At 67.3% G+C, this 54,411-nt stretch carries 58 protein-coding genes and 1 other RNA gene (1 of these 59 only partly in view); 25 read left to right on the forward strand and 34 right to left on the reverse strand.

Annotated features, from left to right (window positions below; all coding sequences use genetic code 11):
• The coding region (gene argJ / locus QP045_RS14315; RefSeq protein WP_422515675.1) for a bifunctional glutamate N-acetyltransferase/amino-acid acetyltransferase ArgJ at nt 1-1,206 on the forward strand (1,206 nt) is incomplete at its 5' end.
• 5 nt (nt 1,207-1,211) lie between these two features.
• Nucleotides 1,212-2,009, forward strand: a complete 798-nt coding sequence (locus QP045_RS14320) for an inositol monophosphatase family protein (RefSeq protein ID WP_422515676.1) — start codon at nt 1,212-1,214, stop codon at nt 2,007-2,009.
• Nucleotides 2,010-2,044: 35 nt separating this feature from the next.
• On the opposite strand, the gene trxA is transcribed toward QP045_RS14320, so the two are convergent.
• From trxA to QP045_RS14365, 9 genes are all read right to left on the reverse strand, one after another.
• Nucleotides 2,045-2,365 (reverse strand): thioredoxin TrxA, encoded by a 321-nt coding sequence (trxA, locus tag QP045_RS14325; protein ID WP_422515677.1) that lies wholly within the window; start codon nt 2,363-2,365, stop codon nt 2,045-2,047.
• Nucleotides 2,366-2,416: 51 nt separating this feature from the next.
• Complete coding sequence (addA, locus tag QP045_RS14330) at nt 2,417-5,854, reverse strand: double-strand break repair helicase AddA (RefSeq protein WP_422515678.1); 3,438 nt, start codon at nt 5,852-5,854, stop codon at nt 2,417-2,419.
• The gene (gene addB, locus QP045_RS14335; RefSeq protein ID WP_422515679.1) at nt 5,847-8,816 is read right to left on the reverse strand and encodes a double-strand break repair protein AddB; all 2,970 of its coding nucleotides are present in this window, start codon (nt 8,814-8,816) and stop codon (nt 5,847-5,849) included. Before addB ends, addA begins: the two co-directional genes overlap by 8 nt.
• A complete protein-coding gene (locus QP045_RS14340) occupies nt 8,809-9,570 on the reverse strand; it encodes a nucleotidyltransferase family protein (RefSeq protein ID WP_422515680.1) in 762 nt (253 codons plus the stop codon). The genes addB and QP045_RS14340 overlap by 8 nt, the downstream gene beginning before the upstream one ends.
• Nucleotides 9,567-10,538: an aminoglycoside phosphotransferase family protein gene (locus QP045_RS14345; protein ID WP_422515759.1), complete on the reverse strand. Its 972-nt coding sequence runs from the start codon at nt 10,536-10,538 to the stop codon at nt 9,567-9,569. The genes QP045_RS14340 and QP045_RS14345 overlap by 4 nt, the downstream gene beginning before the upstream one ends.
• Nucleotides 10,535-10,978 (reverse strand): tRNA (adenosine(37)-N6)-threonylcarbamoyltransferase complex ATPase subunit type 1 TsaE, encoded by a 444-nt coding sequence (tsaE, locus tag QP045_RS14350; RefSeq protein WP_422515760.1) that lies wholly within the window; start codon nt 10,976-10,978, stop codon nt 10,535-10,537. The genes QP045_RS14345 and tsaE overlap by 4 nt, the downstream gene beginning before the upstream one ends.
• Before the next feature lie 5 nt (nt 10,979-10,983).
• Nucleotides 10,984-13,329 (reverse strand): PAS-domain containing protein, encoded by a 2,346-nt coding sequence (locus QP045_RS14355; protein ID WP_422515681.1) that lies wholly within the window; start codon nt 13,327-13,329, stop codon nt 10,984-10,986.
• 188 nt (nt 13,330-13,517) lie between these two features.
• Nucleotides 13,518-14,960, reverse strand: coding sequence for an adenosylhomocysteinase (ahcY, locus tag QP045_RS14360; RefSeq protein WP_422515682.1), 1,443 nt, complete (start codon nt 14,958-14,960; stop codon nt 13,518-13,520).
• Nucleotides 14,961-15,072: 112 nt separating this feature from the next.
• Entirely contained in the window at nt 15,073-15,633 is a 561-nt protein-coding gene (locus QP045_RS14365) for a YqgE/AlgH family protein (RefSeq protein ID WP_422515683.1), read from the reverse strand.
• Between the two features lie 110 nt (nt 15,634-15,743).
• On the opposite strand from QP045_RS14365, the gene QP045_RS14370 reads away from it, so the two are divergent.
• The 3 genes from QP045_RS14370 to QP045_RS14380 all read left to right on the forward strand — a co-directional run bounded on the left by QP045_RS14370 (nt 15,744) and on the right by QP045_RS14380 (nt 18,283).
• Nucleotides 15,744-16,232 (forward strand): peroxiredoxin, encoded by a 489-nt coding sequence (locus QP045_RS14370; RefSeq protein ID WP_422515684.1) that lies wholly within the window; start codon nt 15,744-15,746, stop codon nt 16,230-16,232.
• Nucleotides 16,233-16,329: 97 nt separating this feature from the next.
• Nucleotides 16,330-16,728, forward strand: a complete 399-nt coding sequence (locus tag QP045_RS14375) for a hypothetical protein (RefSeq protein WP_422515685.1) — start codon at nt 16,330-16,332, stop codon at nt 16,726-16,728.
• A gap of 118 nt (nt 16,729-16,846) precedes the next feature.
• Complete coding sequence (locus QP045_RS14380) at nt 16,847-18,283, forward strand: AMP nucleosidase (protein ID WP_422515686.1); 1,437 nt, start codon at nt 16,847-16,849, stop codon at nt 18,281-18,283.
• 69 nt (nt 18,284-18,352) lie between these two features.
• Here the strand turns inward: QP045_RS14380 and QP045_RS14385 are convergent, their stop codons facing one another.
• From QP045_RS14385 to QP045_RS14395, 3 genes are read right to left on the reverse strand one after another with little or no spacing between them, the layout of a single operon-like run.
• A complete protein-coding gene (locus QP045_RS14385) occupies nt 18,353-20,191 on the reverse strand; it encodes a M2 family metallopeptidase (RefSeq protein WP_422515687.1) in 1,839 nt (612 codons plus the stop codon).
• A gap of 54 nt (nt 20,192-20,245) precedes the next feature.
• Nucleotides 20,246-21,007: an alpha/beta fold hydrolase gene (locus QP045_RS14390; RefSeq protein ID WP_422515688.1), complete on the reverse strand. Its 762-nt coding sequence runs from the start codon at nt 21,005-21,007 to the stop codon at nt 20,246-20,248.
• Nucleotides 20,988-21,431, reverse strand: coding sequence for a GFA family protein (locus QP045_RS14395; RefSeq protein WP_422515689.1), 444 nt, complete (start codon nt 21,429-21,431; stop codon nt 20,988-20,990). The genes QP045_RS14390 and QP045_RS14395 overlap by 20 nt, the downstream gene beginning before the upstream one ends.
• Nucleotides 21,432-21,552: 121 nt before the next feature.
• On the opposite strand from QP045_RS14395, the gene QP045_RS14400 reads away from it, so the two are divergent.
• Entirely contained in the window at nt 21,553-23,220 is a 1,668-nt protein-coding gene (locus QP045_RS14400; protein WP_422515690.1) for a M28 family metallopeptidase, read from the forward strand.
• Between the two features lie 144 nt (nt 23,221-23,364).
• Nucleotides 23,365-23,991, forward strand: coding sequence for a YitT family protein (locus QP045_RS14405; protein ID WP_422515691.1), 627 nt, complete (start codon nt 23,365-23,367; stop codon nt 23,989-23,991).
• A gap of 42 nt (nt 23,992-24,033) precedes the next feature.
• Here QP045_RS14405 and QP045_RS14410 read toward each other — a convergent pair whose 3' ends face one another.
• From QP045_RS14410 to trmD, 4 genes are all read right to left on the reverse strand, one after another.
• Nucleotides 24,034-25,062, reverse strand: coding sequence for an aspartate-semialdehyde dehydrogenase (locus QP045_RS14410; RefSeq protein ID WP_422515692.1), 1,029 nt, complete (start codon nt 25,060-25,062; stop codon nt 24,034-24,036).
• 65 nt (nt 25,063-25,127) lie between these two features.
• Entirely contained in the window at nt 25,128-27,362 is a 2,235-nt protein-coding gene (locus tag QP045_RS14415; protein ID WP_422515693.1) for a DPP IV N-terminal domain-containing protein, read from the reverse strand.
• 223 nt (nt 27,363-27,585) lie between these two features.
• Nucleotides 27,586-27,975: a 50S ribosomal protein L19 gene (rplS, locus tag QP045_RS14420; RefSeq protein WP_422515694.1), complete on the reverse strand. Its 390-nt coding sequence runs from the start codon at nt 27,973-27,975 to the stop codon at nt 27,586-27,588.
• Between the two features lies 1 nt (nt 27,976).
• Entirely contained in the window at nt 27,977-28,708 is a 732-nt protein-coding gene (gene trmD, locus QP045_RS14425) for a tRNA (guanosine(37)-N1)-methyltransferase TrmD (protein WP_422515695.1), read from the reverse strand.
• Between the two features lie 28 nt (nt 28,709-28,736).
• On the opposite strand from trmD, the gene QP045_RS14430 reads away from it, so the two are divergent.
• The gene (locus QP045_RS14430; RefSeq protein WP_422515696.1) at nt 28,737-29,666 is read left to right on the forward strand and encodes an NAD(P)/FAD-dependent oxidoreductase; all 930 of its coding nucleotides are present in this window, start codon (nt 28,737-28,739) and stop codon (nt 29,664-29,666) included.
• 15 nt (nt 29,667-29,681) lie between these two features.
• On the opposite strand, the gene QP045_RS14435 is transcribed toward QP045_RS14430, so the two are convergent.
• From QP045_RS14435 to ffh, 6 genes are all read right to left on the reverse strand, one after another.
• Complete coding sequence (locus QP045_RS14435) at nt 29,682-30,935, reverse strand: sulfotransferase family protein (protein ID WP_422515697.1); 1,254 nt, start codon at nt 30,933-30,935, stop codon at nt 29,682-29,684.
• A gap of 60 nt (nt 30,936-30,995) precedes the next feature.
• Complete coding sequence (locus QP045_RS14440; RefSeq protein WP_422515698.1) at nt 30,996-32,543, reverse strand: glycosyltransferase 87 family protein; 1,548 nt, start codon at nt 32,541-32,543, stop codon at nt 30,996-30,998.
• Between the two features lie 37 nt (nt 32,544-32,580).
• Nucleotides 32,581-33,093 (reverse strand): ribosome maturation factor RimM, encoded by a 513-nt coding sequence (gene rimM / locus QP045_RS14445; protein ID WP_422515699.1) that lies wholly within the window; start codon nt 33,091-33,093, stop codon nt 32,581-32,583.
• Nucleotides 33,074-33,223 carry a hypothetical protein gene (locus QP045_RS14450; protein ID WP_422515700.1) on the reverse strand — a complete coding sequence of 50 codons (150 nt, stop codon included), beginning with the start codon at nt 33,221-33,223 and terminating at the stop codon, nt 33,074-33,076. The genes rimM and QP045_RS14450 overlap by 20 nt, the downstream gene beginning before the upstream one ends.
• Nucleotides 33,224-33,297: 74 nt before the next feature.
• Complete coding sequence (gene rpsP, locus QP045_RS14455; RefSeq protein WP_422515701.1) at nt 33,298-33,672, reverse strand: 30S ribosomal protein S16; 375 nt, start codon at nt 33,670-33,672, stop codon at nt 33,298-33,300.
• Nucleotides 33,673-33,749: 77 nt separating this feature from the next.
• Nucleotides 33,750-35,249 carry a signal recognition particle protein gene (gene ffh / locus QP045_RS14460; protein ID WP_422515702.1) on the reverse strand — a complete coding sequence of 500 codons (1,500 nt, stop codon included), beginning with the start codon at nt 35,247-35,249 and terminating at the stop codon, nt 33,750-33,752.
• Nucleotides 35,250-35,466: 217 nt separating this feature from the next.
• Between ffh and QP045_RS14465 the strand changes: the two genes are divergently transcribed.
• Nucleotides 35,467-37,122 (forward strand): putative bifunctional diguanylate cyclase/phosphodiesterase, encoded by a 1,656-nt coding sequence (locus QP045_RS14465; protein ID WP_422515703.1) that lies wholly within the window; start codon nt 35,467-35,469, stop codon nt 37,120-37,122.
• Here QP045_RS14465 and QP045_RS14470 read toward each other — a convergent pair.
• Nucleotides 37,097-37,675, reverse strand: coding sequence for a DUF924 family protein (locus QP045_RS14470; protein ID WP_422515704.1), 579 nt, complete (start codon nt 37,673-37,675; stop codon nt 37,097-37,099). The genes QP045_RS14465 and QP045_RS14470 overlap by 26 nt on opposite strands.
• On the opposite strand from QP045_RS14470, the gene mtaB reads away from it, so the two are divergent.
• From mtaB to QP045_RS14485, 3 genes are read left to right on the forward strand one after another with little or no spacing between them, the layout of a single operon-like run.
• A complete protein-coding gene (mtaB, locus tag QP045_RS14475) occupies nt 37,674-38,921 on the forward strand; it encodes a tRNA (N(6)-L-threonylcarbamoyladenosine(37)-C(2))-methylthiotransferase MtaB (protein ID WP_422515705.1) in 1,248 nt (415 codons plus the stop codon). The genes QP045_RS14470 and mtaB overlap by 2 nt on opposite strands.
• Nucleotides 38,918-39,853 carry a signal recognition particle-docking protein FtsY gene (ftsY, locus tag QP045_RS14480; protein ID WP_422515706.1) on the forward strand — a complete coding sequence of 312 codons (936 nt, stop codon included), beginning with the start codon at nt 38,918-38,920 and terminating at the stop codon, nt 39,851-39,853. Before mtaB ends, ftsY begins: the two co-directional genes overlap by 4 nt.
• Nucleotides 39,850-40,488 (forward strand): septation protein A, encoded by a 639-nt coding sequence (locus tag QP045_RS14485; RefSeq protein ID WP_422515707.1) that lies wholly within the window; start codon nt 39,850-39,852, stop codon nt 40,486-40,488. The genes ftsY and QP045_RS14485 overlap by 4 nt, the downstream gene beginning before the upstream one ends.
• Before the next feature lie 93 nt (nt 40,489-40,581).
• Here the strand turns inward: QP045_RS14485 and QP045_RS14490 are convergent, their stop codons facing one another.
• The 5 genes from QP045_RS14490 to pspF all read right to left on the reverse strand — a co-directional run bounded on the left by QP045_RS14490 (nt 40,582) and on the right by pspF (nt 43,221).
• Complete coding sequence (locus tag QP045_RS14490) at nt 40,582-40,716, reverse strand: hypothetical protein (protein WP_422515708.1); 135 nt, start codon at nt 40,714-40,716, stop codon at nt 40,582-40,584.
• Nucleotides 40,713-40,916, reverse strand: a complete 204-nt coding sequence (locus tag QP045_RS14495; protein WP_422515709.1) for a hypothetical protein — start codon at nt 40,914-40,916, stop codon at nt 40,713-40,715. The genes QP045_RS14490 and QP045_RS14495 overlap by 4 nt, the downstream gene beginning before the upstream one ends.
• A 60-nt stretch (nt 40,917-40,976) precedes the next feature.
• On the reverse strand, nt 40,977-41,189 hold the full coding sequence (locus QP045_RS14500; RefSeq protein WP_125959770.1) for a cold-shock protein: 213 nt from the start codon (nt 41,187-41,189) through the stop codon (nt 40,977-40,979).
• Nucleotides 41,190-41,447: 258 nt separating this feature from the next.
• A complete protein-coding gene (locus QP045_RS14505) occupies nt 41,448-42,059 on the reverse strand; it encodes a superoxide dismutase (RefSeq protein WP_422515710.1) in 612 nt (203 codons plus the stop codon).
• Nucleotides 42,060-42,186: 127 nt separating this feature from the next.
• On the reverse strand, nt 42,187-43,221 hold the full coding sequence (gene pspF / locus QP045_RS14510) for a phage shock protein operon transcriptional activator (RefSeq protein ID WP_422515711.1): 1,035 nt from the start codon (nt 43,219-43,221) through the stop codon (nt 42,187-42,189).
• 169 nt (nt 43,222-43,390) lie between these two features.
• On the opposite strand from pspF, the gene QP045_RS14515 reads away from it, so the two are divergent.
• The 8 genes from QP045_RS14515 to QP045_RS14550 all read left to right on the forward strand — a co-directional run bounded on the left by QP045_RS14515 (nt 43,391) and on the right by QP045_RS14550 (nt 46,290).
• Nucleotides 43,391-43,534: a hypothetical protein gene (locus QP045_RS14515; RefSeq protein ID WP_422515712.1), complete on the forward strand. Its 144-nt coding sequence runs from the start codon at nt 43,391-43,393 to the stop codon at nt 43,532-43,534.
• A 71-nt stretch (nt 43,535-43,605) separates the two neighbouring features.
• Nucleotides 43,606-44,271, forward strand: coding sequence for a phage shock protein PspA (pspA, locus tag QP045_RS14520; RefSeq protein WP_422515713.1), 666 nt, complete (start codon nt 43,606-43,608; stop codon nt 44,269-44,271).
• A 1-nt stretch (nt 44,272) separates the two neighbouring features.
• The gene (pspB, locus tag QP045_RS14525; RefSeq protein WP_422515714.1) at nt 44,273-44,542 is read left to right on the forward strand and encodes an envelope stress response membrane protein PspB; all 270 of its coding nucleotides are present in this window, start codon (nt 44,273-44,275) and stop codon (nt 44,540-44,542) included.
• 1 nt (nt 44,543) lies between these two features.
• Nucleotides 44,544-44,924, forward strand: a complete 381-nt coding sequence (gene pspC, locus QP045_RS14530) for an envelope stress response membrane protein PspC (RefSeq protein ID WP_422515715.1) — start codon at nt 44,544-44,546, stop codon at nt 44,922-44,924.
• A 23-nt stretch (nt 44,925-44,947) separates the two neighbouring features.
• Complete coding sequence (locus QP045_RS14535; protein ID WP_422515716.1) at nt 44,948-45,274, forward strand: hypothetical protein; 327 nt, start codon at nt 44,948-44,950, stop codon at nt 45,272-45,274.
• A gap of 11 nt (nt 45,275-45,285) precedes the next feature.
• Nucleotides 45,286-45,552 (forward strand): hypothetical protein, encoded by a 267-nt coding sequence (locus tag QP045_RS14540; protein ID WP_422515717.1) that lies wholly within the window; start codon nt 45,286-45,288, stop codon nt 45,550-45,552.
• Between the two features lie 35 nt (nt 45,553-45,587).
• On the forward strand, nt 45,588-45,827 hold the full coding sequence (locus QP045_RS14545) for a hypothetical protein (RefSeq protein WP_422515718.1): 240 nt from the start codon (nt 45,588-45,590) through the stop codon (nt 45,825-45,827).
• A gap of 52 nt (nt 45,828-45,879) precedes the next feature.
• Entirely contained in the window at nt 45,880-46,290 is a 411-nt protein-coding gene (locus QP045_RS14550; protein WP_422515719.1) for a SufE family protein, read from the forward strand.
• Here the strand turns inward: QP045_RS14550 and QP045_RS14555 are convergent.
• Both QP045_RS14555 and QP045_RS14560 read right to left on the reverse strand, forming a co-directional pair.
• Nucleotides 46,275-46,637, reverse strand: coding sequence for a (2Fe-2S) ferredoxin domain-containing protein (locus QP045_RS14555; RefSeq protein WP_422515720.1), 363 nt, complete (start codon nt 46,635-46,637; stop codon nt 46,275-46,277). The genes QP045_RS14550 and QP045_RS14555 overlap by 16 nt on opposite strands.
• Complete coding sequence (locus QP045_RS14560) at nt 46,634-47,170, reverse strand: J domain-containing protein (protein WP_422515721.1); 537 nt, start codon at nt 47,168-47,170, stop codon at nt 46,634-46,636. Before QP045_RS14560 ends, QP045_RS14555 begins: the two co-directional genes overlap by 4 nt.
• Nucleotides 47,171-47,294: 124 nt before the next feature.
• On the opposite strand from QP045_RS14560, the gene QP045_RS14565 reads away from it, so the two are divergent.
• Both QP045_RS14565 and QP045_RS14570 read left to right on the forward strand, forming a co-directional pair.
• Nucleotides 47,295-48,908, forward strand: a complete 1,614-nt coding sequence (locus QP045_RS14565) for a SulP family inorganic anion transporter (protein WP_422515722.1) — start codon at nt 47,295-47,297, stop codon at nt 48,906-48,908.
• Complete coding sequence (locus QP045_RS14570) at nt 48,905-49,540, forward strand: carbonic anhydrase (RefSeq protein WP_422515723.1); 636 nt, start codon at nt 48,905-48,907, stop codon at nt 49,538-49,540. The genes QP045_RS14565 and QP045_RS14570 overlap by 4 nt, the downstream gene beginning before the upstream one ends.
• A 147-nt stretch (nt 49,541-49,687) precedes the next feature.
• On the opposite strand, the gene rnpB is transcribed toward QP045_RS14570, so the two are convergent.
• From rnpB to QP045_RS14590, 4 genes are all read right to left on the reverse strand, one after another.
• An RNA gene (gene rnpB / locus QP045_RS14575) (RNase P RNA component class A) lies at nt 49,688-50,062 on the reverse strand.
• Between the two features lie 41 nt (nt 50,063-50,103).
• Nucleotides 50,104-50,793, reverse strand: coding sequence for an N-acetylmuramoyl-L-alanine amidase (locus tag QP045_RS14580; protein ID WP_422515724.1), 690 nt, complete (start codon nt 50,791-50,793; stop codon nt 50,104-50,106).
• A gap of 98 nt (nt 50,794-50,891) precedes the next feature.
• Nucleotides 50,892-51,530: a histidine phosphotransferase family protein gene (locus QP045_RS14585; RefSeq protein WP_422515725.1), complete on the reverse strand. Its 639-nt coding sequence runs from the start codon at nt 51,528-51,530 to the stop codon at nt 50,892-50,894.
• Nucleotides 51,531-51,597: 67 nt separating this feature from the next.
• Entirely contained in the window at nt 51,598-52,005 is a 408-nt protein-coding gene (locus QP045_RS14590; RefSeq protein ID WP_422515726.1) for a Mov34/MPN/PAD-1 family protein, read from the reverse strand.
• Nucleotides 52,006-52,022: 17 nt separating this feature from the next.
• Here QP045_RS14590 and QP045_RS14595 point away from each other — a divergent pair, with 17 nt between their 5' ends.
• The 3 genes from QP045_RS14595 to mtgA form a co-directional block, all read left to right on the forward strand.
• The gene (locus tag QP045_RS14595; RefSeq protein WP_422515727.1) at nt 52,023-52,973 is read left to right on the forward strand and encodes an RluA family pseudouridine synthase; all 951 of its coding nucleotides are present in this window, start codon (nt 52,023-52,025) and stop codon (nt 52,971-52,973) included.
• Nucleotides 52,974-53,026: 53 nt separating this feature from the next.
• Entirely contained in the window at nt 53,027-53,932 is a 906-nt protein-coding gene (gene rpoH, locus QP045_RS14600) for an RNA polymerase sigma factor RpoH (RefSeq protein ID WP_422515728.1), read from the forward strand.
• Between the two features lie 96 nt (nt 53,933-54,028).
• Nucleotides 54,029-54,411, forward strand: the 5' portion of a protein-coding gene (mtgA, locus tag QP045_RS14605; RefSeq protein ID WP_422515729.1) for a monofunctional biosynthetic peptidoglycan transglycosylase. The gene runs 322 nt beyond the window's last position; the window shows 383 of its 705 coding nt (coding positions 1-383); the start codon lies at nt 54,029-54,031; the stop codon falls past the right edge of the window.

Genomic DNA, 54,411 nt, shown 5'->3' on the forward strand with positions numbered 1-54,411 from the left:
GCCCCCGCCTCCTTCCCCGTCCTGCCCGCCGTCGCCGGCGTCACGCCGCGCGTCGCCCGCGCGCGCTACAAGAACTGGGATCGCTGCGACCTGACCTTCGTCACCCTGGAACCCGGCACCGCCGTCGCCGGCGTGCTCACGCAGAGCCGCTGCCCGTCGCCGGAAGTCGAATGGTGCCGCAAGGCGCTGGTGCTGGGCCAGGCGCGTGCGCTGGTGGTGAACGCCGGCAATTCGAACGCCTTTACCGGCCACCGCGGGCGTGAGGCGGTGGAAGCCGTCGCGGCACGCGCGGCCGCGCACCTCGGCTGCCAGCCGTCGGACGTGTTCGTCGCCTCGACCGGCGTCATCGGCGTGCCGCTCCCCATCGACAAGGCGGAGGCCGGGCTCGACGCCGCCTTCGTCGCCGAACCCTGCAGCTGGGAAGCAGCGGCAGAGACGATCATGACTACCGACACCTTTGCCAAGGCTGCGACCGCCACCGCGATCGTCGATGGCCGCACGGTCACCCTGGTCGGGATCGTCAAGGGATCCGGCATGGTCGCCCCCGACATGGCGACGATGCTGGGCTTCGTGTTCACCGATGCGGCAGTGGAGCCGGGCTTCCTCCAGTCGGCGCTGTCGGCCGCCAACATCAAGAGCTTCTCGTGCATCACGGTCGATGGCGACACCTCGACCAGCGACACGGTGTTGGCATTCGCGACCGGCAAGGCCGGCAATGCGCCGCTCGTCGACGCGGATAGTGACGGCGCCGATGCCTTTGCCGCCGCGCTGTTCGACGTGTGCCTGGACCTTGCCCAGCAGGTCGTCCGCGACGGCGAAGGCGCCTCCAAGTTCATCCAGGTGGACGTCGAGGGCGCGGAGAGCGACCGCAGCGCCCATGTCATCGCCATGAGCATCGCCAACTCGCCGCTGGTGAAGACCGCGATCGCGGGCGAGGACGCGAACTGGGGTCGCGTGGTGATGGCGGTGGGCAAGGCAGGGGAGCCGGCCGAGCGCGACAAGCTGTCGATCCGTTTCGGCACCACCCAGGTCGCTCGCGACGGCCTTGCCGTCACCGGCTATGACGAAGCGCCGGTTGCCGAGCACCTGAAGGGCAAGACGGTGGAGATCGGCGTCGACCTCGGCATCGGCGAGGGGCGCGCGACGGTTTGGACCTGCGACCTCACCCACGGCTACATCTCGATCAACGCCGACTATCGGAGCTGAACCCTATGACCGATGCCCGTCACGTCGCCGTATCCGCGCTGCTGCGCCAGGTCGCGGCAGAGATCGTGCTGCCCCGCTTCCAGCACCTCGACGCGGCGGACATCGAGGAGAAGGAAAAGGACGATCTGGTCACGATCGCCGATCGTGAGGCGGAACTGGCGCTGGCGGAGGGGCTTGCCTCCATCGACGGCGGCGCGCGCATCGTCGGCGAGGAGGCGTGCGCCGCCGATCCGACACTGCTCGAAACCGTCGGCGACGGGCGCGTGTGGCTGATCGACCCAGTCGACGGCACCAACAACTTCGCTGCCGGCCAGACGCCGTTCGGGATGATGATCGCGCTGGTCGAGGACGGCGTCCCGCAGGCGGGCTGGCTGTACGATCCGGTGGCCGACCGGATGTGCCACGCGATTCGTGGCGGCGGCGCCTTCATCGACGGCACCCGTGTCACCGCGCAAGGCACCGGGCAGGCCGAACCGGTAGCCGCGCTCGCCACCTATTTCATGACGGAAGAGGACCGCGCCGCGCTCACGGCGCGGGTCGCCGGCAAGCTTACGCTGGTAGAGATCCCCCGCTGCGCTGCCGAGCAATACCCGCGGCTGGTGCTGGGAACGAACGACGTCGCGCTGTTCCAGCGGACGCTCCCCTGGGACCATGCCCCGGGCGTCTTGTTCCTGGAGGAAGCCGGCGGCCACGTCGCGCGTGCCGACGGTTCGCCGTTCCGAGTTGGGGACACCCGCCGCGGCATGCTGGGTGCCGCTTCCCCGGCGCTCTGGGATCAGGCCGCGCCGCTCGTATTCGGGTAAAGAAAAGGGGCCGGTGTGACCCGGCCCCGTCTCGCTCAGAGCTCGCCCTGGAGCCAGCCCTTGATCTGGCCCTTGGGTGCCGCGCCGACCTTGGTCGCCGCCGGCTGGCCGTTCTTGAAGAGGATCATCGTCGGGATGCCGCGCACGCCGTACTTGCCGGGTGCGTCCGGGTTCTCGTCGATGTTGAGCTTGGCGATGGTCACTTCCTCGCCCAGTTCTTCCGAAATCTCTTCAAGCGACGGGCCGATCATCTTGCACGGACCGCACCACTCGGCCCAGAAATCCACCAGCACCGGCTTGTCCGCATCGAGGACGTCTGCCTGGAAGCTGGAATCGGTGATCGCCTTGGTCGCCATTATCGTAATCTCCTTGATCGCTGCATTACCTAGGTTCGGTCGCGCGCCGTCTCAAGCGTCCGGCGCGAAGCTTTGCTCCCGCGCCGCCAAGCGCGGCTTGTGCTGATCGAGCAACGCCGCCGGCAGTTCGAGCAGCCGCGGCACCGCCGTATAGAGCAGCGCCGCCTCGATGGTGCGGCCCGGAAAGATCACCGCCAGCGCCGCCGCATAAGCCGCCATCTGCCGCAGGTGATAGGTCGGCGCCTCCGCTGCGGTTTCCGGTGCGCGGCGTCCGGTCTTGAAGTCGACCACCAGCACGCGATCGGGCAGGATCAACAGCCGGTCGACGGTGCCCGACACCACGGTGCCGCCGATGGTCGCGGCAATCGGCGCCTCCGCCAGCGCATCCGGCCCGAACAGCGGCGCAAACCTCGGCTCCTCCAGGATGGAGAGCGCATCACGCACGATCCGGCGGCGCTCGGCCGCGTCATCGACCTGCGCGGCTCCGGCAAGCCAGCGTTCCCCCGCCGCTGCGCGCTCGTCGGGCGCGAGCACCGGCAAGCGTTCGAACAGCTGGTGGAGCAGCCGCCCGCGCTGGGCGGCAGCGCGCATCGCGGGGGTCGGCGGCGGATCCGAGACTTCGTCTTCGCCCAGCGACGATGGCGCGAGCGGCCTTGGCGGGCGTGCTTCCTCGGGCGCGGGCGCGCGCAGCCAGCCGGGGACGGGCTCGACGACGTGGTCGCTCCCCTTCCCGCCCGGGGACCGTAGCGGGAGTGGCTTGGCCGGGGTTCGCCCCCGGAAGACGCGGGTGCCGTCCTCGTCCGCTTCCACGCCCAGGGCGTCGAGGGCGGCACCGGCGGCGGCATGCCAGCTGAGCGGCGGCGCGACACCATTCGCCCGCGACCCCGGCGCGCCCGCGATCACCAGCCGTTCCTCGGCGCGGGTCGCAGCGACGTAGAACAGCCGCCAATGCTCGGCGAGCTCCTTTGCATCCGCCTCCGCGAGCGCGGCATCGAGCGGTCCGTCGCGTTCCCCGGCGCGGGGGCGGAACACCGGAAAGGCCGGTCCCGCATAGCCCTCCGGCGCCCACAGCAAAGTCTCGCGTCGGTTCTGGCTGGGGTCGATGCAGGCGTCCGCCAGGATCACCAGCGGCGCCTGAAGCCCCTTGGCGCCGTGCGCGGTCATCACCCGCACCGAACCGCCGCCCTGCGAAGGATCGCGCTTGATCTCGACATCGCCGCGATCGAACCAGTCGAGGAACCGCTGCAGCGAGGGCGTCGCCACCTGTTCGAAGCTGAGCGCGGCGTTGAGCAGCTCCTCGATCGGGTCGCGCGCTTCCTCGCCCAGCCGCAGCACCAGCTTGCGCCGGCCCTCCATCGGACCCGACAGCAGTTCCTCCAGGAACCGGTACGGGGTCGCCACGTCGGCGCGGCGCAGGATCTGATGAAGCGGCGCCTGCACCTCTTCGGGTTGGGTCAGCCGCAGGTGCCGCCACAGGCTCCCGCGTTCCCGAAGCGCTGCCGCCAGCAACTGGTCTTGGCTCCAGCCGATCAGCGGCGAGACGAGCAGGCTCGCCAGCGAGAGGTCATCGTCCGGCTGGAGCGCGAAGCGGATCGCCGACAGCAGGTCCTGCACCGCAAGCGGCGCGTTCAGCCGCAACCGGTCGATGCCGGCGACCGGCACCCCTTCGGCATAGAGGCGCGCGACGATCAGCGAGGCGAGTTCGCCACGGCGCTTGACCAGCACCATCACGTCGCCTGCGCCCAGCATCCGCCCCTTGCTCTCAAGGGGAAGCGTTCCGATCCAGTCGCGGATGCTGCGGGCAATGCGGCTGGCAAGCGTGCGTGTCGCATCGGCGACCCACCGCTCCTCGCCGTCGTCGCCCTCTCCCACGTCCTCGACGGTCGGCGCCCACAGCGTGACGCTGCCCGGTCCGGCGACCCGGCTGGCGTGCTGCAACCGTTCCTCCATCTCGCCCATGCCGGGCTGAGGGAAGGCGTCGATCGCCGCGTCCACGAACTCCAGCACCGGCGCGGTCGAGCGGAAGCTCTCGGTCAGCGAGAGCGTGTCGAGCGGCTGTGCTTCCGTGTCATATTCCGGCGCCACGGCAGCGCGCTGCTCGAACAGCTGGTGCGCGGCCTTGAAATAGATGGGGTCGGTGCCCTGAAAGCCGAAGATCGCCTGCTTGTAATCGCCCACGACGAACAGCGTGCGCAGCCCGGCGGCACGCGCGCCTTCACCGGCGAAGAACTCGTCGACTAGCGCGCGCACGATCGCCCATTGCTGGGGATTGGTGTCCTGCGCCTCGTCGATCAGGACGTGCTCGGTCGCGAGGTCGAGCTTGAACCGGACCCATTCGCCGATGCCGGGCTGCTCGAACAGCGCCAGGGTGCGCGCGATCAGGTCGTTGAAGTCGACCGCGCCCGCACGACGCTTTGCTTCGGAGTAGGCCGCGGCATAGCGCCGCCCCGCCTCCAGCGCGGCTGCAAGCAGGTCGGCATAGGCAGCCCGGCGGCGCATCGCGACCAGTTCGGCACAGCGGCTGCCGATCGCCTCGGCCGCGATGTCATAGTCGGGCAGTGCTGCCAGGACCTTCGCCGACGCCTTCTTGAGCGTGTCCTTCTGGGTGAAGAACTGGCTGTAGAGCGTGTCGAGCGCCGCCGCACGGTCGGTGGGCTCCGCCCTCAGCCATGCCTCGATCGCGGCTGCGACCTTGAGGCCGGTGGACGTGCCCCAGGCGCGGTTCGCTTCCATCAGGTCGCGCAGCGCCTCGACATCGAAGGCTTCGTCACTGCAGCTGTCGCAAATCGCCCCATCCAGATCACCGCGCGGCAGATCGAACGCATCGCGCAGGAAGCCCGGAAGATCGGCGGGAAGCGCCGCCATGGCTTCGGGCCGGCGCGCGCATTCCGCCAGGAACGCCTCGGCACGCCCCTCTCCCAACCGCAGGCTGAGGGCGGCGATGGCATCGCCCAGGGTCATCCGCCCCTGTCGTTGCTCCTCGACCAGCATCGCGGCGAGCGCGTCACGCGCCATCGCCGCTTCCTCGCGCGCTTCCAGCGGGCGGAAGCCGGGGACCAGCCCCGCCTCGACCGGAAAGGCCGACAGCAGCGTCTGACAAAAGCTGTGGATCGTCTGGATGCGGATGCCGCCGCCCGGCGCGTCCAGCACCCGGGCGAACAAGGTGCGCGCGCGGGCGATCAGCGCATCGTCCTGATGGTCCTCGCCCAGGGCGAACAGATCCTTCTTCAGGTCCTGTTCCGGCAAGCGAACCCAGCGCGCGAGACGCGCGTTGACGCGCTCCGCCATCTCCGCCGCGCCCGCCTTGGTAAAGGTCAGGCACAGGATCGCCGATGGCTCGACCCCGCGCAGGAGCAGCCGGAACACGCGCGCGGTGAGCACGTGGGTCTTGCCGGTGCCTGCCGATGCGGAGAGCCAGACATGGCGGCGCGGATCGCTGGCGCGCGCCTGGCTGCCCTGGAGTTCGTGAAGCAGGCCGGCGCTACTCACGGCCGTACCATTCGTCGCGGCGCATCAACTGGTCATACTCGGCAAAGGGGGCATATTCGGGTTTCAGCTTGGCGGTGAAGGGCTCCCCGCCCGTCAGCCACTTGCCCGCCGCCTCGGTGAAATGGTGCAGCGCGAGCGCGACGAAACGATCGGTCTCGACCCGGTTGAACTTGCCGGCGGGATCCACGGGCGTCGCGACATAGCCGAAGCTGTCGCCCTTCTTGGCGAGCGACCAATATTCGAACGCGGTGGCGGTCCCGCTGATCCCCTTGAAGGCGCCGCGCTCGGCCATCATGCCCAGCAGGCCCAGCTGCAGGCTGAAGCCGTCGCGGACCGCGCGCGTGGAGGGCGGCTGCCCGGTCTTGTAATCGACCACCGCCAGCTCGCCATTCTCCATCCGATCGATGCGGTCGAACTTGCCGCGCAATTCGACGCCCGCGACCTCGACCTTGCCCTCGCCCTCGACGTCCAGGATGGTGCGGCCGGAACTCGCCTGCGCGGCTACCTCCCCCGCGATCCAGTCCACGGCCTCCCGCAACCGCGGCACCCACAGTGCGCGCAGCAGCGGATGCGTGCGCGGATCAGCGGCGAGCCTGTCGACCCGGGCTGCAAGACGGGCAGGATCGAAGCCGTCCTCCTTTGCCCACCCCTCCAGCACCGCATGCACCGCCGTCCCGCGCCAGGCGGCGCTGGGGTCGGCGTCGACGGGATCCAACGACGCCAGCCGGAGCATGCGGCGCGCGTAGAAAGCGAAGGGATCGGCCTTCAGCCGGTCGACTTCCGTGACGGAGATCTGTCGCGGACGCAGCGTCACCGGCGGGCACGGTTCCGGCCGCGACGCCGGTTCATAGCCGCCAGGATCGTCGATCGCATGGGTCCAGGCCGCAAGGTCCTTTGCTCGCCTGAGACCGTCCGCAGCCAGTGCCTCCAGCCGCAGCCAGAAGCGCGAAGCCACCGTCGGGCCGCTTGCGTCGCGATGGGCGCGGGTGAGCAGCACCTCCTTCGCGCCCAGGCTGTTGGCAAGATCATGCGCGGCAAGGCCGATCCGTCGTTCCAGGCCCGGCAGGCCCAGCTCGGCCCGGATGCGCGGCGCGAGCCACGGATCGGGCGCGGGCAGCCCCGGCCATACGCCCTCGTTGAGCCCGCCCAGGATCGTCAGGTCTGCCGTCTGCAGCTGCGCTTCGAGCAGGCCGTAGATCGCCAGCCGCGGGTGACCGCCGTGCTGCGGACGCACCGCGACTTCGTCCATCAACGTGCGCAGCATCGGTCCGATCGATTCGGGATCGACCAGCGCCGGGCCGTGCACCGCCTCCTGCTCCAGCGTATCGAGCAATTCGCCCGCGGCACGCCCGTCAGGCCGCGACCACAGCGCGTCTCCGCCGAGCGCGGTGGCGGCAGCACGCAGGGCGCCGACGAGTTCGGGCAGCGGACGCACCCCACCGGCATAGGTGGTGGCCAGCGGCTCCAGCAGCGGCCGCGTCTTTTCCCACCAGGGTGCGGCCGCCCGGCGCAAGGCACCCTCACGCCCCTCCGCATCGGCGAGAAACGCGTCGATCCCCGCGAGCCCGGGAGCCGGTCGGGGCCCGCGCAACGCGCGATCAAGCCGGCGGACGCCCTCCAGCCACTCCAGCCGCCCCTCTTCGGCGCAAGCGAGCGGATGCTTGAGCAACGCCAGCAGCGGCAGCGGCGCGAAATCCTGTGCCGCGACATCGGCGAGCGCGAGCAGCATCGTCCCGGGCGGCAGCACCGACAGCGGCTGGCCGGCGGTATCGTCGACGGTGATCCCCCAGCGTGCACAATGCGCGGAGACGCGTCGGGCAAGTGCGCGATCCGGGGTTACCAGCGCTGCGGTCTTGCCCTCGGTTTCCAGCGCCTGGCGGAGCGCGATGGCGATCGCCTGCGCCTCTTCCGCCGGCGTCGGCACGTCCAGCGCCTGCACACCCGCAAGGCTGCGCCGTTCCGCCGGAAGGTCGATCCAGTCGTGGGTGCGCTCGGCGGGCGCCAGCGCGCTTTCGATCGTGCGGCTGCGCGCCGGGCGCGCGTCATGCTCGCTGCCGGCCCGCCATGTCTCGAACTCGCGTCGCCCCACCCCCATGCGGTCGAGCAGCAGCTTGAGGTGAAACTGGGGGTGAGTCTCGATCGAGCGACGGCGGCGGCCGGTCACGGGATCAGGCTCGTGCGGCCCGAGCAGGTCCCACTCCGCATCGTCCATGTCCACCGCCAGGCCGGAGAGCACGACGCTTCCATGCGGCAGTTCGGCAATGGCGCGCAGCAGGCGCGCGATCACGGGTGAAGCGCTGGCGATGCCGGCGGCGCAGACGAAGCCCGCCGACGGCGTCGCCCGCCACCGCGCGATCAGCCGGTCGAGCAGCCGCCGACGCCGCACCGCCAGGTCGATGCGGCCAAGCCGTTCCAGTTCCTGCGGCCACCGCACCAGCACCGTCTCGAACATCGCGAGCGAGCGCTCCCAATGCGTCTGGAGCGGCTCGTCGAAACGGATCGCCTTGAGCGCATCGGGCTCCACTTCCTCGACCAGCAACTGGTCGAGCGTGCGCGCGAGGTCGCCCGCAAGCCGCACGGCCTCCGCCGCGTCTACGGGGCGTCCGGCGCGTTTCCGCTCCTCCTCCACCAGCCGCGCCAGGATCATCCGCCTTGCGAGCGGTGCGACTGCGGGCGGGATCGGATCGAGATCGTCGGCAGGATCCGCAAACGGCCCGACTGCCTCGTCGATCTCCGGGTCGCCGACGGCGACCAGCCGGGGCATCAGCAAGCCGCCCCCGCTCGCCCGCACGAACGCGTCGGTGATCGCGCGCTTGGCACGGTTGTTGGGCAGCAGCACGAACCCGCGCGCCAGCGCCATCGGGTCGCGCCCGTACTGGCGCAGCAGGCCGTTTGCCAGCGCATCGGCGAACGCGCGGTGCGGCGGAATCGAATAGAGCCGAAGCCGCGTGGCCTCAGCCATCGGCAAGCGCCGCCTCGGTCTCTCTGATCGCTGCCGGCGTGCCGACGTCGAACCACAGCCCCTCATGGACCATGCCCCACAGGCGACCCGCGTCGAGCGCGCGTTCCCAGAACAGGTTGGTCGAGAACGGTCCCTCCGGCCAGTCGGCGATCAGCCGCGGCGACATGATCTGGAGGCCGGTGAAGACGAACGGCGCCAGCCGCCCGGGCTGACGCCGCCGCGTGATCCGCCCGGACGGATCGAGGTGGAAATCCCCCTGCCCGCGATGGCTGGCCGCGCGCGCAAGCGGCACCAGCAGCAGCAGCGCATCCATGCGCGCATCGTCCCAGGCCTCCGCCAGCAGGCGGATGGCATCGACCGGTCCGTCTACCCACAGATTGTCGCTGTTGACGCAGACGAACGGCTTGTCGCCGATCAGGTCGCGCGCCTGCACCAGACCGCCGCCGGTCTCCATCAACTGGGCGCGCTCGTCGGAAACGACCACCTCCAGGTCCTTCACGCGGGCGCGCAGATGCGCCTCCAGCACGTCGGCGAGGTAATGGACGTTGACCACCGCCCGCTTGACCCCGGCGGCGCGCAGCCGGTCAAAGACATGGTCGATCAGCGGCTTGCCCGCGACCGGCACCAGCGGCTTGGGACGGGTGGCGGTAAGCGGCCGCATCCGCTTGCCGAGCCCCGCCGCCATTACCATCGCCGTCTCCGGCACCGGAACGTCCGGGTTGGGACGCACGGACAGGGTCATGGCATCGCTCATGCGCGCACCTGCATTGGATCGCCCCGAAGTTCGGGCGGGATGTTGGCGTCGAACCACTCAGCGACCGGCGCGAGCACCGGTTCCGCAAGGTCGCGTTCCAGATAGGCCCAGACGCGGGGGCAGAGGCCTGCGTAGCGCGGCTTGCCGTCGCGCTGCCACAAGCGCGTGAAGATGCCGACGATCTTGGCGTTCCGCTGCGCGCCGAGCACATGATAGGCGGCCAGGAAGTCGTCGCCCGCGCCGGTAATCTCACGGTAGCGGGCGAGCATCGCCGCCTCGACGCTCGCATCCACGTCGCGTCGCGCATCCTGGAGCAGCGAGACGAGATCATAGGCCGGGTGGCCGGCAAGCGCGTCCTGGAAGTCGAGCAGGCCCAGCGCCTCTCCAGCGCCCTCGACCAGCATCAGGTTTTCGGCGTGATAGTCGCGCAGCACGGTGACGGCGTCGCCGTGTTCGGCATGGCCGAGCACCGCCTCCCAGGCGGCGCGATAGCCGTTTACGTCGACGTTCAGGCCGACGGCCGGACAATACCATTCCGGCAGCAGCATCGCTTCGCGCAGATAGACGCTGCGATCATAGGGCGGCACCGGCGCGGCGGGATGGTCGCGCAGGCGGATCAGCACGTCGATCGCGGCGGAATAGAGCTGCAACTCACTGCCGGGAGCCGCCTCGACGGTTTCGCGGAGGCGCGCGTCGCCGAAGTCCTCCAGCAACACCAGCCCTTCGGCCGGATCTTCGGCCAGGATCGCGGGTGCCCGGAACCCGCGCTCGCCCAGCCAGCGGGCGAGCTCGACGAACGGGCGCTGGTCCTCCAGCTTGGGCGGCGAGTCCATCAGCACGGCGCTGCGCCCGACATCGAGCGCGCGGAAATAGCGGCGGAACGACGCATCGCCGGCGAGCGGCACGATCTCGGCCCCTCCCCAACCATGCGCTGCGAGAAAGGCGGGCGCCGCGGCGGGCGGGTTCATGTCAGCGGCCATCGTGCTTTCCATGACGGCGGCACCTTAGCTGTCAAGCGGCGGGTGCCATCCGGTTCGGGAGTAAGGGTGAGCCAGAGCGCGTCTTCCCAGGCGCTGTCCGGCAGGCGTTCGGGCCATTCAACGACGAGCAGCGCATCCAGCCGCGCTTCGTCGAGGCCCAGTTCCTCGGCCTCATCCGCATGTTCGATGCGATAGAGGTCGACGTGCAGCACCGGCATGCTGGTTTCGGGCGGCTCATAGGGCTGGACGATCGCGAAGCTGGGCGACGGCGCCTCTTCCATTAAGCCCAGTGCGGCGAGCAGCCCGCGCGCGATGCTGGTTTTCCCCGCCCCCAGCGGCCCCGACAGCGCGATCGCGTCGCCTGGGTTCACGACCCGCGCCAGGGCGGCGCCGAACGCATGCGCTTCTTCCGGGTTGTGCAGCAGCATGGTGCTCATCCCCTGGGCAGTTCGATCGTGACAAGCGTACCCGCACCCTGCTCCGACACCAGCGCGATAGTGCCGCCATGCGCCTCGACGATGCGACGTGCCAGCGGCAGCCCGAGGCCGAGCGCCCGCTCTCCCCGCCGAAGCGCGCCCCCGGGGGCGAACCGATCCAGCGCATGGGCGGCGGTGGTCGCATCCATCCCGGGTCCGTCGTCGGACACGATGATCCGCGCCCTCTCCGCGTCGCCATCGGCATGAAGCAAAACGCGCCCGCGGTCGCGGGTGCCGGCGATCGCGTGGTCCAGCAGGTGGCAGATCGCCTGCCCGATGCGGCGCGGGTCCCCGACCATGTTGCCGACCGACGGCGCCACCTCGACCACCAGTTCGATGCGCTTGGCGGCGGCGGCAGGCAGCATGTCGGCCGCCATCGCCTTGGCCAGCGGGGCGAGGTCAATGTCGCCGCGCTGAAGCGGCGCGCCCTCGCTCGCGGTCAAGTCGAGCACATTGTCGATCAGTTCGGCCAGCCGGTCGACCGACTCCAGGATGGCGCCGGTATAGCGCGACCCGTCCTCGCTCAGCTTGCCAGCGTAGCCGCCGTGCAGCATCTCGGTGAAGCCCTTGATCGAGGTGAGCGGCGTACGAAGCTCATAGCTCATCGCGGCCAGGAACGCCGTCTTGGTCCGGTCGCCCGCTTCCAGCGCCTCGTTGCGGTCGCGCAGGGCCTGCTCGATCCGGCGGCTGTCGGAAATGTCGAGCATCGTCAGCAGCGCGTTGCCGTCCGGCAGCGGCACCGCGCCGAACTCGTAATGCCGCCCGTCTGCCATCGCGAAATGCCCGCCGCGCTGGATGCGCTGCACGGTCGCAAAGCGGATCAGCTCCGGGATCAACACAGCCCGCGACGGGTTGGCGAGCATCGGCGCCGCCCGCTCGGCGATCGCGTCGACGCGCGGATGGTCGTTGAGGAATGCCTCCTCCAGCCCCCACAGCTGGCGGAACTTGCTGTTCCACAGCTGCAGGCGTCCGTCGGCGGAAAAGACGCCCAGCGCCTCGAACAGATTGTCGAAGGTCGCGGTGCGCACCCGCAGCAGCGTGTCGCGCGCGCTCGCAAGCTGCACCTGCTCGGTGCGATCCTCGAAGATCAGCAGCAGCCCGCCCTCGGGCATCGGCTGGGCGACGACACGCAGATAGGTGCCGCCGGGCAGGTGCCAGGGCTCCTCGACTGCCTCGGCCGCGCGGAACCAGGCGCGGCGCTCCTGCTTCCAGCCCGGGAAATCGCGCACTTCGGGCAGGCGCTTGGCTTCCCGCATGCGTTCGAGCACCCGGTCGAACTCGGGCCGGTCCGCCAGCCATTCGCCGCGCATGCCGAAGATGCGCCGGAACGGCTGGTTGCAGAATTCCAGCGAGCGGTCGGCGGAGAACTGGACGACGCCTGCCGACAGTCGGTCGAGCACGGCGCGTTGCGCGAGGCGGAAGCGCTTCATGCCGGCGCGCATTTCCTCGACATCGTGGATGTCGACCGCAAAGCCCGCGATCCCGCCCTCGGGCAGCGGCACGTCATGGACGCGCAGCATCCGGCGGGCGCCGCCGATGGTCGCAGGCATTACGCTCGACTGCGGCTGACCGGTATCGCGCGCGATCAGCGCACTGCCGAGCGGGCCACCCATGCCGTCGCCGTCGACGAGCTCGGCCTGGCGGGACAGCGCCTCACGCGCATCGAACGCGTCGACGGCGCGGACATAGGCGGTGTTGACCATCGCCAGTCGCAGGTCGCTGTCGCGATACCACATCGGCATCGGCGCAGCCTCGATCAGGCCGGAGAGCGCTTCGAAGCCGGTGCGATACTCCTCGATATCGTGGGAGAGCGAGCCGATCTCGGTCTGGAATTCGGTGGCGTCGAAAAACCACACCAGGGCGCCGCCATGCGGCTCCAGCGAAGCCGGGGCACGTTCCCCGGTGGCGGTGAGCGTGCGGGCAGCACCCCGCGCACGTACCTCGATCCGGAAGGGGCGCGCCGCCCGCTGGGCGCCGCCGATCTCCCGCAGAAGCGCCTCGGCACTGCCGGGGTCGAGCCCCTCGTCCATGCCGGTCAGGTCGGCGAGCGTCTGCGGCATCGACGAGAGCCCCAGCCATTCGGCCAGCCGGGGCGGCATCTCCACGCGGCCATCGGCACGCACCAGCATCGCCTGCGCGGGCGATGCCTGCACCAGCGTCGCGTCGATGCCCGCGGCGCTGATCCGCGACCGCGCACGCTTTCGCAGCCACAGGCCACCGGCCAGCGCCCACACCCCCGCTATCAGCAACAGCGCCAATACCGCCCCGGCCAGGATCGCCGAGACGGGGTTCAAAATAATCATCGCCGCACTCGTCCCCGCGGCCGTGCCAGACTGCCTGCCCTCATCACCGGCGGTTTAGGCGATCTCACGCGCCAGCGCCATTCGCACCGCAGCATCAGCACGTCGCTTTATCGTCCGGAAACGAAAAAGGGCGAGGTGCCCGGTGGCACCCCGCCCTCTTTCATCCCGCCGCTCAGCGACGATACCGCTTAGTAGCGGTAGTGGTCCGGCTTGAACGGGCCTTCGACCGGCACGCCGATATAGTCGGCCTGCTTCTGGCTGAGCTTCGAGAGCTTCACGCCCAGCTTGTCGAGGTGCAGCGCCGCCACCTTCTCGTCGAGGTGCTTGGGGAGGACATAGACCTCGTTCTTGTACTCGTCGGCCTTCGTCCAGAGCTCGATCTGCGCCAGCACCTGGTTGGTGAAGGACGAGGACATCACGAACGATGGGTGGCCGGTCGCGCAGCCCAGGTTCACCAGGCGGCCCTTGGCGAGAACAATGATCTTCTTGCCGTCGGCGAACTCGACTTCGTCGACCTGCGGCTTGATCTCGGTCCACTTCAGGTTGTTGAGGCCCGCGATCTGGATCTCGCTGTCGAAGTGGCCGATGTTGCACACGATCGCCATGTTCTTCATCGCGCGCATGTGGTCGAGCGTAATGACGTCGGCGTTGCCGGTCGCGGTCACGAAGATGTCGGCGCGCGTTGCCGCGTCCTCCATCGTGACGACCTCATAGCCTTCCATCGCCGCCTGCAGGGCGCAGATCGGATCGACTTCGGTCACCAGCACGCGCGCGCCGCCGTTGCGCAGCGACGCTGCCGAGCCCTTGCCCACGTCGCCGAAGCCGGCGACGCATGCGACCTTGCCGGCGAGCATGACGTCGGTGGCGCGACGGATCGCGTCGACCAGCGACTCCTTGCAGCCATAGAGGTTGTCGAACTTCGACTTGGTCACCGAGTCGTTGACGTTGATCGCCGGGAACGGGAGCTTGCCCTGCTTGGCGAGCTCATAGAGGCGATGCACGCCGGTGGTGGTCTCTTCCGACACGCCCTTAATGTTCTGGACGGTTTTGGTGAGGTAGCCCGGACGCTCCTTGAGAAAGCGCTGCAGCGTGGCGACGAAGATCTCTTCCTCTTCGTTGGTCGGCGTGAACAGCGCCTCGCCCGCTTCGACGCGCGCACCCCAGAGGGCGAACATCGTCGCGTCGCCGCCATCGTCAAGGATCATGTTGCAGGTGGTGTCCTGCCCCCAGTCGAAGATGCGGGTCACATAATCCCAATATTCTTCCAGCGTCTCGCCCTTCACGGCGAACACGGGGATGCCGGACTCTGCGATCGCAGCAGCGGCATGGTCCTGGGTCGAGAAGATGTTGCACGACGCCCAGCGCAGTTCCGCGCCGAGCTTCGCCAGCGTCTCGATCAGCACGGCGGTCTGGATCGTCATGTGCAGCGAGCCGGTGATGCGCGCGCCCTTCAGCGGCTTGGACGCACCGAATTCCTCGACCAGCGACATGAGGCCGGGCATTTCGGTCTCGGCGATCTCGATTTCCTTGCGGCCGAATGCGGCAAGGCTGATGTCCTTGATGACATAATCCTGGGTGTCGAGCGCAGTGGCCACGAAGTATCTCCTGTCGAACCGATGCGCGCCCAACATGGCGCGCGGTATGCCGCGCCAGTAGCGGACCCCCCGCCTTGGCGCAATCAGCTATATAAAGAGTTCTTTATATGATGCATCCAAAGCGGGTGTCCAAGCCCGCCGGATGCCGTCAGGCGGTGCCCGTTCCGGCGACGAGCAGCCTCGGGTCGATGCCCGCCGTGGTGAAGGCGCGGTTCCAGCGCTCCGCTGCCGGCACGTCATAGATCAGCGACGGATCGGCCGGCGTGTTGAACCAGCCATGGCGCAGCAACTCGCCGTCCAACTGGCCGCCCTCCCATCCGGCAAAGCCCAGGGCGACCAGGAACTGCTTCGGCCCGTTCCCCTCCGCGATCGCGCGCAGCACGTCGATCGTGCCTGACAGCGACCAGCAGCCCGCAACATCGATCGTGTCCTGCCCACCCCAGTCCTTGCTGTGGAGCACGAAGCCGCGACGCGGCTCGACCGGGCCGCCGACATGCACCGGCAGGTCCGCCACCAGATCGGTGCGCAGATCGAACTGCCGCAACAGGTCGTGGAGGCCCAGGCCGTCGACCTCCTCGCCGATGCCGACGCCCATCGCGCCATTTTCGTCATGCGCGCACATCGCGATCACCGCGTGCTCGAACCGCGGATCGCCGATGCCGGGCATCGCCAACAAGAATTGACCAACCAGAAACGCCGTTTTCTCCATGGTTTGAAACATAGCGTGCGGTTCGGACCGGCGCCACCGCTTGAAAATCCCGGCAGCACTTCCCTAGCTAGTCCGCGCGGCCATTCAGCCAGCACAACAGGGAGATCTGCATGACCATCCAAGTGGGCGACCGCCTGCCCGATTCCAGCTTTGCCAAGGCGACCCCGGATGGGCCGGAACTGGTCGACACCGCCAGCTTCTTCGGGGGACGCCGGGTCGCGCTGTTTTCGGTGCCGGGCGCCTTCACGCCCACCTGCTCCGCCCGCCACCTACCGGGTTTCGTCGAGAAAGCGGCGGAAATCCGGGCCAAGGGCATCGACGCGATTGCCTGCACTGCCGTCAACGACGCGTTCGTGATGCAGGCGTGGGCGGACGCGAACGGGGTCGACGACAGCGTGACGATGCTGGCGGACGGCAACGGCGCCTTTGCCAAGGCCATCGCGCTGGAACTCGACGGATCAAAGTTCGGCATGGGCACGCGTGCGCAGCGCTATGCGATGGTGGTGAACGACGGCGTGGTCGAGGCGCTGTACGTGGAAGAACCGGGCGAATTCCGGGTCAGCTCTGCCGAGCATCTGCTGGAAACGCTCAACCGCTAGTTGCGGATGCCAACTCGTTGCGCGGTCGGAACCGTCGATGGCTGCACGAGTTGGTTTCCCTGTTACGCGACCAACAAAATCGATGGGAGACGCCTCGATGAATGCGACGACGCCAAACGGCACGACCGGTTCCACCGGCAGCAACGATACCAAGACCGAAGCCGACAAGACCAGCTTCGCCGACAAGGCCCACGTCCAGCTGGACAAGAGCAAGGAGGCCGTTGCCGAGGCCGCAGCCCGCAGCAAGGAAGCGATCGAGGGCGCTGCCAAGAGCACCACGGAAGCCGTGAAGAAGAACCCGGGCACGACCGCCGCGATCGTCGCCGGTGCCGCCGCCGCCATTGCCGGCGCAGCGTTCGGCGCGTCCAAGCTGCTCGACAAGAAGAACAGCGACACCAAGGCGAAGTCGACCGGCGCCAAATCGTCCGCCGCCAAGGCGAGCGACACCAAGTCGGGAACGGCCAAGTCCGGCGAGACGAAGTCGACCACCAAATAACCCTGCCGCGGCCTGGCCGCGGGATGGCAGACCGCCGGTGCCCCCTTCCGTAGGGCATCGGCGGTTCGCCGCTTTGGGGCCGCTTGCACGGTGGCCCGGAACGCTTTAGCCGCAGACAATGACGCAAGCCTCAGACATCGTCGATCAGCTGGATCGACTCTATAATGCCTCCGTGGATCGGCTTCGGAGCGCCCTCGACACCTATCTGCGCGACCGCACTCCCCCGCCGAGTTCCGCGCGCATGGATGGCTCCTTCGCCTATCCCGAACTCCGGCTGAGCTACCGCGGCGGCAACGACATGCCGACACCGATGCGCTCGTTCGCGCGGCTGAACGTGCCGGGCGAATACCGCATCACGGTGACCAAGCCGGCGATGTTCTCCGACTATCTCATCGAACAGCTCTCGCTGATCCTCGAGAGCCACGACGTCGAGGTCAGCATCGCCCCCAGCCGGCAGGAAATCCCCTTCCCCTATGTGCTGGACGCCGGGCATGCGATGAGCCTGGACGAGGTCTCCGCCACCGAACTCGCCCGCCATTTTCCGGCGACCGAACTCGCGCATATCGGCGACGAGATCGCGGATGGCCTGTGGATCCACTCGGACGGAAACCGCCCGCTGGCGCTGTTCGACGGCCTGCGCACCGATTTCTCGCTCGCCCGGCTGCGTCACTATACCGGCACCCCGCCCGAGCACATCCAGCGCTACGTGCTGTTCACCAACTATCATCGCTATGTCGACGAGTTCGTCCGCTGGGCGTGCTCGCAGCTTGGCGAAGGCAGCCGGTACACTGCAGTGTCGGGTGCCGGCGGGATCATGATGACGGCAGGCGACGACCCCGACAAACTGGTGTCCGACAGCGCATGGCGCCGGCACCAGATGCCGGCCTATCACCTGATGGCGCCGGATCGCAGCGGCATCACCCTCGTCAACATCGGCGTCGGGCCCTCCAACGCGAAGACGATCTGCGACCATCTGGCCGTTACCCGGCCGGAAGCATGGTTGATGATCGGCCACTGCGGCGGCCTGCGCCCCAGCCAGCGCATCGGCGACTATGTGCTGGCCCACGCCTATCTGCGCGACGACCATATCCTCGACGACGTGCTGCCGCCGGAAATCCCGGTCCCAGCGATTGCCGAGGTGCAGCAGGCGCTCGCACGCGCCGCAGAGACGGTGTCCGGCCAGTCCGGCGACGAGCTCAAGCGGCGGCTGCGCACCGGCACCATCGTCACCACCGATGACCGCAATTGGGAGCTTCAGTTCTCCCGTTCGGCGCTGCGCTTCTCGCTCAGCCGCGCAGTCGGCATCGACATGGAGTCCGCGACCATCGCGGCGCAGGGCTATCGCTTCCGCGTGCCCTATGGGACGCTGCTGTGCGTGTCGGACAAGCCGCTGCACGGCGAACTGAAGCTGCCGGGGCAGGCGAACCGCTTCTACGAGCGCGCCATCAACGAGCACATGCGGATCGGCATCGAGACCTGCGAGGAACTGCGGAGGGAGGGCAATCGCCTCCACAGCCGCAAGCTCCGCGCGTTCAACGAGCCACCGTTCCGCTAAGCCATGTCCTGACGCAGGTCAGGCGGCACGAGGGGCTTGCACGGCGCGCACCGTGCAAGCCCCTTTTGCTTACCAGCCCTTGGGCTTGCCCTTGTTCTGCTGGTCGAGCCACTTCTTGAGGGGGGCGAAATAGTCCACCAGCGCCTTGCCGCTCATCTCGCGGGTGCCGGTGAACGCCTGCAGCGCCTCTGGCCAGGGCTTGGACGCGCCCATCTCCAGCATCGCGTTCAGGCGTGCACCGACCTCCTTGTTGCCGAAGAAGGAGCAGCGATGCAGCGGGCCCTTCCAGCCCGCCTGGTCGCAGGCAGCCTTGTAGAACTGGAACTGGAGGATGCGCGCCAGGAAATAGCGCGCGTACGGGGTGTTGCCGGGGATGTGGTACTTGCCGCCCGGATCGAAGCGGCTCTCGTCCCGCGCCACCGGCGGCACGATCCCCTGGTACTGGAGGCGCAAGGCGTCCCAGCCCTTCTGATACTCACCCGTCGGGATCTGGCCCGAGAAGACGCCCCAGCGCCACTTGTCCATCAGCAGGCCGAACGGGAGAAACGCGACCTTGTCCATCGCCTGCCGGAGCAGGAGGCCGATGTCCTTGTCCGCGGACGGCACCCGCGCAGGATCGAGCAGGTTGATGGTGACGAGATAATCCGGCGTGATCGACAGCGCGACGAAGTCGCCGATCGCCTCGTGGAACCCGTCGTTGGCGCCGTTCCGGTAGAGGAACGGCTGCTTGTTATAGGCGCGCTGGTAGTAATTGTGGCCCAGTTCATGGTGGATCGTGACGAAGTCGTCAGAATTCACCTTGGTGCACATCTTGATGCGCAGGTCGTCGACGCTGTCGATGTCCCAGGCGGAGGCGTGGCAGATCACCTCGCGGTCCGCCGGCTTCACGATCTGCGAACGCTGCCAGAACGTCTCGGGCAGAGGCGCGAAGCCCAGCGAGGAGTAGAAGCCCTCGCCGGTCTTTACCATTTTCACCGGGTCGTAGTTCTTGGCCTTCAGCAGGTCGCCGATATCATAGCCGAGGTCGCCGGCGCCCGGAGGTGCGACCACATCATAGATGTTGCCCCATTCCTGCGCCCACATGTTGCCGAGCAGGTCGGCGCGGATCGGGCCGGTCTTGGCCTGGACGGCATCGCCGTACTTATCGTTCAGCTTCCAGCGGACATAGGTGTGGAGCGAGAGGTAGAGCGGCTCGACCTCCTTCCACAGCTTGTCGGCCAGCTGCTCGAACTGCTCCGGCGGCATGTCATAGCCCGAACGCCACATCGCGCCGACGTCGGAGAAGCCCAGCTCCTTTGCGCCGTCGTTGGCGATGCCGACCATCTCGGCATAGTCGCTGCGCATGGGCGCGCCGACATTGTCGTGCCAGCTGACCCACATCTCCTTGAGCTCATCGGGGTTCCGGCTGTCGCCCATGGCCGCCTCGATGTCGGAGCCGTTGATCGGCTGCCCACCCTTGGTGCCGCGGCCCTTGCCGTAGGAGGAGGCCATGCGGGTGGCGATCTCGGACAGTTCCTGCGCGGCGCCGGGCCGGGTCGGCGCCGGCAGGGTCAAGCCGTTCTTCAGGATGTCGAGCTTGCGGCGGGTGTCGAAGGACAGGCCCTTCACCCCGTCGAACTTCGCCGCCTCCAGCGCGTAGCGGACACCCATTTCGGTGCCGATCGCGCCCGACTTGGCGGCCAGGGCGTCGGTGTCCTCGGTGATATAGGTGGCGTTGACCCAGGCGGTGCGCGACGCATCGAGCGAGTAGTCGGCAAACTCCTTCTCCGCACGCGCGACCAGCGCGTCGGCCTGTGCGGCCGTGGGCGCCGCGTTCGCGGTGGCGATTGACGCGGTCTGCGCCAGCGCGGGCGCAGCGGACGCTAGCGAAAGAGCGACGGCAAGCGTCGAGGCAGCGGTACGGAACATGGGACCTCGGTGTAGGAACGGATGCGCATTCCTGCGCGCCCGCCCCGCCCCGGGTCAAGCGGCGAGGAAGTCGGCGATCGCCTGTCCCAGCTCCGGCTTGGTCACGGCACTCATATGACCGCCCGGCACCTCGCGCAGCGTGGCGTTGGGCAGCAGGTCGGCGAGCGCGGCATGGCTGCCATTGTCGCCGTCCTCCTCTCCGGCCACGATCAGGGTCGGCTGGCGGATGGCAGCGATTTCTTCCGGCGTGGTGTCGACGAAGGTGTCGAGGATGCCGAGCAGCGCGACCGGATCGCCCTTGGTCGTCTTGAGAAACGCTTCGGCCATCCATTCCGGCGTCCCGCGCTCGTGCTTGCCGAGGTTGGTCAGGATGTTGCGGAAATGCCCCGCCCGTGCGCCGGTGTCGGTCAGCCCCTCCAGCCCCATGCCGGCGATGACGAGCTTGCCCGGCGCAGCACCGCGCGCGAGCGTCCGGACAGCGGTGCGGCCACCCAGCGAATAGCCGGCGAGATCATAGTCGGTGAGCCCAAGGTGCGCGACCAGTGCCTCCCCATCCTGCGCCAACGCGTCCGGCGGATAGGCGGCGGGATCATGCGGGCAGGCACTTTGTCCGTGGGCGCGCAGGTCCGGCATGATGACCCGATAACCCTTTGCCGCGATCCGCGCGGCGTGGCCGTAGCGGATCCAGTTCGTATAGGCGTCGCTGAAATAGCCGTGGATCAGCAGCAGCGGACGCCCCGCCCCGCCCTCGTGCCAGGCGAGTTCGGTGCCGTCGAAGCTGTTGAACCGGTGCGTCTCAGTCGGGAAGTCTGCCAACGATTTTCATCCACCTGTCGCGAGTGCCTGGGTTCTCGTCCGCGCGATATTCGGGCAGGCCCCGCGTGTCGAGCCATTGCGGGTGCCAGCTTTCCACCCCGAAATGATGGCGTGGCTGGAAGCGGCCGGGTGCATCGAAGCTCCCCACCGTCAGGTCCATGTTCTCGCTGTCCGGGAACTCGAAGGTAAGCGACGTGCCGCATTCCCGGCAGAAACCACGGCTGGCGATCGGCGACGAAGCATAGCGGTCGGGCTGGTGCTCCCAAACCACCTCCGCCTTCTTCACGTTCTTGAACGCGATCGAGACATTGCCGGTCGCGCGCTGGCACATCCGGCAGTGGCAGAGATAGGCGTCGTCGTTGTGAATGGCGACGCGGTAGCGCACCCGCCCGCACTGACAGCCCCCGGAAACCACTTCCTGCATCGCCTGCCTCCTTCGTCCGCCTCGTTGCACCACCTCGACATTGCGCGCAGCTTTGGCATCAATGCGTCAGGGCCATTCGCGCCACATGATTTAGTCGCTTCGCACAGGAGTTGTTCCACCCATGCCGTTCCGTTCCCCGCGCTCGCCGATGCGACTGCTTGCGCTTGCCGCCCTGCTCGGCGCTTCCCCGGCCGCGATCGCGGCGCCAGCCAAGAAGCCCGTCTTCGACATCGCGCGCGTCACCAACGACATCAAGACGCTGTCGAGCGACGAATTTGAGGGCCGTGGCCCCGCCACCCGCGCCGAGACCAAGACGATCGACTACATCGCCGCCCAGTTCAAGGCCGCAGGGTTGAAGCCCGCCGGCGACAAGGGCAGCTTCTTCCAGAACGTGCCGCTGCTGCGATCGGACATCGTCGGCACGCCCAGCCTGTCGATGGCGATCGGCGGAGCCACCAAGAAGCTGACCCAGGGCAACGAGATTGCCGTCCGTGCCGCCTCGACCGGCCAGACATCGGTCAAGCTCGACCAGGTGCCGCTGGTGTTCGTGGGCTATGGCGTGAAAGCGCCGGAACGCAACTGGGATGACTTCAAGGGCGTCGACCTCAAGGGCAAGATCATGGTCGTGCTCGTCAACGACCCCGATTTCGAGGGTGGCGAGGGCGACTTCGGCGGCCGGCTGATGACCTACTACGGCCGCTGGACCTACAAATATGAGGAAGCCGCCCGCCAGGGTGCCGCCGGCGTCCTCGTGATCCACGAAACCGAGCCCGCCTCCTATGGCTGGGCGACGGTCAAAAACTCGAACACGAACACCATGTTCGACATCGTGCGCGCGAACCCTGCTGCCGCGCACACGCCGATGGAGGGCTGGATCCAGAAGGATCTGGCAGCCGAGCTGTTCAAGGCGGCGGGCACGGACTTCGAAGCCGCCAAGGCCGCGGCCCGCAAGGCCGACTTCCGCCCCATGGCGCTCAACGCGACCATGACCGCCAACTACCAGGTGAAGCCAGAGGTCATCACCTCGCACAACGTCGCCGGGATCCTGCCCGGCAGCCGCCATCCGGAAGAGACCATCATCTACTCGGCCCATTGGGACCATCTCGGCATCGGCGCCCCGGATGCAAAGGGCGACACCATCTATAATGGCGCGCGCGACAATGCGACCGGCACGGCTGCGCTGATGGAGATGGCCCGCGCGTACGCCAAGGGCCCGAAGCCGGATCGCTCGATCCTGTTCCTCGCGGTAACGGCCGAGGAAAAGGGGCTGCTGGGTTCCGAATACTACGCCGACAACCCGCTTCGGCCGCTCGCCACTACTGTGGGCGCGATCAACATGGACGGGCCGTTCGCGGTGGAGACGACCACCGACTTCAGCATTTCGGGCGCGGCGAAGCTCGACCTGCTCACCATCCTGACCGAGGAAGCGGCCAAGTTTGGGCGCCACTATACCCCCGAGACGCGGCCCGAGGCCGGCGGCTTCTATCGCTCCGACCACTTTCCCTTCGCAAAGCGCGGGGTGCCGGCAATCTCCTATAGTGCCGGGCAGGATCTGGTGAACGGCGGCACGGCCCGGGGCAAGGAACTGAGCGACCTCTATACCCGCGACCGCTACCACCAGCCGGCCGACGAATATGACGCCAGCTGGAATACCAGCAGCTGGGAGGGCGACCTGAGCCTGCTCTACAATCTGGGCGACCGGCTGGCGAACAGCCGGGTGTGGCCGAACTGGTCCGCCGACAGCGAATTCCGCGCCACCCGCGAGCAGACGGCGACCCAGCGGAAGTGACGGCGACGGGCGGGACGGCCGGTGCCGATCCCGCCCCGGCCAAGCCTCGGCATGGACGGGGCCGCCTCGGCACGATAGAGGCCGCGTCAAAATAACAGCATCAGGAGAGGCATGACCTGCCGGAGGCCCCTTTCGGAGCCCTTGATGACGTCTGTCCGCCATCCTTCCCCGTCCGACGGCATTCCGCACAGCAGTGCGGAGGATATCTATGCGATGTTCGTCGGCTGCACCTTGCTGGTACTGGGACTGGTGTTCCTGAAGGCCGCGGGGCTTGTGACCGGCGGGATCGCGGGGATCGCGCTGCTCGTCTCCTACCTGGTGCCGCTGCCCCCGGGGGTGCTGTTCACCGTCATCAACCTTCCGTTCTTTGCCTTTGCCTGGAAGGTGATGGGCGCGCGCTTCACGCTGCGCTCGATCGCGGTCAACGCCGCGATCGCACTCTTCTCGGCGATCCGCCCCTATTCCTTCGATGTGAGCAACGTGCATCCGCTCGTCGGGGCGCTCGTCGGCGGGACCGTGATCGGGATGGGCATCCTGGCCCTCGCACGCCACGACGCGGCCGTGGGCGGTACCGGGGTCCTGACCCTGTGGCTGCAACGAACGCGGGGCTGGAACGCCGGACGCACCCAGATCGCGCTCGACATCGTGATCCTGGCGATGGCGATTCCGGTGGTGTCGGGCGACCGGCTCGGCTGGTCGATCCTGAGCGCGGCCGCGGTCAGCGGCATCCTGATCGCATGGCATCGGCCGGGCCGCTACACCGGCTATTGAGCGGGACGGCCACCCCGGCACGAAGCCGGGGCAGCCGCTAAATCAAGCCGCCTTCTTGAGGTGCCGGCGACCCAGCAGCTCGGCGATCTGCACCGCGTTCAGGGCAGCGCCCTTGCGCAGGTTGTCGCTGACGCACCACAGCGCCAGGCCGTTCTCCACGGTCGAATCCTCGCGCACGCGGCTGATATAGGTCGCGAACTCGCCCACACACTCAACCGGGGTGATGTAGCCACCGTCCTCGCGCTTGTCGTAGAGCATGATCCCCGGGGCCTCGCGCAGGATGTTCTGCGCTTCCTCGGCCGAGATCTCGTTCTCGAACTCGATGTTGATCGCCTCGGAATGGCCGACGAACACCGGAACCCGGACGCAGGTCGCCACCACCTTGATCTTGGGGTCCAGGATCTTCTTGGTCTCGACCACCATCTTCCACTCTTCCTTGGTCGAACCGTCGTCCAGGAAGCTGTCGATGTGCGGGATCACGTTGAACGCGATCTGCTTGGTGAACTTCTTCGCCTCCGCCGGATCGCCGACGAAGATGTTGCGGCTCTGCTCGAACAGCTCGTCCATGCCGGCCTTGCCCGCGCCCGAAACCGACTGATAGGTCGCAACGACCACGCGCTTGATCTTGGCGGCGTCGTGCAGCGGCTTCAGAGCGACCACCATCTGCGCGGTCGAGCAGTTCGGGTTCGCGATGATGTTCTTCGCGCGATAGCCGTCGATCGCCTCCGGATTCACCTCCGGCACGATCAGCGGCACGTCCGGGTCCATGCGGTACAGCGACGAATTGTCGATCACCGTGCAGCCGGCGGCGGCGAACTTGGGCGCATACACCTTGGTCGCTTCCGACCCGATCGCGAACAGGGCCATGTCCCAGCCGGTCGGATCGAAATGCTCGATGTTCTGGACTTTGAACTGCTTGCCGGTCTCGCCATAATCGACGGTGTCGCCCACCGACCGGGAGGAGGCGACCACCGCCAGCTCGTCGATCGGAAATTCGCGCTCCGCCAGGATGTTGAGCATCTCGCGGCCGACATTCCCCGTCGCGCCCGCGACCACCACCCGATAACCCATCACTCACTCCATTCGCGTCAGTCGCCGCGGCGCTAGCCCTTCTGGCGCACCGCGGCAACCAAGCGTTACTTTGCTTCGCCGTCCTGGGAGTTTCGCGCAACAACGTTGCGATCCAGGAACTCCAGGATGGTTTTCCACAGATGCTCGCCGACACCCGGCCCACCGACGCGATGGGTGCTGCCGGGGTAGAACATCATCTCGAACGGCGTGGCCGTGCGCTGCATCTCCGCTGCGAACAGCGTCGAATTGTCGAGGAAGACGTTGTCGTCGGCCATGCCGTGGATCAGCAGCAGCGGATCGCGGATTTTCGATGCCTCCGTCACCGCCCCCGACGCGCTATAGCTCTGCGGGTCAGTGCGGGGATCGCCCAGATAGCGCTCGGTGTAATGCGTGTCGTACAGCGTCCAGTCGGTGACCGGCGCACCCGCCACCGCCGCCGCATAGACGCCAGGATTCTTCTCCAGCATCTTGATCGACATATAGCCGCCATAGGACCAGCCATAGGTCGCGATCTTTGTCGGATCGACGAACGGCAGCGTCTTCAGATAGTTTGCGCCGGCAAGCTGGTCGTCGACCTCGACCGTCCCCATCGCGTGATAGATCTGGTCCTCGAACGCCTTGCCGCGGTTATACGAACCGCGATTGTCGATCTGGAAGAAGATCCAGCCCTGGTCGACCAGATACTGCGGCAGGGCACCCTGCCAGCCGCGCGTCACCTGCTGGCCCGTGCCGGGGCCGCCGTAATGCTGGAAGAACACCGGGTATTTCTTGCCCGGCTCCAGCGGCGGGGTGATCATCTCCCAGTGAAGCGTCGATCCGTCGGCCGCCTTGATGGTCCCGAACTGCGTCGGGCGATGGCTCGCCGCGAACGGGTAATAGGGATGATCCGGCCCGATCGCATTCTCGTTGATCCAGGCGATCCGCTTGCCGGTGATGTCGGCAAGATAGACCTGCGCCGGCTGGGTCGGGCTGGAGCGCGTGATGAGGAAACGGCTCGCGGCCCCGTCCATGGTCGCACCGTTCCACCAGCCCTTTTCGGTCAGGCGGGTGATGGTGCCCGGACGCTTCAGGTCGAGCGCGTAGAGATGCTGCTCGAGCACGTCGTCCTTGTTGCCGGTGAAGAACAGCCGGCCCTTGGCCTCATCGATGCCGACCAGCGACTGGACGACCCACGACCCCTTGGTCAGCTGCGTCCACTTGCCCGCCTTCCAGCGGTAGAGGTGGCCAAAGCCGTCCCGCTCCGACCGCCAGATGAGGCTCCCGTCCTTCATCACGCGATAGGCGTCGGACAGGTTCAGCCAGCTCCGCTCGCCGGCCGTCTCGGTGAACAGCACGGTGGAGGCGCCGGTCGTGGGATCGACGCGCAGCATGTCCAGCCGCTTCTGGTCGCGGGTCTGGCGCTGGACCAGCAGCGCGGAACCGTCGGGCAGCCAGTTGACGCGCGCCAGATAGATGTCGGGATCGGGGCCCAGGTCGACCTTCACCCTGCCCGAGCCGTCCGGCTTCATGACATAGAGGTCGACCAGCGCATTGGGGGTGCCCGCCGCCGGATAGCGCTGGTCATAGACCTTCGTGCCGCTGGCGCCGATGGCAGCGCGGCTGAAGACCTTCACCGGCGCTTCGTCGAACCGCTCAACCGCGATGTAGCGCTCGTCCGGCGACCACCAATAGCCGGTGAAGCGGTGCATTTCCTCCTGCGCCACGAACTCGGCCTCGCCGAAGTGGACGGTGCCGCCCCCCTCGGTCGTTACCGGCCGGGCGTCGCCACCGCCGAGTGGCTGCACGAACAAATTCTGGTCGCGCACGAAGCTGACGAAGCTGCCCTTGGGGCTTACCAGCGGGTTGAGTTCGCCCGCCTGCGTCTCGGTCAGGCGGCGGACCTGGCCATCCAGGGTCGCCAGGAACAGGTCGCCGTCGAGCGGGACGAGGATCGACTGGCCGTCGGGCGCGAAATCATAGGCGACGATGCCCTGCGAGCCCGCGATGCGTGCGCGCTCCCGCTGCATCTTCTCGGCCTCGGAAAGCTCGGCGCCGGATCCGACCTTCTTGGAATCGACCAGCATCCGCCATTCGCCGCTGGTCGTGTCCATCGCCCAGAGGTCGAAGCGCTCCTTTTCCTCCGGCCGATTGCGCAGCACGGTCACGAAACGGCCGTCGGGCGAAATCTTCAGGTTGCGCGGTGCGGTGCCGTTGAGGTCGGGGCTTCCGAACACGCGTGCCAGTGTCAACGCCTGCTGCGCGTCCTGCGCTCCCTGGGTCACAGGGGCCGGCTGCGGCGACTGCGCCAGATCAGCGGCCATGGCAGCGGTTCCGCTCGACAGCATCGCAACGCCCAACACCCATTTCAACATCCCGTCGCGTCTCCGTGGAAAGCACCCGCGGACGCAGGTGCCCGCGCGTTATTGCGGCGCAGCGGCCGCGGGTAAAGCATTGGTTCGCCATGGCGAACCCGAGGAACGCAAAAGGGGCGCGGAAGGCTGTCGCCCTCCGCGCCCCTGAAGCGGTACCGATCGGCGCCAGCCGTTACTCGGCGGCGGCTGCCGGAGCCGGACGCGGGTCGCGGCGCTCGGCGATACGCGCCGACTTGCCGGTGCGGCCGCGCAGGTAATAGAGCTTCGCGCGACGCACGACGCCGCGGCGAACGACCTCGATCGCGTCGATGTTCGGCGAGTACAGCGGGAAGACGCGCTCGACGCCCTCACCAAAGCTGATCTTGCGGACCGTGAACGACGAGCCCATGCCCTTGTTCGAGCGCGCGATGCACACGCCCTCGTAGTTCTGAACGCGGGTGCGCTCGCCTTCGACCACCTTCACGCCAACGCGCAGCGTGTCGCCCGCGCGGAATTCCGGAATCTTCTTCGCCTCGTTGAACTTGGCGATCTGCTCGGCTTCGAGCGTCTGGATGAGGTTCATTTCAATCTTCCTCGTCATGTCGCCGCGCGCCAGAGGGAGGTCGGACCCGAGCGCCCTCATGGCGCTCCCACAGATCCGGCCTCCGTAGCCGTGTATCGACCTCGGACCTGTGCTTTCGCCAGGCCGCGATCTTCGCATGATCCCCCGATCGCAGCACTTCGGGGATCGTGCGCCCTTCCCATGTGACTGGTCGGGTGTATTGCGGGTATTCGAGCAGCCCCGTTTCGAAGCTCTCGTCATCCCCGCTGGAAGCCGCGCCCATTACGCCCGGAAGCAGCCGAATGCAAGCATCGAGCAGCACCAGCGCACCCATCTCGCCCCCCGACAACACATAGTCGCCGATCGAGATGAGTTCGATGTCGCGCGCTTCGAACAGGCGTTCGTCATAGCCCTCGAACCGCCCGCACAAGACGGTGACGCCCGGCCCCTGCGCCAGGGCGCGTACCCGCTGCTGATCGAGCGGACGGCCGCGCGGACTCATCGCGATGACAGGGCGATCATCCGCCACGCTGTCCAGCGCGGCCGCAAGCACGTCCGCGCGCATCACCATCCCCGCGCCCCCGCCTGCAGGCGTGTCGTCGACCGAACGGTGCTTGTCCGTCGCGAAGTCGCGGATCTGCACGGTCTCCAGCGACCAGCGCTCCTCGCGCAGCGCGCGTCCGGCAAGCGATATGCCGAGCGGGCCGGGAAACATCTCCGGGTAAAGCGTTAGGACGGTGGCGGCAAAGGACATGCCAGCCCCATTGACCGATGGAGACAGGATGACAAGTTCCGAGACGCAGGCCGACGATTGCATCATCATCGGCGCGGGCCCGGCGGGACTGACCGCCGCCATCTACCTGGCACGCTTTCACCTCTCAATCCGCCTGTTCGATTGCGGCTCCAGCCGTGCAGCGATGATCCCGTGCACGCGCAATCACGCTGGCTATCCCGAAGGGATCAAAGGCACCGAACTGCTCCGCCTGATGCACGAACAGGCAAAGCACTATGGCGCGCATCGCGAGCTGGCGGAGGTCACCGGCCTCTCCCGCGATGAAGACGGCTTTGCGGTACGCATCGGCGACCGCGTCACCCGCGCGCGCACCGTCCTGCTCGCGACCGGCGTCGTGAACCATCGCCCCCAGAGCCTGCCCAACGACATCCACGATGCCGCGCTCAACCGCGGCCTGCTGCGCTACTGCCCGATTTGCGACGGCTATGAAGTCACCGACAAGCGCGTCAGCGTGATCGGCACGGGCGAACACGGCATGCGCGAGGCGCTGTTCCTGCGCGGCTATACGCGTGACGTGACGCTGATCGCACCGGACGCCGAACATGGCCTCGACGAAGCCTGCATGGCCAAGCTCGATGCCGCCGGTATTGCGCGCGTGGATGGCCCCTGCGGGGGCTTCGCTATCGAAGGCGACCAGCTGGCGCTCGACACCGCGAGTGGACGCATGGCGTTCGACAGCGTCTATCCCGCACTCGGCTCCCGCATCCGCTCCCACCTCGCGGTCGAGGCAGGCGCGCGGGCAAGCGACGACGGCTGCCTGGAAGTCGACGACCACCAGCGCACCTCCGTGCCCGGGCTGTTTGCCGCCGGCGACGTGGTGAAGGGGCTCGACCAGATCAGCCATGCCATGGGTGAGGCAGGCGTTGCCGCGACCACCATCCGCAACACGCTGAGCGAGCAGACGCCGCTGTGGCGATAGCTGCGCGGCGGGCGGTCAGGCTACCGCCAGCACCTCGGGCGCGGCGTGCCCCGGATTGCGTACGGCGCACTCGACCTCGGCTTCGGAGAGGCCGAACTCGCCGAGCGTATAGCGATGGCGCGCCAGCCGCCGATGGCGCCGTTGATCGAGGTAGCGTTGCATGCGGTCGCGAACGGCGTCCGTCAGGGGCAGGTCGAGCATGCGATACACGCGGCGCATCTCGCGCTCCCAATCCTTCCCGATGGCGTCGAAGCCGACGTCGACCTGCGGCACGTCTGCCGACGCGCGCGCCGAGCGCATCCGCTGCTCTCGCAAGGCGACCTTGCGGACCCACTCCGCCCCGATCCAATGGGGGTCGACGGCATCGGACTGCACGGCCATCTGGCTATGCACCAGCGATGCGGAGGAGCCGACTACGGCGGACGCCTTGCGGTCGAGGCACACCAGACGCGCGTCGGGAAATGTGGTCAGAAGCGAATCCAGGTCCTGCGCGAATTGCGGGAGCTTGAGCACCCAGGGCCGATCTCCCCGCTCCTTTCGCAGCCACGCGACGGTCTGCATCAGGCGCTTGAACTCGGCATAGACCGGGCGCGTGTCCATCGCCTCGCCGGCTGCGGCAAAGCTGGGGATGCGCCACTGCGCCTCGAACGCCGCGCCGAAGATCGACACATTGTGCAGCCCGATTTCCTCGTCCGCTGCCTCCAGCGCCGTCGGGTGGATCACGCGGAAGTCCGGGTTCAGCCACTGGGCGCAGCGCAGCCCGATCCAGGCGCGGATCCGGCGATCGTCCACCCAGCCGTTGCTGGTGACAGGCACCGGGTTCCAGCTTTCAAAGAAGCGCGTGTGGGCAAGCCGGGGATCGCAGGCGAGGAGCCGCTGCATGCGCGTGCTGCCGGAACGCATCTGTCCGAGCACGATGATCGGACGCGGGATCGGAACTTCCAGGATTTCAGGATGACGCCGCCACAGCGCGTGCACGCGCGCACGGTCCGCCAGTGCCGCTACCAGCTGTCCATAGGCGATCACCGTCCCCAGCGGCGACAGCGCCGCCTCTGCATGCAGCGCTTCGGTCAGCGCAGCCAGCCGAACCTGCCAGCCGGGATCGCTTCCGAAGTCCTGAAGGCCGGTCCTTGTGCGCGCAGCGGCGATCAGATGGTCCGGCTCCAGCACCGGGCGTGCGAGCCAGCCGCGATCCCACGCCTGTTCCAGGATACCGCTGATACGCGCGTGACGTCGAAGGGTCGGTCGGGCGGGCGGCTCGAATTGCAAGCGTCTGAATCTCCGTCCGTGCGATCGAGGAACTTCGCCGGCCAAGGGATAATGCGTCAGCTAGCCACCAGTGCCAACCCGGCCAAAATCACCAGGCCGCAGGTAGAGCGAAAGAGTGCCCGAAGGAGACTGCATCCGCCGATAGTTATGCCGTTCTGCCCAGCGCTTCAGCGGCGCATCCAGCCCGCCGGGGGCGTCGGGCGTCGAACGCCCCTCCCCGCCGGTCACGATCGCTGACGGAGGCGTGTTCCTGAACGCACGGTCGAGGCTCTCGCGAGTAACGACGTGCATCCGCCGCTCTTCGTCCGCGGTCATCAGTCCGTGCATCCGGTAGAGGAACGGACCCATGGCAAAGCGCGGGTCGATATCGAGCCTGCCTCCGGCGAAGCGCTCCGGCGACAGGCTCGCCGCCATTCCCGGTGCCCCACTGTCATCGAGATGGTCGCCGAGCCAGGCACCATCCGCCACGGCGAGCAGGATCGGGGATCCGTCGCGCAGTGCCCCGACGCTTTCCGCTCCGGTGCGCCAGATCCCCAGCACCAGCGTCACGGCGAACACCAGCTGCAGGCTTCTGCGCGGCGCGATCGGCCCGTGGATGGCACCGAACCGGATGAACAGGGGCGGCAGAATGGGAATGACATATTGCCGGAAGCTCGGCTGCGGCAGCATCGCCGCGATGCACCCGGCGATAATCAGCCAGTCGAGCGCCACGCCGTGCCGGTCGCCGCCGTGTCGAAAACGCCGCCACAGCACGAGCGCGAGTACGACCAGCGCAGGCCCCTGCACCATGAACCAGGCAAGCCTGCGCAGCGTGGTTCCGAATTCGAGCATGTGCGCCTGGTCGTTAACCATTCGCCACTGCTGGGGCGCGACGAGGGAATATTCGAAAACTCCGAAGAGGAAGTTCTCCGGCACGAGCGCAAACAGCACCAGCGTCGGCAACACACCGACGGCACCGCCCAGCGCATAGGCCACGGCACCACGGAAGCGGTCGCGGCGCCCCTCGTACAGCATGACCGCGAACAATACGCCGGCGGGGACGATGTAGCTGATCTTTACCGACACCGCGGCGCCGAAGGCGAGGCCGGCAAGAAAGAGCCGCCAGTCGTGCCGCATGCCGCGATGGGTTCCGACCAGAAGCCAGATGCCAAGCGTCTCGAAGAACAGCGGTAGCGTATCGTTCCGCGCGACGCCGCCCGCAAAGATCATCGCATCGCACAGCGCCAGCATCGCCGCCGCAGCCAGCGCGCGGCGTGGCGTGCCCCCGGCCGCAAGCGCCGCCCGATAGACGATCAGGATCGCCCCCGCCGCGGCCAGTGCGTTCACCAGCCTGAGCGTGAGGAACAGCCAACCCTCCTCGAAAAAGGCGAAGGGCGCCAGCAGCAGCGGCTGTAACGGCGTCTGCAGATACATGAAGTCGCGGAACGGCAGGCCGTGCCGCATCAGTTCGACCGCGGCGACATACTGGCTTTCGTCACGGTTGAGCGGAAGCACCAGCGCCGCGAGGGTGAAGAGCAGGAGAGATGCCAGGAACAGGATCCCGGCAGGACCAATCGGCCTGCCGAGCAAACCAGCCGGCGTTGTGACGCCGAACAGGCGCGTCTTCATGGGTGGTTACAATCCGTTCGGGCCTGGGCCCGGTCGATCAGGATTCGATGAAGGTGGTGGTCACTACCAGCCGCTCGGCATCCCATTCGGGCACCGCATCCACGCGCATCGGAACCATGAAGCGCTTGCCGGTCGGACGCTCGATCTCGATCACGTCGCCCGCGCCGAAATTCTCGACCGCCACGACCTTGCCGAGTGGCTCGCCGGTGTCGGAAACCGCAGCCAGACCGAGCAGGTCCGCGTGGTAGTATTCGCCTTCCTCCAGGGGAGGCAGGCTGTCGCGCGACACCCACAGCTGGGTGCCTCGCAATGCCTCGGCCGCGTCGCGCGAGTCGATCTCGGCGAAGCGGGCGATGGCGCCGTTGTTGCCGCGTCGCACGGAGCGCAGCGTAAAGGCGCCACCGTTCAGCACCTGGTGGGCGCCAAGGTCTTCTGCGAAGACCTTGAGCCGCACCTCGCCCGCGATACCGTGGGCGCCGACGATGGCGGCGACCACGACCCGGCGCTCGCCGTGTTCGGCCACAGGGGCCTCAGGCGTCGGGAGATCCATCGTCGCCGCTGGGGGTGTCGTCTGCACCCTCGGCGGGATCTGGCGACGAGACGCCGGTGTTCGCACCAGCGTTCGGGGACGACGGGTCGTCATGGTCGTTGGCGCCGTGCTGTTCGGGGTCGATGGTCATCGTGGCGTTCCTTCTGCCGCCCCGCCCAAGAAGGGCAGGTTCGACGGAAGGAACGCACGAACGCCGCTTTGGGCTCAGGCCTCGGCGGGTGCTTCGGCAGCAGCCGCTGCTTCTGCAGCCTTCGTCGCACGCTCTTCAGCGCGCTCAGTGGCCTTCTCGCCCGGCTTGCCCTTGTTCGGGTTGTTGCGCGCAGTGCGCTCCTTCACGCCGGCCACGTCCAGGAAGCGCAGGACGCGATCGGTCGGCTGCGCGCCGACGCCCAGCCAATGCTTCGCACGATCGGCGTCCAGCACCACGCGCTTCTCGTCATCCTTGGCGAGCAGCGGGTTGTAGGTGCCGATCTTCTCGATGAAGCGGCCATCGCGCGGGCTGCGCGCGTCGGCCACGACGATGCGGTAGTAAGGGCGCTTCTTGGAGCCGCCGCGCGACAGACGCATGCTGAGTGCCATGGACTTTCCTTCTTCTCTCTATTCGCGGTCGCGGCAGTTGCCGGACCCTTGGGTTGCTGATCGCCCTTGGGAGGCGCTCACTTCTTCTTGATCAGATTCTCAAAGCCCGGGGGCAGCTGCATGCCACCCTTTCCGCCGGGAAGCCCCGGAAGACCGGCGCCGCCGGCCTTGCTCATCATCTCGCCGAGTTCCGGGCCGCCGAGCGCATTGCCCAGCCCGCCCATGCCACCGGCAGGACCCCCCTTGCCCAGCATCGACATCATGCCCTTCAGACCGCCCATTTTCTTGAGCTTCTTCATGGCAGTCGACATTTCCTGGTGCATCTTCAGGAGCTTGTTGACGTCCTGCACCGTCGTGCCCGAGCCCTTGGCCACGCGGATCTTGCGCTTGGCGTTGAGCAATTCGGGCTTGGAGCGCTCCTTGGGCGTCATGGACGAGATCATCGCGTCCATGCGCAGCAGCAGCCGCTCGTCGACAGCGCCCGACGCCATTGCCGCCTGGGCCTTCTTCATGCCGGGGATCATCCCGGCAAGGGCACCAAGGCCACCCATGCGGCGCATCTGCTGGAGCTGCGCGCGCAGGTCGTTCATGTCGAACTGACCCTTGGCCATTCGGCTGGCGATGCGCTCGGCATCCTCCGTCTGGATGCTTTCGGCCGCGCGCTCGACCAGCGACACGACGTCGCCCATGCCGAGGATACGGCCGGCGACGCGCTTCGGATGGAACGGCTCGATCGCGTCGAGCTTTTCGCCCACACCGGCAAACTTGATCGGCTTGCCCGTTACCGAGCGCATCGACAGCGCCGCACCACCGCGGGCATCGCCGTCCATCCGGGTCAGGATCACGCCGGTCAGCGGCACCTGCTCCGAGAAGTTCTGCGCCACGTTCACGGCGTCCTGGCCGGTCAGTGCATCGACCACCAGCAGGATTTCGTTCGGCTGCGAGACGTCGGCGACCGCCTTCATCTCGTCCATGAGCGCCTGGTCGACGTGCAGGCGGCCTGCCGTGTCGAGCATCAGGACGTCATAGCCCTGCAGCTTCGCGGCGCTCATCGCGCGGCGCGCAATGTCCACCGGCTGCTGGCCGGCGACGATCGGCAGCGTCGCGACCTCGACCTGCTGGCCAAGCACCGCCAGCTGCTCTTGCGCGGCCGGACGATTGACGTCGAGCGACGCCATCAGGACCTTCTTGCGCTCGCGACCCGACAGAAGCTTGGCGAGCTTGGCGGTCGTGGTCGTCTTGCCCGAGCCCTGGAGGCCGACCAGCATGACAACCGCGGGCGGGGTGACGGCGATGTCGAGCTCGGCCGTGTCCGGGCCCAGCATGTCGACCAGCGCATCATGGACGATCTTGACGACCTGCTGCCCCGGCGTGACCGAGCGCAGCACGTCATGGCCGATCGCCTCTTCGGTGACCTTGTCAACAAAGGCGCGCGCCACCGGAAGCGCGACATCGGCCTCCAGCAGTGCGATTCGCACCTCGCGCATGGCGGTGCGGACGTCGCTTTCGGTCAGCGCACCACGGCCGCGCAGGCGATCGAAGACGCCTCCCAGCCGGTCGCTCAAACTATCGAACACGCACCTGCTCCACTTCCACATCCTCCGTCCGGCGCCCAAGCAAAACACGCCGGCGGACGAAACCTCGTCGGCCGGCGTCGCCCGTAGGCGTGCACATGGGTACCGTCCCATTGAGGAACGACAGGGGCCGGATAGCGGATTGCGCCGAAGCGAGCAAGACGTGCGAGCAAATCGCTGCGCTTAACCCGATTTACATACCTGTTCGGGAAAAGGGGTCATGCGTTCGCGGGTCCCTTTAGGCAAGCTCATCGGCACCGATCGTTCGGGCGCCCCCCGCACCCCTTCGGAAACGCTGATGCTCGCGGCCGGGATCGTCGCACTCCTGCTTCTGGTGGGGATCGGCAGCACCGTTCTGGCAGCGACGCTCAGTCAGTTCCTCGTCGGCGGACCGCCGCCCAGCCGCCTGCTCATCGTCGCATTGCTGCTCAACATCGCGCTGATCCTGATGGGATGGCAGCTGCACCTGGCGCGTCGTGAGGCCGCAGAGGTTGCAGAGGCCGCCGAACAGCGCGCCCGGGCGCTGGCGGCGCCGGATCCGCTTGCCACCCTGCTCGATCGCGCGGCGCTGGCGTCGGAGGGCGCTGCCCTGATCGAGCGCGCGGCCAGGCGCCGTGGCACGGTCGCGATGCTGGTCCTCGACCTCGATGACTTCAAGGCGATCAACGACATGCACGGGCAGCCCGCGGGCGACGCGGTGTTGCGGTGCGCGGCGATCCGGATCCTGGAGACGATGCCGCCGGGCACGCGCATCGCGCGAACAGGCGGCGACGCCTTTGCCTGCGTGCTGCCGATCGACCACCGCCAGCCGGGCCAGATCGGCCATCTTGCCGAGCGGCTGCTCGCGCGGCTGTCCCAGCCGGTCGATGTGGGCGGCGTCCGTTGCGAGATCAGCACGTCGATCGGCATCGCCCGGTCGGGCGCGGACTGCCCCAGTATCAAGGCGCTGATGCGGGCGGCCGACATTGCCCTCTATACGGCCAAGCGCAGCGGACGGGACCGTTTCGTCTGGTTCGATCGCTCGATGGAGCGGGAACTGCACAGCCGCAACGACCTGGAAGAGGCGCTGCGCACCGCCATCCCCCAGGGGCAGATCCTGCCCTTCTTCGAGCAGCAGATCGACCTGGTGACGGGCGACCTCGACGGGTTCGAAGTCCTCGCCCGCTGGCAGCATCCCGCGCGCGGCCTCCTCGAACCCGAGTCGTTCCTGCCGCTTGCCGAGGACACCGGGCTGGTGGGCGAATTGACGCTGACGCTGATGCGCCAGGCGTTCGAGGCGGCGCGCGACTGGGACCCGTCGCTGTGCCTCTCCATCAACCTGTCGCGTTGCCAGCTGCGCGATGCGTGGCTCGCCCAAAAGATCCTGAAGCTCCTGACCGAGACCGGCTTTCCCGCCCATCGCCTGCAGGTCGAGGTGACCGAGGGCGCGCTGTTCGACAATCTGCCGCTGGCGCAATCGACCATCGGCAGCCTGAAGAACCAGGGCGTGCGCGTGGCGCTGGATAATTTCGGCACCGGCTATTCAAGCCTCGCCCATCTCCGCGCGCTCCCGCTCGACCGGATCAAGATCGACGCGAGCCTGATCGAGTCGATGGCGCACAATGCGGATGCCACCGCGATCGTGAACGCGATCACCCATCTGGGAGAGAGCCTGAACCTGTCCGTAGCGGCGCAGGGCATCCCCGATGCGGCGGTCGAGGTCCGCCTGCGCGGCCTCGGCTGCGCCAAGGGCCAGGGGCCGCGTTACGGCACGGCGCTCTCGAACGCGGGCGTCCGCCGGATGCTGGCCGAGCGGCGCCAGCTGGTATCCCGTCCTTCGCCGGACCGGCCGACCGTGGGCCCGCGTGACGTCACCAACCAGCGCCGGGCTGGCTGAGATACACCGCCTCCTCCGCGGTTGAGGTGCGGCCCAGCGCCGCATTGCGGGACGGAAAGCGCCCGAACCGCTCGATCACCTCGGCATGGGCCCGCGCGAAGTCTAGGTTGGTCTCCAGCCCCGGCTCGGCAAAGCAGCGCAGCGCGAAACGCTGCACGCCGCGATCTTCGGCATGCATCAGCGGCATGTAGAGGAAGGCGCGGCGCTGCGGCTCGTACTGCGGAGCGTAGCCCGCCGCGATGCCCGACAGCGCAAGCTCCAACCCGAGCGGGTCGGCAGCAAATGCCGCCGGCGAGTCGCGGTAGAGGTTGCGCGAAAACTGATCGACCAGCAGGATCGCGGCGAGCAGCCGGTCGGGCGCGCCGCGCCAGCCTTCCGCTTCCTGCGCCACGACAGAGTCACGCATCGCGCCGAACCGCTCCCGGATGGTCGCATCCAGGGCAGCATCCTTCTTGAAATGCTGTTCGGGCGTCAGTTCTTCGAACCAGAAGTGCAGCACCGCGTCCGTCGCGCGTTGGACTTCGTCGGGTCCCGCCCCTAGATCAGCCGCCATGCCCTCTCCCGCTCCCGTGTTGCCCGAGGTGATTTCCCTCGGCTGCCGGCTCAACATCGCCGAAAGCGAAACGATCCGCACGCTGCTCGGTAGCCGGAATGCGGTGGTCGTGAACAGCTGTGCCGTCACGAATGAAGCGGTTGCCGGCACCCGGCGCGCGATCCGCCGGGCACGGCGTGAGCGACCGGACGCAGAACTGATCGTCACCGGCTGTGCAGCCCAGATCGACCCGCAGGGCTTCGCCGCCATGCCGGAGGTCGACCGGGTCGTCGGCAACGCCGACAAGCTCCTGCCGGACGCCTGGGCAAGCACCGAGCCGGTGCGGGTGTCGGACTGGGACAGCGTGCGGCGCGATACCCCGCACCTCGCACCCGCATTTGCAGCCCATGTCCGTGCCTTTGTCGAGGTGCAGAACGGCTGCGACCACCGCTGCACCTTCTGCGCGATCCCGTTCGGCCGCGGTCCCGCCCGCTCGGCACCCGGGGGCGCCGTGGCAGCGCGCGTCGCCGAAGTGGTCGCCGCCGGCCATCGCGAGGTCGTGCTGACCGGGGTGGACCTGACAAGTTATGGCACCGACCTGCCGGGCACCCCGAGCCTGGGCCAGCTCGTCGAGCGGATCCTGACGCACGTCCCCGCGCTGGAGCGGCTACGGCTATCGTCGCTCGATTCGATCGAAATCGACGACCGGCTGATGGCGCTGCTGACCGGCGAGCCGCGCGTGCTGCCGCACGTCCATCTCTCGCTGCAGGCCGGGAACGACCTGGTGCTCAAGCGGATGAAGCGACGGCACCTGCGCGCAGACGCGGTGGCGCTGGTTGCGCGGTTGAAGGCGGCACGACCGGAAATCGCGATCGGCGCAGACCTGATCGCGGGCTTTCCGACCGAGGATGAAGCGATGTTCGCGGATACGCTGGCGTTGCTCGACGATTGCGACATCGTGCACGCACATATCTTTCCCTTTTCGCCGCGCGCCGGCACGCCCGCGGCTCGCATGCCGCAGGTGAACCCGGCGGTGGCGCGGGAACGCGCGGCCCGGCTGCGCAGTCGCGCTGCCGAGCGCCACGCGGCATGGCTGGGCGGGCTGGTCGGCACGCGCCAGCGGGTTTTGGTGGAACGCCCCGGCAACCGCGGACATGCGGAAGCCTTTGCGGAAGTAGGATTGGATCGGACAATGCAGGCAGGCACCATCGCCGACGTGCGGATTACCGCCGTCGAGCAGGACCGGCTCGTAGGAGTGGCAGCATGAGCGCATCTTGGCACGAACGGCTGCTCGGGGGCTTCCGCAAGACCTCCGACCGGCTGATGGGCAACCTCGCGGGACTTTCGGCGGCGCGGCTCGACGACGAGACCCTCGACGAGATCGAGGAGGCGCTGATCGCCTCGGACCTGGGCCCGGAGACAGCGGCGCGCGTCCGCGCCCGCCTGGCCGAGGGCCAGTATGAGCGCAACATGGAAGAGCTCGGCATCCGCTTGGTCGTGGCCGAGGAGGTGGAGCGCTCGCTCGCCAAGGTCGCGCGCCCGCTGGAGATCGAGGCATTCCCGCGCCCGCAGGTGATCCTGATCATCGGCGTCAACGGATCCGGCAAGACCACCACCATCGCGAAGCTCGCGAAGACGCTGGTGGACCAGGATTACAGCGTCATGCTGGCAGCGGGCGACACCTTCCGCGCCGCCGCCATCGGCCAGCTGCGCACCTGGGCCGAGCGGATCGGCGTGCCGATCGTCTCCGGCGCAGAGGGCGGCGACGCGGCCGGCATCGTCTATGAGGCGGTCAAGCAGGCGACTGCGACCGGCATCGACGTACTGATCGTCGACACGGCCGGGCGCCTTCAGAACAAGCGCGAGCTGATGGACGAACTCGCCAAGATCCGGCGCGTCCTCGGCCGCCTCAATCCGGAGGCCCCGCACGACGTGGTGCTCGTGCTCGACGCCACCACCGGCCAGAACGCGCTCAACCAGATCCAGGTCTTCAAGGAGACCGCAGGGGTCACGGGCCTCGTCATGACCAAGCTCGACGGCACCGCCCGCGGCGGCGTGCTGGTCGCCGCGGCCGAGCGCTATGGCCTTCCGATCCACGCAATCGGCGTCGGCGAGACGGCGGACGATCTGCGCGGCTTTGACGCAAACGAGGTCGCCCGCATCATCGCCGGCGTCGACCAGGGGAGAAACCTGCGATGAGCACGACGGCACCCGAAAAGACCGCGAGCCCGGGGCTGCGGATGGCGCTGGATTACGGCCCCTTGGCGGTGTTCTTCTTCGCCAACATGCTGGCCGGCCGGCTGCACCTGCCGGACATGGTCGACAGCCTCGCGCGCGTGCTGATCTCGACCGCCGCCTTCATGGTCGCGACCTTCATCGCGATCCTGGTATCGCACATCAAGACGGGGCGGATCTCGCCGATGCTGTGGATCTCGGGCGCGCTGGTGCTCGTGTTCGGCGGCCTCACCCTCTATTTTCGCGACGACACCTTCATCAAGGTGAAGCCGACCATCGTCTATGCGATGTTCGCCGCGGTGCTGGGCTTCGGTCTCGCCACCGGCCGCCCGCTGCTCCAGTCGCTGCTCGAGGGTGCCTATCCCGGCCTGTCGGCCGCGGGATGGCGCAAGCTGACGATCAACTGGACGTGGTTCTTCGCAGGCATGGCGGTGCTCAACGAAATCGTCTGGCGCAACAGCAGCTGGGATTTCTGGGTGGGCTTCAAGCTGTGGGGTGCGGTGCCGCTGACCCTGTTGTTCGCCATCGCGAACGTGCCGATGCTGCTGCGCAACGGCCTGACGACGGAAAAGGAAGCGCCGGTCCCGCCGGAGGGTTGAGGGGCTACCGCCCCACCCTCCTGCCTGCTCGTGGCCTCCACGGGCGGGCCGCACATACAAAAAGGCGCGCCAATCACGGCGCGCCTTTTTCGTTCATCCGAGCACTTCGCGTACCGCTGCACGGGCGATCGCCTGCATCTGGCGATCTGCGGCCGACTTGCGGCGGGCCGTCGAAACGGCGGTGTCGGGAATGGAAAAGTTGGTGTTCTGCTTGGTAAAAAAGTTCACTCGTTATCCTGAAGAAGGGCGGGGCCCGCAGGGACGCCTTCGCGCTCAGCGCGAAGCTTGTCGACGCGCTCCTGGCGCTCGGCCATCGCTACCCAGGCCGCTTCGGCTCGCAGGCAGCGGTCGCGCACCATGTCCAGTGTCGCAGACTCCGCATCGGCATGGGCCTGTGCGGCGTGCTCGCGGTAGCTTAGTTGTGCCACGGACGGGTCTCCCGAAAAGAAGCGACGGCGCCGGATGGCGCCGTCGTGTCGCCACCCGACTTAGTCGGCCGGCTGAAGGTTCACCGCTGCCATCTTGCCGCGACGATCCTGCTCCAGCTCGTACGAAACGCGCTGGTTCTGGTTGAGGGTGATCATGCCGGCACGCTCGACGGCCGTGATGTGGACGAATGCGTCGTCGCCGCCCGTGTCCGGTGCGATGAAGCCATAGCCCTTGTCGGCATTGAAGAACTTGACGGTGCCGAGAATGCTCATGGGTATTTCCTTCTAGATCGCGCGCCCGCGTGTCGGGAGCGCTTACGCTCAAACACAGGGAAAGAAGGAAGCCAGGAGCCGCAAAGCGCCGAAAACCGTCGATATGCGACTGAAGCACCCTCTATATGGCGGAGTCGGCGCATTTTCGCAAGGCCGGCAACGCGTTAATTACCCGCTGGAGGGAACTGCTGGCCGCACAAAAGCAAAGGGCGGAGAGTTTCCTCCCCGCCCCCAGCCTCAGCTATCGGCTGGTTGGTGTCAGCGCTTGGCCGCTTCGTAGCGCTGGTTCGCCACGTCCCAGTCCACCACGTTCCACCAGGCCTTCAGATATTCCGGCCGGGCGTTGCGGTAGGTGATGTAATAGGCGTGCTCCCACACGTCGTTGCCCAGGATCGGCGTGCCCTTGACCGGCGCCACGTCCATCAGCGGGTTGTCCTGGTTCGGGGTGGAGGTGATCGCGAGCTCGCCGTCCTCACCCACGATCAGCCAGGCCCAGCCAGAGCCGAACTGGTTCGCGCCCGCAGTGTTGAACTGCTCCTTGAACGCGTCGACCGAACCGAATTTCGCCTCGATCGCGTCCTTGAGCGCGCCGGTCGGCTGCGACCCGCCGCCCTTCATCGTCTTCCAGAAGAAGTCATGGTTCCAATAGCCGCCACCATTGTTGCGAAGCTTGGCCGGCGCACCCGACATGTTGGCGAGGATCTGCTCGATCGTCTTGCCTTCCAGGCTCGGGTCCTCGCCGATCGCCTCGTTCAGCTTGTCGGTATAGGCCTTGTGATGCTTGTCGTGATGGAGCGTCATCGTTTCCTTGTCGATGGTCGGCTCCAGCGCGTCATAGGCGTAGGGCAGCGGGGGGAGTTCGAAAGCCATGACGGTTCCTCCTTATGGATTTGAAATGTCGAACGCGGGCGCGGCCGGATGGCTCCGGTCGTTACGGTCGCGTTCTAGGTAAGCCGGCGTACGCCCTGCGCAACCTCAGATCGACGCGCGGACGGCGTCATTGGCCGCCCTGCCCCAGCAGGTTATGCCGGCGTAGCGCATGGCGAAGCTGGTCGTAGCTCAGCCCCAGCGCCTCGGCCGTGGTGCGTTGGTTGAACCGGTTTTCCGCCAGTGCCCGCGACAGAAGCTCACGCTCGAACCGATTGACGCGGGTCTTGAAGTCCGCGGGCTCAAAGTCGTCCGCGGACGAAGGCTCGGGCAGCGGCTCGGCGGCTTCGGGCGCAGGCTGAGGCGTCGCGGCAGGCGCCCGGCCCCTTGGCCGGTAGGGAGAATCAAAGGGGTCGATCTCGATCACATCAATCGGCCCGGGCCGCTCCCAGCGATAGACCGCACGCTCCACGGCGTTGCGCAGTTCGCGCACGTTGCCGGGCCAGGGATGGCTCACGAGCGCATCAAGCGCGGCGGGGCCGAAGCCGGGCCATACCTCCCGCCCGATCTCAGCCGCCATCCGCCTGCCGAAGAACTCGGCGAGCACCGGGATATCGCCGGCACGCGCACGCAGCGGCGGCAACGTCACCACCTCGAACGACAACCGGTCGAGAAGGTCCGCCCGGAAAGTACCCGCCGCCACGCGGTCGGGCAGATGCTCGTTGGTCGCTGCCACGATCCGCACGTCGACCGTCAGCGGACGGGAAGAGCCGATCCGCGTCACCTCGCCATATTCGACAGCGCGCAACAGCCTGTCCTGTGCCGCCATCGACAGAGTGCCGAGCTCGTCGAGGAACAGCGTTCCGCGATCCGCCTCCTCGAACCGCCCGGCCCGTGCCTTGGTGGCGCCCGTAAAGGCCCCTGCCTCATGGCCGAACAGTTCGGCCTCGATCAGCGTCTCCGGCAGCGCCGCGCAGTTCATGATCACCAGCGGCTGGTCCCAGCGCGGGGACAGGCGGTGGAGGCGTTCCGCCACCAGCTCCTTGCCGGTCCCGCGCTCACCTATCACCAGCACCGGGCGATCGAGGGCAGCGGCGCGACTGGCCCGCTCTAACGTGTCCAGAAAGGCACTCGACTGGCCGATGACTTGGGTGGCGCGCTCCATTCCGGAAGCTTGGCGCAGTTTCCCAACTGTTAGCAATGGCTTTGTAGCACCCGGTAGGGGCCGCGTTTGAAAATCGGCGGAAATCCGCCATTTTCAAAATTGGCACGGCTCCTGCAAAGCAAGGGACAAGCCCGACACGGGCACCTCTACAGGTTCAGGGAGAACGACCATGAGCTACAACGCAACGAGCCTCAGCCGGACCATCGCCAGCCTGATCGGCGCCCTGGTTCTCAGCACGGTAACGCTGGCAGCAACGACCAGCACCGGCCCGGCACCGGCATTCGCAGCATCCGCAGGTCCCGCAATCGCGTGACCGGCGGCGGGCCGGGACGAAAGTTGCCCCTCGTCCCGGCCCCAACCAGACACACACAGGAGTTCCAACCGATGGGTATTTTCTCCCGCACCCGAGACATCATCGCCGCCAACGTCACTGACCTGCTCGACAAGGCGGAAGATCCCTCCAAGATGATCCGCATGATCATCCTTGAGATGGAGGAGACCTTGGTCGAGGTTCGGGCTTCTGCCGCGCGCACCATCGCCGATCAGAAGGAAATGCGCCGCCACATCACCAAGCTCCAGGGTCTCCAGGAAAGCTGGACCGAGAAGGCCGAGCTCGCCCTGTCCAAGAACCGCGAGGACCTGGCCAAGGCAGCGCTGATCGAGCGCAAGAAGGCCGCCGACATGGTCGAGCAGCTTTCTTCCGAGATCCGCGTGCTCGACGAGTCGCTGCGCAGCTCGGAAGAGGACATTGCCAAGCTGCAGAACAAGCTGCGTGAGGCGCGTACCCGTCAGAACGCGATCATGACCCGCCTGGAAAGCGCCAACAACCGCAGCCGCCTGCGCGAGATGTATGCCGGCTCCAAGACGAACGAGGCGTTCAGCCGCTTCGACGTTCTGGAACGCCGCGCCGACCTGGCAGAGGGCCGCGCCGAGGCACTGGGCATGGGCCAGGTGAAGACGCTCGAGGAAGAGATCGCGGAGCTTCAGTCCGCCGAAAAGATCGACGCTGAGCTCGCCGACCTGAAGGCGCGCATGAGCAAGGAGGGCTGAGATGGACGATTTCATCTCGATCGCGGTGCCGATCGTCACGCTGTTCATCGGACTGCCGTGGCTGATCATGCACTACATCACGCGCTGGAAGCAGGCGCCCACCCTGACGGGCGAGGACGAGAAGCTGCTCGACGAGATGCACTTCACGGCCCGCCGGCTGGAAGAGCGCCTCCAGACGATCGAACGCATCGTGGCAGCCGACAACCCCGATTTCCGCCCGTCGGCGCCGAGCGCCGTGACCAGCGAAACCGACTATCCCCGGAGGAACTGAGATGACCGCGCAACGCACCAAGTTCTATCTCGACAAGCAGAATGCGAAATGGTCGGGCGTGTGTGCCGGCATCGCGGACTACACCGGTGTCGAGACGATGTGGATCCGCATCGGTGCCGTGCTGCTGACCCTGGCGGGCGGCTTCCCCTGGACCCTCATCGCCTATGGGATGATCGCCTGGATGGCGCCCAAGAAGCCGATCGGCCTTTATGACAACGAGGCGGATGCGAAGTTCTGGCAGGGCGTGCGTTCCAATCCGAAGCGCTCGACCGCGGAAATCCGCTCCACCTTCCGCGACATCGACCGGCGCCTGGCTGACATCGAGATGTTCTACACCAGCCGCAACACGCGCCTGGCCGATGAGATCGACAGCCTGCGCTGAGCCAGCAGAGAGGATATGCTCCGATGAACCCTGAGACATTCGCGCTGCTGCAAGGCCTGTTCCCCCTGATCGTGAGCATCGTCGCGGTAGGGGTGGGCGGATGGGTGATCACCACCTGGCTGCGCATCAAGAACGGCTATCCGCTGGACGGCGCCTGGGGTCAGGCAGTCTATCCCCAGAAGAACGACGAGACGATCGAGCGCGTGCGGCTCCTGAGCCAGGAAAATGCGCAGCTTCGGGCCGAACTCGGCTCGATCAAAGATCGCCTCGCCAACGTCGAACGGATCGTCACCGACAGCGGCCACCTGCTGGCACGTGAGATCGACCAGCTGCGCGACCGCGCGAACTGAAAGGCCCGACCATGAGCCCTATCCTCATCCCGATCCTCGCGCTGCTGATCCCGATCATCGCCATCCTGAGCGGAACCCTCGTCAAGCCGTGGCTGGCGCATCGGGAACGCGCGCTGGAGATCGAAGCCAACAAGCTGGCCGAAAAGGCCGCGCAATATGCGGCGCAGACCGATCGGCTGGAGCAGCGCGTGCGCGTGCTGGAGCGGATCGTCACCGACCGCGGGCTCGACCTTTCGGACGAGATCGAGCGGCTGCGCGACCAGCCGCCGCTCAACTGACCCCAACCACGTCCACGCCCCACTGGAGCAGAGACATGACGGACCCGAACCTCTCCCTCGTCCTCGCCTCGACCGGCCTCGCCGCCGTGGCGATGGTGACCACCGCGACCCTCGCCGGCTGGCGCGGATGGCTTGCCCTCAAGCGGCAGGAACTCACGCTCAGCGAACCGCAGGAGAGCCCGGCCCTTGGCAACACCGGCACGCGCATCGAACTGGCGGATCTGAAAGAGCGCATCCGCAAGCTGGAGGCGATCGCCGCCGGGGTCGACCTTTGATCCGCGCGCGGCGGCCTTTTGCCGGCCGCCGCCAGCTGCTACCGGGCGGCACATGCAGCCCCTCGACGACATCCTCGACGAATACAGCTTCCTTGAACCCGACGATCGCTATCGACTGCTGATCGACCTGGGTCGTGCGCTGGAGCCGATGCCCGACGCGCTCAAGACCGACGCGACACTGGTGCGCGGCTGCTCGGCATCGGTGTGGGTCTATCCGACTCGCCGGGAGGACGGCACGCTCCACTTCCTCGCCGACAGCAACGCTGCGATCACCAAGGGGATCATCGCGCTGGTCCTGTCGACGGTGCAGGACCAGAGCCCGGCCGCGATCCTGGCGACCGACGTGCCGGCCGCACTCGCGCCCTTCGATCTCGCCAAGCAGCTGAGTTCAAACCGGACCCAGGGCATCCCGAACATGATCGCCCTTATCCGCCACGAAGCGGAGCGCTACGCGGCCGGCTGATCCGCGGCGGCCGGCCCTCCGGCTTTGCCTTCTGGCTGCTCCGGAAGCTCGATAAGCCCAAGCTCCCCCGCAAGCGCATCCAGATCGGCCCCGGGGCTCACGAGCAACCACTCGCCCGGTTTCGAGGCGTCTATAACGGTGACGGCGCGCTTGGGGCAGACGCCAAGGCAACGTGTCTCCACCACCCCAGCCCGCGCCTTGGGGCCCTTCTTCAGGCCCAGGCGCTTGCGCAGCGCCTTGGCGAGCGGCTGATCTCCGTCCGGGCCAAAGCCGCCATCGAGCTTGCGCGAGCATTTCCCGCACACCAGCACCGCTCGCGACCAGCGCGCGCGGACAGCCGGTTTCATGCGGGTTTCCACTGCCGCCGTTCCTCGGCCATGCGCAGAACCTCATAGGCGGCCTGAATGCCCTGGAAACGGGTGGCCGCCTCCTTGTCGCCGGGACGAACGTCGGGATGGTTGGCCTTGGCCAGCCGGCGCCAGGCGATGCGGACGGCGTCGAAATCAGCATCGACCTCGAGCCCGAGCACCTCGAGCGCGCGCATCTCATCGCGCGAACGCGTGCCATCGCCAGAGCCGCCCCACGCATAGTGGGAGGCATTGGCATAGCCATTCGCGGTGCGCTGCTCGCTCGCCTCTCGCCGCTTGGCCTCTTCCTCGTCTAGGCCTTCGAAGTAGTTCCAGTTGCGGTTGTACTCGGCGGCATGCGTCTCGCAGAAGTACCAGCGGTCGGGGCTGTTGGGCGACTTGGGCGCCGGCCGGTCGCCGGGCGCCTCGCACCCGTGCCGGTCGCACAATCGCACGCGGGTTGCCTGGCGCTCGGCTTCATATCCGCGCCAGCGGGGAAATCCCCAATCATTGGATCGACTTGAACGGACCATTCTATTCCAGATAGCCGCCCTGCCGCTTTGCACAACCCAGCGACCGCGGAAACAAAACGTAATTATTTCTCACTGCACCCGGCAGGACATGGTGCTTTATATGCTGCGCCGCACGCGTCTTCGGATGCGACTTACCCGAATAAGAGAAGGTAACGCGGTGTCCTTGGCTTCGAAATTTGCAACCAGCTGGCGGCAAGATGTCCCAGCGTCGATCGTGGTGGCGCTTGTCGCGCTGCCACTCTGTCTCGGTGTCGCACTCGCGTCCGGGGCACCTCTTTTCTCCGGCCTGATCTCGGGCATCGTCGGCGGCATCGTCGTCGGCATGCTGAGTAAGTCCGCCCTGTCGGTCAGCGGCCCCGCCGCGGGCCTGACGGTGATCGTGTTCGACGCGATCCAGCGCATGCCCAGCTATGAGGCGTTCCTGCTGGCAGTGGTGCTGGCCGGCTGTATCCAGATGCTGTTCTCCGTCACGCGCGGCGGCATCCTCAGCGAGTTCGTCCCCTCCTCGGTCATCACCGGCATGCTGGCCGCAATCGGCCTGATCCTGATCCTCAAGCAGTTCCCGCATGCGATCGGCTATGACGCCGATCCAGAGGGCAGCTTCTCGTTCTGGCAGGGCGATGGCCAGAACACCTTCTCGGCGATCGGCCAGGTGCTTCGCGAACAGATCGTCTGGGGCGCCGCCATCATCGCTGCGGTGTCGCTGGCCTTCCTCTTCTGGTGGGACCACGCCAAGCCCAAGGAAGGCCCGTTGCGCTTCCTCCCCGGTCCCTTGGTCGTCGTGGTTGGCGCAGTCGCCATCAACGCCCTGTTCGGCATGTTCGCACCGTCGCTTCAGGTCCAGGCCTCGCACATGGTCAGCGTGCCCGTGGCGGACGGCATCGGCGAGTTCATCGGCCTGTTCACCTTCCCGGACTTCGGCCAGATCGGCAACAGCGCGGTCTGGGGCAGCGCGGTCACCCTCGCGATCGTCGCCAGCCTGGAGTCGCTGCTGTCGGTGAAGGCAGTCGACGAGATCGATCCGAAGCGCCGCACGACCGACAAGAACCGTGAGCTGTTCGCACAGGGCGGCGGCAACATCGTCGCCGGCCTGATCGGCGGCCTCCCGGTTACCTCGGTGATCGTCCGCAGCTCCGCCAACGTCGATGCGAACGCCAACAGCCAGCTCTCGACCATCCTGCATGGTTGCTGGCTGCTGCTGAGCGTGCTGCTCATCCCGGCGATCCTGAACCTGATCCCGCTGTCGGCGCTTGCCGCGGTGCTGATCGCAACCGGCTACAAGCTCACCAAGCCGTCGCTGTTCACCAAGCGGTTCAAGCAGGGCTGGACGCAGTTCGTACCCTTCGTCGTCACCGTCGGTGCGATCCTGTTCACCGACCTGCTCGAAGGCATCATCATCGGCCTGGTCGTCGGCTTCATCTTCGTGATCGGCCGTAACTTCCGCCCGGCGATCATCTTCGTCCAGGACGGCGACAGCTGCATGGTTCGCGCGCGCCGCAACCTCTACTTCATCCACAAGTATGAGCTGCAGAAGGAACTCGGCCATGTTCCCGACAACTGCGACGTGCTGATCGACCTGTCGGCCACCACCTACGTCGACATCGACAACATCGACATCATCAACGCCTTCATCCGCAACGCGCAGTTCCGCAACATCGGCGTGATCGTGCGCGGGGACGTGGGTGAACACACCGCGTCCATGATCCAGGCGCCACGCAAGGAGGTCGTCTTCGCATGAGAGAGTACAAGCACCTGCTGCTCGCCAACAAGGCGTGGGCAGCCGAGCTCAAGGAAGAGCGCCCGGACTATTTCGAGCGCCAGGTAGCGGGCCAGCATCCCGAGTTCCTGTGGATCGGCTGTTCCGACAGCCGGGTCGCGGCCGGGCAGCTGACCAATACGCCCCCGGGCGGCATGTTCATCCACCGCAACGTCGCCAACCTGGTGAACGACGACGACATCAACCTGATGTCGGTGCTCGAATATGCGGTGACCGTGCTGAAGGTCCGCCACATCATCATCTGCGGCCATTACGGCTGCGGCGGCATTGCGGCGGCCCTTGCAGGGAATGCCACCGGCTATGTCGGCCAGTGGCTGCGCACTGCCGAACAGGTGCTCCACAACCATCAGGACGAGATCGACGCACTGCCGGAGGGCCAGCGCGCCAACCGGCTGGTCGAGCTCAACGTCCGCGACCAGCTCGTCCGTCTCGCGCAGACGTCGGTCATCCAGAATGCCTTTGCGGCAGGGCAGACGCTCTACCTGCACGGCTGGGTCTATGACCTGCGCGACGGCCTCATCAAGCCGATGATGGAGATCGATGCCGAGACCCCGCTCGACGAGGTCCCCCGGCCGCAACCCGTCCTCGTCTGATCAACGACCTTCCGGGTGCGGTCCCTCCCGCATCCGGGGCGCCGGTCTGCCCCCCCACTCGTCCCGGGGGTGAGTGCGGGCCGGCGCAACTTTTTTCCGGACAATGCGGACATCCGCCGCCCGGACAGCACCATCCTGCTGGGTGAGAATGTCAGAGGGTCTGTAAGCCGGGTTCTGTCCCCCCGCACAAGGCGGGTTAGGCGACCATTCCTCTAGGACGACGCTCGCGCGCCGCCTCCAGCAACCAACCCGGACGACAGGCCGGAACGAGGCCTATGTGCCGTCCCTATTCGGTCTTGCTCCCGGTGGGGTTTACCATGCCGTTCCTGTTACCAGGACCGCGGTGCGCTCTTACCGCACCCTTTCACCATGACGTGGCCGAAGCCGTCGCCGTTTGCTCTCTGTGGCACTTTCCCTGGGGTCGCCCCCGCCGGGCGTTACCCGGCACCGTCGTTTCCGTGGAGCCCGGACTTTCCTCGCCCCCGTTCTCGCGAACGAGGCCGCGGCCGCCCGACCCTCTGACCCGGCCCGCCTAGCGCAGCTTTGCCGCCGGGGAAAGCCGCTCAGTCGTCGCCTTGCGGCTTGGGCAGCAGCAACGCCAAGAGCAGGCAGCGGCATTGGGCGTCGATGATCCCATCGACCAATTCCGGTCGGAACCGGCGCTGGAAGGCCGTGACCGCCGCGGTGGGATCGACCACGTCATAGCCGAACCGCTCCAGCGCCAGGAGGAAACCGGCGTCGCTCCAGCCCGGGTCCAGCAGGTTCTTGGTCGGGCGCGGCAAGGCCAGCCGAAGCCGGGCGAGCTTGCCCCAGGGGAAGAGTTCGCCGGGATCCTGCTTGCGCGCCGGGGCGATGTCGGAATGGCCGACCACGTTGCCGCGGGTGATGGCGTGGCGCTGCTTGATGTCGGCGAGCAGCCGGATCACCGCTTCGATCTGCTCATCCGGGAAGGGAACATAGCCCCACTCATGGCCAGGATTGACGATCTCGATGCCGATCGAGGCGGAGTTGACGTCCGTCACCCCGCGCCAGTGCGACGCGCCGGCGTGCCACGCGCGCTGCGCCTCGTCGACCATGCGCACCACAGTCCCGTCCTCGGCGACTAGGTAATGGCACGACACCTTCGCTTCCGGGTCCGCCAGCCGCGCGATCGCGGACGCGGCATCCTGCATGCCGGTATAATGCAGCACCACCATCGTGATCGGCAGCGAACGCTCGTCGAAATTCGGCGACGGCCTGTCAATGAAGTGCATGCGCCCGTTCCCCAGCTATGCCGCAGCGATGCGTCGGCTTGCGGCCAAAGGCAAGCTGCCGACCAACGCCCAAAAGATCGGCCACGCTCGCCCTGGCGTCAGCTCTCGGGAAAGGATGCGCCGAACAGCAGCACGTCCGCATCGGGCGGCGAGACCTGGAGCGTTCCCCCGCTCTGCTCGACCAGCGCATGCGCCAGGAACGCCGCGGCAGCGCGCGGCGCCAGCAGGTCGCCTTCCCCCGAAAGGGCGTTGCGCAGTTCGGGGTCGAGCACGATGCGCGGACCGTCTGCGCGGACGACGATCTCGACCCCCCGTTCGTTCGCCTCCGCACCGATATCGAGCTGCCCGCCCCGCACCAGCGCATCGCCGCCGATGAGCGCGAGGTTGAGCAGCGCCTTGATCGCCGGCTTGGGAAGCGTGGGCTCCGTCACCATCCAGCCGAGCTTGACGCGGTGGTTCTCTGAAAACAGCCCCTCGATCGCGGCCCGAGCTTCCCGCGTGTCGACCACCTCACCGAAGCCGCCGGCAGCGCCAAAGGCCAGGCGGAAGAACTTCAGCTTGTTGGCGGATGCGCGGGCGCTCTCGGCCAGCAGTTCCAGGCAACGGGCCCGCATCGCCGGGTCCTGTTCGTCGGCAAGCAGTTCCAGCCCGTTGTTCAACGCGCCGACAGGGCTGAGAAGATCGTGGCACAGACGGGAGCACAAAAGGCTCGCAAAGTCGGTGGCGCTGATCTGCATGGCGGAAATCCGATCCGAAATGGGTGTTCGGCGCACCTTCTGACGTTGCCGGACGGTCTCCGCAACCTCAGCCGACAAAGCGTAGCGTCACCGGGACGAACCGCCCCGCGACCGGCCCCGCCGCCACCGCGCACCAGCAGCCGAGCGTCTCGGCATTGGCGATGATCCACAGCGCGCCATCCGCATGCGACGCAGCCGCGTCGGCGGCGGATGGGCGGACCGCACCCCGGGGGTGCGAGTGATAGTGACCAAGGACCGCAGGCCCGCCTGACCGCGCGCCGCGGTGGGCAGCAAGCAAGGTGCCGGGATCGATCTCGAACGTCGTGGCCGGGTCTGCAGCGACGTTGGCGGCCGGCAGGATTTCCGTCACCCGCTCCGCATTTCCCAGCAGCAGGCCGCACACCTCGCGGTCCGGTGAAGCCGCCGCAGCCGCATGGATCGCCTGCACGATCGTGGTTGAAATCTCCACCGTCATCCCCATCTAGCTAGGACATGATCCGGGGGGATTCCATCATTGCGACGCAGGTCGCCGACACGTCCGACGGCTGGCGCCTCGACCGCGCCCTCGCACATGCCCTGCCCGAGCTTTCGCGCGAACGACTGAAGGCCCTGATCTCCGCCGGCAAGGTTCTGGCCGGTGACGGCACCGCGCTCCGCGACCCTTCGCGCAAGGTCCGGGCCGGCGACCGCTTCGACATTCACATTCCCGAGCCCGAGCCCGCGAACAATGAAGCGCAGGACATCGCGCTCCATGTCGTGTTCGAGGACGAGCATCTGATCGTGGTCGACAAGCCGGCCGGGCTGGTCGTCCACCCGGCCGCGGGCAACCCCGACGGTACGCTGGTCAACGCGCTGCTCCACCACTGCGCGGGGCAGTTGTCGGGGATCGGCGGCGTGGCCCGCCCCGGCATCGTGCATCGCATCGACAAGGACACCTCCGGGCTTCTGGTGGCGGCAAAGCACGACCAGGCGCACGAGGGCCTCGCCCGCCAATTCAAGGCGCACTCGATCGACCGCCGCTATCAGGCGATCGTGTCGGGCCGGGTGATGTCGGGAAGCGGCACCATCGACGCGCCGCTCGCGCGCTCAACGACGAATCGCAAGAAGATCGCGATCGTCCAGGGCGGCAAGCGGGCGGTCACCCACTGGTCTCTGGTCCGCCCCCTGCGCGAAGCCGCGCTGGTGGAGTGCCGGCTGGAGACCGGACGTACCCATCAGGTCCGCGTCCATATGGCGTCGATCAGGCATCCGTTGGTCGGCGATCCCGTCTATGGCCGGGCCAGACCACAGCATCGGCAGCTATTGGAAACCCTGGGTTTCCGGCGCCAGGCGCTGCACGCAGCACATCTCGGGTTCATCCACCCTGTGCTAAGGCACGCTTTAGCGTTCGATAGCGAAGTTCCGGCAGACATGCAGGAACTGTTGCATCATCTTCACGTATAAGCTGGGCGCACGCACTTCGAGGAAGGCCTGCGCAAATCAAGGGAGAAGCGATCATGGCTAGCGGCAGCAACGTCCCCGCGACGATTCCCGCACTGGGCGGCGAAGCGAGCCTCAACCGCTACCTGTCCGAAATCCGGAAGTTTCCGATCCTGGCGCCGGAGCAGGAGTATATGCTCGCGAAGCGCTTTCAAGAGCATGGCGACACCGAGGCTGCAGCGCAGCTGGTGACCAGCCACCTGCGGCTCGTGGCGAAAATCGCCATGGGCTATCGCGGCTATGGCCTGCCCGTTTCCGAGCTGATCTCGGAAGGAAACATCGGCCTGATGCAGGGCGTGAAGAAGTTCGAGCCGGACCGGGGCTTCCGCCTCGCCACCTACGCAATGTGGTGGATCCGCGCCTCGATCCAGGAATTCATCCTGCGCAGCTGGTCGCTCGTGAAGATGGGCACCACGGCCGCGCAGAAGAAGCTGTTCTTCAACCTGCGCCGCATGAAGTCCAAGCTCGATGCGTTCGAGGACGGCGATCTCAGCCCCGAGCATCTCGCCAAGATCGCGACCGACCTGGGCGTGACCGAGGACGAGGTCACGTCGATGAACCGCCGCATGGCGATGGGCGGCGACACGTCGCTCAACGTCCCCATGCGCGAGGATGGCGAGAGCCAGTGGCAGGATTGGCTCGCCGATGACAGCCCTCTGCAGGACGAGCGTGTCGCCGATGCGCAGGAAGCCGACGTGCGCCACGGCATGCTGGTCGAGGCGATGGAAGACCTCAACGATCGGGAAAAGCACATCCTGACCGAGCGTCGCCTGACCGACGACCCCAAGACGCTGGAGGAACTCTCCCAGGTCTATGGCGTCAGCCGCGAACGCGTCCGCCAGATCGAGGTACGGGCGTTCGAAAAGCTGCAGAAGGCGATGATGCGCCTGGCCGGCGACAAGCGCCTGCTCGCAACTGCCTGACCGGTTCGGGACGCGCCGCTCGCGCGCGTCCCGCTACCTCCCCTGCAGGACGCGGGGACGGTTCCAATCGCCGCCGCTTCGCACTAGCTGTCGGCCATGCCCGCCGCAGTCCGAACCCGATCGCCCCTCCGCCGCATGTTCGGCTGGCTCATCAAGCTGGTGCTGGGATTTGTCGCCCTGTCGGTCGCGATGACGGTAGTCTACCGGTTCGTGCCCGTTCCCTTCACCTGGACGATGCTGGGCGACGTGTTCACCGGCCACGGCGTCACCAAGTCGTGGCGCCCGCTCTCGCGCATCGATCCGGACATGGCGCGCGCCGTGATCGCTGGTGAGGATTCGCGCTTCTGCTCGCACAACGGCTTCGATTTCGACGCCATTGCCGAAGCCGCCCGGCGCAATGCGAAGGGCGGGCGCATCCGCGGCGGCTCCACTATCAGCCAGCAGACCGCGAAGAACGTCTTCCTGTGGCAGGGCGGCGG

The organism is Sphingomonas sp. 3-13AW (assembly GCF_049311085.1).
Classification (GTDB): domain Bacteria; phylum Pseudomonadota; class Alphaproteobacteria; order Sphingomonadales; family Sphingomonadaceae; genus Sphingomonas.

Coding starts and splice junctions, on each gene's coding strand:
- QP045_RS14320 (WP_422515676.1), top strand. CDS start 1,212: ATGACCGATGCCCGTCACGTCGCCGTATCCGCGCTGCTGCGCCAGGTC.
- trxA (WP_422515677.1), bottom strand. CDS start 2,365: ATGGCGACCAAGGCGATCACCGATTCCAGCTTCCAGGCAGACGTCCTC.
- addB (WP_422515679.1), bottom strand. CDS start 8,816: ATGGCTGAGGCCACGCGGCTTCGGCTCTATTCGATTCCGCCGCACCGC.
- QP045_RS14340 (WP_422515680.1), bottom strand. CDS start 9,570: ATGAGCGATGCCATGACCCTGTCCGTGCGTCCCAACCCGGACGTTCCG.
- QP045_RS14345 (WP_422515759.1), bottom strand. CDS start 10,538: ATGAACCCGCCCGCCGCGGCGCCCGCCTTTCTCGCAGCGCATGGTTGG.
- tsaE (WP_422515760.1), bottom strand. CDS start 10,978: ATGCTGCTGCACAACCCGGAAGAAGCGCATGCGTTCGGCGCCGCCCTG.
- QP045_RS14355 (WP_422515681.1), bottom strand. CDS start 13,329: ATGATTATTTTGAACCCCGTCTCGGCGATCCTGGCCGGGGCGGTATTG.
- ahcY (WP_422515682.1), bottom strand. CDS start 14,960: ATGTTGGGCGCGCATCGGTTCGACAGGAGATACTTCGTGGCCACTGCG.
- QP045_RS14365 (WP_422515683.1), bottom strand. CDS start 15,633: ATGGAGAAAACGGCGTTTCTGGTTGGTCAATTCTTGTTGGCGATGCCC.
- QP045_RS14370 (WP_422515684.1), top strand. CDS start 15,744: ATGACCATCCAAGTGGGCGACCGCCTGCCCGATTCCAGCTTTGCCAAG.
- QP045_RS14375 (WP_422515685.1), top strand. CDS start 16,330: ATGAATGCGACGACGCCAAACGGCACGACCGGTTCCACCGGCAGCAAC.
- QP045_RS14380 (WP_422515686.1), top strand. CDS start 16,847: ATGACGCAAGCCTCAGACATCGTCGATCAGCTGGATCGACTCTATAAT.
- QP045_RS14385 (WP_422515687.1), bottom strand. CDS start 20,191: ATGTTCCGTACCGCTGCCTCGACGCTTGCCGTCGCTCTTTCGCTAGCG.
- QP045_RS14395 (WP_422515689.1), bottom strand. CDS start 21,431: ATGCAGGAAGTGGTTTCCGGGGGCTGTCAGTGCGGGCGGGTGCGCTAC.
- QP045_RS14400 (WP_422515690.1), top strand. CDS start 21,553: ATGCCGTTCCGTTCCCCGCGCTCGCCGATGCGACTGCTTGCGCTTGCC.
- QP045_RS14405 (WP_422515691.1), top strand. CDS start 23,365: ATGACGTCTGTCCGCCATCCTTCCCCGTCCGACGGCATTCCGCACAGC.
- QP045_RS14410 (WP_422515692.1), bottom strand. CDS start 25,062: ATGGGTTATCGGGTGGTGGTCGCGGGCGCGACGGGGAATGTCGGCCGC.
- QP045_RS14415 (WP_422515693.1), bottom strand. CDS start 27,362: ATGGCCGCTGATCTGGCGCAGTCGCCGCAGCCGGCCCCTGTGACCCAG.
- rplS (WP_422515694.1), bottom strand. CDS start 27,975: ATGAACCTCATCCAGACGCTCGAAGCCGAGCAGATCGCCAAGTTCAAC.
- trmD (WP_422515695.1), bottom strand. CDS start 28,708: ATGTCCTTTGCCGCCACCGTCCTAACGCTTTACCCGGAGATGTTTCCC.
- QP045_RS14430 (WP_422515696.1), top strand. CDS start 28,737: ATGACAAGTTCCGAGACGCAGGCCGACGATTGCATCATCATCGGCGCG.
- QP045_RS14440 (WP_422515698.1), bottom strand. CDS start 32,543: ATGAAGACGCGCCTGTTCGGCGTCACAACGCCGGCTGGTTTGCTCGGC.
- rimM (WP_422515699.1), bottom strand. CDS start 33,093: ATGGATCTCCCGACGCCTGAGGCCCCTGTGGCCGAACACGGCGAGCGC.
- QP045_RS14450 (WP_422515700.1), bottom strand. CDS start 33,223: ATGACCATCGACCCCGAACAGCACGGCGCCAACGACCATGACGACCCG.
- rpsP (WP_422515701.1), bottom strand. CDS start 33,672: ATGGCACTCAGCATGCGTCTGTCGCGCGGCGGCTCCAAGAAGCGCCCT.
- QP045_RS14465 (WP_422515703.1), top strand. CDS start 35,467: ATGCGTTCGCGGGTCCCTTTAGGCAAGCTCATCGGCACCGATCGTTCG.
- mtaB (WP_422515705.1), top strand. CDS start 37,674: ATGCCCTCTCCCGCTCCCGTGTTGCCCGAGGTGATTTCCCTCGGCTGC.
- QP045_RS14470 (WP_422515704.1), bottom strand. CDS start 37,675: ATGGCGGCTGATCTAGGGGCGGGACCCGACGAAGTCCAACGCGCGACG.
- ftsY (WP_422515706.1), top strand. CDS start 38,918: ATGAGCGCATCTTGGCACGAACGGCTGCTCGGGGGCTTCCGCAAGACC.
- QP045_RS14485 (WP_422515707.1), top strand. CDS start 39,850: ATGAGCACGACGGCACCCGAAAAGACCGCGAGCCCGGGGCTGCGGATG.
- QP045_RS14500 (WP_125959770.1), bottom strand. CDS start 41,189: ATGAGCATTCTCGGCACCGTCAAGTTCTTCAATGCCGACAAGGGCTAT.
- QP045_RS14505 (WP_422515710.1), bottom strand. CDS start 42,059: ATGGCTTTCGAACTCCCCCCGCTGCCCTACGCCTATGACGCGCTGGAG.
- pspF (WP_422515711.1), bottom strand. CDS start 43,221: ATGGAGCGCGCCACCCAAGTCATCGGCCAGTCGAGTGCCTTTCTGGAC.
- QP045_RS14515 (WP_422515712.1), top strand. CDS start 43,391: ATGAGCTACAACGCAACGAGCCTCAGCCGGACCATCGCCAGCCTGATC.
- pspA (WP_422515713.1), top strand. CDS start 43,606: ATGGGTATTTTCTCCCGCACCCGAGACATCATCGCCGCCAACGTCACT.
- pspB (WP_422515714.1), top strand. CDS start 44,273: ATGGACGATTTCATCTCGATCGCGGTGCCGATCGTCACGCTGTTCATC.
- pspC (WP_422515715.1), top strand. CDS start 44,544: ATGACCGCGCAACGCACCAAGTTCTATCTCGACAAGCAGAATGCGAAA.
- QP045_RS14535 (WP_422515716.1), top strand. CDS start 44,948: ATGAACCCTGAGACATTCGCGCTGCTGCAAGGCCTGTTCCCCCTGATC.
- QP045_RS14540 (WP_422515717.1), top strand. CDS start 45,286: ATGAGCCCTATCCTCATCCCGATCCTCGCGCTGCTGATCCCGATCATC.
- QP045_RS14545 (WP_422515718.1), top strand. CDS start 45,588: ATGACGGACCCGAACCTCTCCCTCGTCCTCGCCTCGACCGGCCTCGCC.
- QP045_RS14550 (WP_422515719.1), top strand. CDS start 45,880: ATGCAGCCCCTCGACGACATCCTCGACGAATACAGCTTCCTTGAACCC.
- QP045_RS14555 (WP_422515720.1), bottom strand. CDS start 46,637: ATGAAACCGGCTGTCCGCGCGCGCTGGTCGCGAGCGGTGCTGGTGTGC.
- QP045_RS14560 (WP_422515721.1), bottom strand. CDS start 47,170: ATGGTCCGTTCAAGTCGATCCAATGATTGGGGATTTCCCCGCTGGCGC.
- QP045_RS14565 (WP_422515722.1), top strand. CDS start 47,295: ATGCGACTTACCCGAATAAGAGAAGGTAACGCGGTGTCCTTGGCTTCG.
- QP045_RS14570 (WP_422515723.1), top strand. CDS start 48,905: ATGAGAGAGTACAAGCACCTGCTGCTCGCCAACAAGGCGTGGGCAGCC.
- QP045_RS14580 (WP_422515724.1), bottom strand. CDS start 50,793: ATGCACTTCATTGACAGGCCGTCGCCGAATTTCGACGAGCGTTCGCTG.
- QP045_RS14585 (WP_422515725.1), bottom strand. CDS start 51,530: ATGCAGATCAGCGCCACCGACTTTGCGAGCCTTTTGTGCTCCCGTCTG.
- QP045_RS14590 (WP_422515726.1), bottom strand. CDS start 52,005: ATGACGGTGGAGATTTCAACCACGATCGTGCAGGCGATCCATGCGGCT.
- QP045_RS14595 (WP_422515727.1), top strand. CDS start 52,023: ATGATCCGGGGGGATTCCATCATTGCGACGCAGGTCGCCGACACGTCC.
- rpoH (WP_422515728.1), top strand. CDS start 53,027: ATGGCTAGCGGCAGCAACGTCCCCGCGACGATTCCCGCACTGGGCGGC.